The organism is Colwellia sp. BRX9-1 (assembly GCF_014077195.1).
GTDB lineage: Bacteria > Pseudomonadota > Gammaproteobacteria > Enterobacterales > Alteromonadaceae > Colwellia_A.
Genome location: NZ_JACGVM010000026.1, coordinates 1 through 51,820 on the forward strand (window position 1 = coordinate 1; position 51,820 = coordinate 51,820).

The 51,820-nt window shown below is 37.4% G+C and carries 46 protein-coding genes; 15 read left to right on the top strand and 31 right to left on the bottom strand.

The features are described from left to right. Positions 1-464: 464 nt before the first annotated feature. From H4J76_RS17675 to H4J76_RS17695, 5 genes are all read right to left on the bottom strand, one after another. The gene (locus H4J76_RS17675) at positions 465-1,529 is read right to left on the bottom strand and encodes a metal-dependent hydrolase (RefSeq protein ID WP_182221906.1); all 1,065 of its coding nucleotides are present in this window, start codon (positions 1,527-1,529) and stop codon (positions 465-467) included. A gap of 332 nt (positions 1,530-1,861) precedes the next feature. After that, positions 1,862-2,689, bottom strand: a complete 828-nt coding sequence (locus H4J76_RS17680; protein ID WP_404842541.1) for a prohibitin family protein — start codon at positions 2,687-2,689, stop codon at positions 1,862-1,864. A gap of 302 nt (positions 2,690-2,991) precedes the next feature. Continuing rightward, positions 2,992-5,511: a hypothetical protein gene (locus tag H4J76_RS17685; RefSeq protein ID WP_182231031.1), complete on the bottom strand. Its 2,520-nt coding sequence runs from the start codon at positions 5,509-5,511 to the stop codon at positions 2,992-2,994. 254 nt (positions 5,512-5,765) lie between these two features. Beyond that, positions 5,766-6,239 (bottom strand): hypothetical protein, encoded by a 474-nt coding sequence (locus H4J76_RS17690; protein WP_182217106.1) that lies wholly within the window; start codon positions 6,237-6,239, stop codon positions 5,766-5,768. Between the two features lie 35 nt (positions 6,240-6,274). Then, positions 6,275-6,952 (bottom strand): 2OG-Fe(II) oxygenase, encoded by a 678-nt coding sequence (locus H4J76_RS17695; protein ID WP_220466055.1) that lies wholly within the window; start codon positions 6,950-6,952, stop codon positions 6,275-6,277. A gap of 284 nt (positions 6,953-7,236) precedes the next feature. On the opposite strand from H4J76_RS17695, the gene H4J76_RS17700 reads away from it, so the two are divergent. Beyond that, entirely contained in the window at positions 7,237-8,472 is a 1,236-nt protein-coding gene (locus tag H4J76_RS17700; RefSeq protein WP_182221903.1) for an HD domain-containing phosphohydrolase, read from the top strand. A gap of 56 nt (positions 8,473-8,528) precedes the next feature. Here the strand turns inward: H4J76_RS17700 and H4J76_RS17705 are convergent, their stop codons facing one another. The 3 genes from H4J76_RS17705 to H4J76_RS17715 all read right to left on the bottom strand — a co-directional run bounded on the left by H4J76_RS17705 (position 8,529) and on the right by H4J76_RS17715 (position 11,812). Continuing rightward, entirely contained in the window at positions 8,529-9,056 is a 528-nt protein-coding gene (locus H4J76_RS17705) for a DUF3750 domain-containing protein (protein WP_182217101.1), read from the bottom strand. 202 nt (positions 9,057-9,258) lie between these two features. Then, entirely contained in the window at positions 9,259-9,528 is a 270-nt protein-coding gene (locus H4J76_RS17710) for a hypothetical protein (RefSeq protein ID WP_070376896.1), read from the bottom strand. A 487-nt stretch (positions 9,529-10,015) separates the two neighbouring features. After that, a complete protein-coding gene (locus tag H4J76_RS17715; RefSeq protein WP_070376895.1) occupies positions 10,016-11,812 on the bottom strand; it encodes an acyl-CoA dehydrogenase C-terminal domain-containing protein in 1,797 nt (598 codons plus the stop codon). Positions 11,813-12,275: 463 nt separating this feature from the next. Between H4J76_RS17715 and H4J76_RS17720 the strand changes: the two genes are divergently transcribed. The 5 genes from H4J76_RS17720 to H4J76_RS17740 all read left to right on the top strand — a co-directional run bounded on the left by H4J76_RS17720 (position 12,276) and on the right by H4J76_RS17740 (position 16,606). Further along, complete coding sequence (locus H4J76_RS17720; RefSeq protein WP_182217099.1) at positions 12,276-12,938, top strand: nitroreductase; 663 nt, start codon at positions 12,276-12,278, stop codon at positions 12,936-12,938. A gap of 477 nt (positions 12,939-13,415) precedes the next feature. Next, the gene (locus H4J76_RS17725; protein WP_182217097.1) at positions 13,416-14,024 is read left to right on the top strand and encodes a glutathione S-transferase family protein; all 609 of its coding nucleotides are present in this window, start codon (positions 13,416-13,418) and stop codon (positions 14,022-14,024) included. Between the two features lie 39 nt (positions 14,025-14,063). Next, a complete protein-coding gene (locus tag H4J76_RS17730) occupies positions 14,064-14,756 on the top strand; it encodes a crotonase/enoyl-CoA hydratase family protein (protein WP_182217095.1) in 693 nt (230 codons plus the stop codon). A 79-nt stretch (positions 14,757-14,835) separates the two neighbouring features. After that, positions 14,836-15,729 carry an alpha/beta hydrolase gene (locus tag H4J76_RS17735; RefSeq protein ID WP_182221901.1) on the top strand — a complete coding sequence of 298 codons (894 nt, stop codon included), beginning with the start codon at positions 14,836-14,838 and terminating at the stop codon, positions 15,727-15,729. Between the two features lie 91 nt (positions 15,730-15,820). Then, complete coding sequence (locus H4J76_RS17740) at positions 15,821-16,606, top strand: alpha/beta fold hydrolase (protein ID WP_182217092.1); 786 nt, start codon at positions 15,821-15,823, stop codon at positions 16,604-16,606. A 109-nt stretch (positions 16,607-16,715) separates the two neighbouring features. Here H4J76_RS17740 and H4J76_RS17745 read toward each other — a convergent pair whose 3' ends face one another. From H4J76_RS17745 to H4J76_RS17835, 19 genes are all read right to left on the bottom strand, one after another. Further along, on the bottom strand, positions 16,716-17,888 hold the full coding sequence (locus H4J76_RS17745) for a VWA domain-containing protein (RefSeq protein WP_182221900.1): 1,173 nt from the start codon (positions 17,886-17,888) through the stop codon (positions 16,716-16,718). A 5-nt stretch (positions 17,889-17,893) separates the two neighbouring features. After that, positions 17,894-18,727, bottom strand: a complete 834-nt coding sequence (locus H4J76_RS17750) for a MoxR family ATPase (protein WP_182217088.1) — start codon at positions 18,725-18,727, stop codon at positions 17,894-17,896. 47 nt (positions 18,728-18,774) lie between these two features. Beyond that, positions 18,775-20,877, bottom strand: a complete 2,103-nt coding sequence (locus H4J76_RS17755) for a molybdopterin-dependent oxidoreductase (protein WP_182231032.1) — start codon at positions 20,875-20,877, stop codon at positions 18,775-18,777. 87 nt (positions 20,878-20,964) lie between these two features. Then, positions 20,965-21,636: a hypothetical protein gene (locus tag H4J76_RS17760; protein ID WP_259377163.1), complete on the bottom strand. Its 672-nt coding sequence runs from the start codon at positions 21,634-21,636 to the stop codon at positions 20,965-20,967. 90 nt (positions 21,637-21,726) lie between these two features. After that, positions 21,727-22,725, bottom strand: coding sequence for an NADP-dependent oxidoreductase (locus H4J76_RS17765; RefSeq protein WP_070377274.1), 999 nt, complete (start codon positions 22,723-22,725; stop codon positions 21,727-21,729). Positions 22,726-22,779: 54 nt separating this feature from the next. After that, entirely contained in the window at positions 22,780-23,838 is a 1,059-nt protein-coding gene (locus H4J76_RS17770) for a patatin-like phospholipase family protein (RefSeq protein WP_182217111.1), read from the bottom strand. 223 nt (positions 23,839-24,061) lie between these two features. Next, positions 24,062-25,183: a zinc-binding dehydrogenase gene (locus tag H4J76_RS17775; protein WP_182231033.1), complete on the bottom strand. Its 1,122-nt coding sequence runs from the start codon at positions 25,181-25,183 to the stop codon at positions 24,062-24,064. A 106-nt stretch (positions 25,184-25,289) separates the two neighbouring features. After that, positions 25,290-25,715, bottom strand: a complete 426-nt coding sequence (locus tag H4J76_RS17780) for a DoxX family protein (RefSeq protein WP_182217083.1) — start codon at positions 25,713-25,715, stop codon at positions 25,290-25,292. A gap of 135 nt (positions 25,716-25,850) precedes the next feature. After that, positions 25,851-27,518, bottom strand: coding sequence for an AMP-binding protein (locus tag H4J76_RS17785; RefSeq protein WP_182217082.1), 1,668 nt, complete (start codon positions 27,516-27,518; stop codon positions 25,851-25,853). Positions 27,519-27,600: 82 nt separating this feature from the next. After that, positions 27,601-28,782 (bottom strand): acetyl-CoA C-acyltransferase, encoded by a 1,182-nt coding sequence (locus tag H4J76_RS17790; protein WP_182231034.1) that lies wholly within the window; start codon positions 28,780-28,782, stop codon positions 27,601-27,603. A gap of 48 nt (positions 28,783-28,830) precedes the next feature. Further along, complete coding sequence (locus H4J76_RS17795; protein WP_182231035.1) at positions 28,831-29,754, bottom strand: SDR family NAD(P)-dependent oxidoreductase; 924 nt, start codon at positions 29,752-29,754, stop codon at positions 28,831-28,833. A gap of 41 nt (positions 29,755-29,795) precedes the next feature. Beyond that, a complete protein-coding gene (locus H4J76_RS17800) occupies positions 29,796-30,257 on the bottom strand; it encodes a MaoC family dehydratase (RefSeq protein WP_182217076.1) in 462 nt (153 codons plus the stop codon). Positions 30,258-30,301: 44 nt separating this feature from the next. After that, complete coding sequence (locus H4J76_RS17805; RefSeq protein ID WP_182231036.1) at positions 30,302-32,107, bottom strand: acyl-CoA dehydrogenase; 1,806 nt, start codon at positions 32,105-32,107, stop codon at positions 30,302-30,304. A 49-nt stretch (positions 32,108-32,156) separates the two neighbouring features. Beyond that, positions 32,157-32,918 carry an SDR family NAD(P)-dependent oxidoreductase gene (locus H4J76_RS17810; RefSeq protein WP_182231037.1) on the bottom strand — a complete coding sequence of 254 codons (762 nt, stop codon included), beginning with the start codon at positions 32,916-32,918 and terminating at the stop codon, positions 32,157-32,159. A gap of 65 nt (positions 32,919-32,983) precedes the next feature. Then, complete coding sequence (locus H4J76_RS17815) at positions 32,984-34,027, bottom strand: phosphotransferase family protein (RefSeq protein ID WP_182231038.1); 1,044 nt, start codon at positions 34,025-34,027, stop codon at positions 32,984-32,986. 52 nt (positions 34,028-34,079) lie between these two features. Continuing rightward, on the bottom strand, positions 34,080-35,288 hold the full coding sequence (locus H4J76_RS17820; RefSeq protein ID WP_182173479.1) for an acyl-CoA dehydrogenase family protein: 1,209 nt from the start codon (positions 35,286-35,288) through the stop codon (positions 34,080-34,082). Positions 35,289-35,414: 126 nt separating this feature from the next. Further along, positions 35,415-36,530: an NADH:flavin oxidoreductase gene (locus H4J76_RS17825; protein WP_182231039.1), complete on the bottom strand. Its 1,116-nt coding sequence runs from the start codon at positions 36,528-36,530 to the stop codon at positions 35,415-35,417. An 88-nt stretch (positions 36,531-36,618) separates the two neighbouring features. Further along, the gene (locus H4J76_RS17830) at positions 36,619-37,389 is read right to left on the bottom strand and encodes an SDR family oxidoreductase (RefSeq protein ID WP_070376874.1); all 771 of its coding nucleotides are present in this window, start codon (positions 37,387-37,389) and stop codon (positions 36,619-36,621) included. Between the two features lie 36 nt (positions 37,390-37,425). Then, positions 37,426-38,151: a histidine phosphatase family protein gene (locus H4J76_RS17835; protein WP_182217067.1), complete on the bottom strand. Its 726-nt coding sequence runs from the start codon at positions 38,149-38,151 to the stop codon at positions 37,426-37,428. A 313-nt stretch (positions 38,152-38,464) separates the two neighbouring features. On the opposite strand from H4J76_RS17835, the gene H4J76_RS17840 reads away from it, so the two are divergent. The 3 genes from H4J76_RS17840 (at position 38,465) to H4J76_RS17850 (ending at position 40,919) form a co-directional block, all read left to right on the top strand. After that, positions 38,465-39,364: a LysR family transcriptional regulator gene (locus H4J76_RS17840; protein ID WP_182221891.1), complete on the top strand. Its 900-nt coding sequence runs from the start codon at positions 38,465-38,467 to the stop codon at positions 39,362-39,364. A gap of 305 nt (positions 39,365-39,669) precedes the next feature. Beyond that, positions 39,670-40,659, top strand: a complete 990-nt coding sequence (locus H4J76_RS17845) for a permease (RefSeq protein ID WP_182231040.1) — start codon at positions 39,670-39,672, stop codon at positions 40,657-40,659. A gap of 23 nt (positions 40,660-40,682) precedes the next feature. After that, a complete protein-coding gene (locus tag H4J76_RS17850; protein ID WP_182231041.1) occupies positions 40,683-40,919 on the top strand; it encodes a thioredoxin family protein in 237 nt (78 codons plus the stop codon). A gap of 122 nt (positions 40,920-41,041) precedes the next feature. On the opposite strand, the gene H4J76_RS17855 is transcribed toward H4J76_RS17850, so the two are convergent. The 4 genes from H4J76_RS17855 to H4J76_RS17870 form a co-directional block, all read right to left on the bottom strand. Further along, entirely contained in the window at positions 41,042-41,452 is a 411-nt protein-coding gene (locus H4J76_RS17855; RefSeq protein ID WP_182231042.1) for a hypothetical protein, read from the bottom strand. Positions 41,453-41,524: 72 nt separating this feature from the next. Beyond that, positions 41,525-42,538 (bottom strand): glycosyltransferase family 2 protein, encoded by a 1,014-nt coding sequence (locus H4J76_RS17860; RefSeq protein ID WP_182231043.1) that lies wholly within the window; start codon positions 42,536-42,538, stop codon positions 41,525-41,527. Then, the gene (locus tag H4J76_RS17865; RefSeq protein ID WP_259367769.1) at positions 42,528-43,808 is read right to left on the bottom strand and encodes an oligosaccharide flippase family protein; all 1,281 of its coding nucleotides are present in this window, start codon (positions 43,806-43,808) and stop codon (positions 42,528-42,530) included. The genes H4J76_RS17860 and H4J76_RS17865 overlap by 11 nt, the downstream gene beginning before the upstream one ends. A 192-nt stretch (positions 43,809-44,000) precedes the next feature. Beyond that, complete coding sequence (locus H4J76_RS17870) at positions 44,001-45,467, bottom strand: sigma-54 dependent transcriptional regulator (protein WP_182231045.1); 1,467 nt, start codon at positions 45,465-45,467, stop codon at positions 44,001-44,003. 306 nt (positions 45,468-45,773) lie between these two features. On the opposite strand from H4J76_RS17870, the gene H4J76_RS17875 reads away from it, so the two are divergent. The 6 genes from H4J76_RS17875 (at position 45,774) to H4J76_RS17900 (ending at position 51,770) form a co-directional block, all read left to right on the top strand. After that, positions 45,774-47,066, top strand: coding sequence for a response regulator (locus H4J76_RS17875; protein ID WP_182217055.1), 1,293 nt, complete (start codon positions 45,774-45,776; stop codon positions 47,064-47,066). A 15-nt stretch (positions 47,067-47,081) separates the two neighbouring features. Then, on the top strand, positions 47,082-47,627 hold the full coding sequence (locus H4J76_RS17880) for a heme NO-binding domain-containing protein (protein WP_182217053.1): 546 nt from the start codon (positions 47,082-47,084) through the stop codon (positions 47,625-47,627). A gap of 1 nt (position 47,628) precedes the next feature. After that, complete coding sequence (locus H4J76_RS20215; protein WP_182217051.1) at positions 47,629-48,579, top strand: ATP-binding protein; 951 nt, start codon at positions 47,629-47,631, stop codon at positions 48,577-48,579. A 297-nt stretch (positions 48,580-48,876) separates the two neighbouring features. Next, positions 48,877-49,608, top strand: coding sequence for a hypothetical protein (locus H4J76_RS17890; protein WP_182217050.1), 732 nt, complete (start codon positions 48,877-48,879; stop codon positions 49,606-49,608). A gap of 186 nt (positions 49,609-49,794) precedes the next feature. Continuing rightward, on the top strand, positions 49,795-51,090 hold the full coding sequence (locus H4J76_RS17895) for a WecB/TagA/CpsF family glycosyltransferase (protein ID WP_182217048.1): 1,296 nt from the start codon (positions 49,795-49,797) through the stop codon (positions 51,088-51,090). After that, complete coding sequence (locus H4J76_RS17900; protein ID WP_182231046.1) at positions 51,090-51,770, top strand: sugar transferase; 681 nt, start codon at positions 51,090-51,092, stop codon at positions 51,768-51,770. The genes H4J76_RS17895 and H4J76_RS17900 overlap by 1 nt, the downstream gene beginning before the upstream one ends. The last annotated feature ends 50 nt before the right edge of the window (positions 51,771-51,820 follow it).

Sequence of the window (51,820 nt, forward strand, 5' to 3'; positions counted from 1 at the left end):
CTCCCGCAACCAACTTTAACTCAAGTATAAAGAGTGTTTGTACTGAAGGTCGTCAGTTCCCTCTCGAAAGATATGGGCTCTCACAACCAACTTAAGATATAAGTATAAAATCAGGTCGTCAGTTCCCTTTCAATTAGATATGGGCTCCGATAACCAACTTTAACTCAAGTATAAATAGTGTCTGTACTGAAAGTCGTCACTTCCTTATTTAAAAACATTCTCCGATACAAAATCCATATTTCATTGTTAAATAACATTTAGTCACTCTATAACTAAAATATTTTCTAATACATATTTATTTAGTACAAAAAAATCATCATATTAAATTTAACATTATTTGCTGTCTATCCTGTTAAAATTTAATAATATTCTTCATTACTCGCTTTAATTAGAAATAACCGCTAATAAGCTAACGTCTGGGATAAGTAACGAGCTCACCATACACATGAAGTGTACTCATCTTATTAAGCTTTCTTAGAAAATAAATTTTTACTGTTAACACAAACACCGTTTTCTTTAAGAGGTGACAAAGAAACTGATGGATCCCATATCCGCTGCCAAACACCTCCAAGCAGACTAAAATCAGGCCTAGCACTTACCTTTTCAGTATGACTCTTAACAATCCCAATACTCGTTTGCTCGCCAACAATAAAATTAAACACATAACTACACTCCACACCCATGCGTAAATCGGATAAAACAATATACTGCTCTGCTTGTTTTACTGAATAAAAGCCTTTCGTGAACCATTGTAGTCGTTGCACATCCCATTCATCTTTAATATTAGTAAGCAGAGAGTCTGACGATTGATATGCTTCTAGACTTACCTCAGATACTGAGTCAAACACAGAGACATAGCCCTCGTAATATTGACCATCAGACATAACCAATACCCGCCAAAGTAGCGTAGAAAAAGGCGCAGGTGTACTCAAATAATGATGTGTTTTTATCTGTCGATCGTTTAACGCTGTTGTGACTTTATCGTCTATGTAAAGCTTTGCCATCAAAGACCAACAGATATAAAGTGTGCTTATCGCCAATGCAAAATTATTGATTTTTAAAGCACTTGCCGGTTTAACTCTGGGCAGAAAAATAACAATAAACGCAAACAATAGCGGTAAGGTATACATGGGGTCAATGATAAACAAATTAGAGACCGCAAACGGATATTCAGTAATAGGCCACAGCAATTGCGTACCGTAAACAGTGAAGCTGTCCAAAATCCCATGAGTAGACAAGCACAAAAATACCAACACAAACCAGTGTTTCTTATAAATGGCTGTAGCTTGATGACATTTGGTTATTAACCAGGCAATTAAAGGGCTAATGAGCAAATGTACTAATAACGAGTGGCTAAATCCTCGATGGTAGGTAAAAGCTTCAACATCACCGCTATAGGGTAAGAATACATCTAAGTCAGGCAATGTTCCTAAAACGGCACCATAAATAGCTGCTTTAGGACCAACTTTATTACCTAATACCGCATAGCCTACCGCGCCGCCCAAGACAGCTTGTGTTAATGAATCCATAATGACCTTGCCGATTTAACAATTATTATTCTAATACGCCTTTATCTACAATTCTAGATCAATTGAGACAGCAAATTTTCTTAGGTTTTTCATACTGTTTAAATTGTTAATAAACTATATTCATTCAGTTTACTGACAATTTTAACAAGAAGCTTGTTGTTCATAGAGCGTGACATGACATAAACTTTCTATGGCATTTAACTCATATAATATACTCATGACATAGATAGAATAACTAAGGTAATGATTAACATCTTGTTCGACGATCAAAGTTTCATTATTCCAAGATAAAAAAACCGCAATTAAGCGGCTTATATTATGATGCAGTAGACTTATTTTACTCTCATATCTAATATTGGCATATTACTACTACCTAAAATTGTTGCTGGAAGCTTACCATCCCAGTTTTGAGCTTCTGTTAGCTTAACAATTAAAGGGTTGTTACCCAGTGCTTTAGCTTTAGCCGTAATCGCTTCAGCTTCAGCTAAGCCTTTAATTCGAATAGATTCAGCTTCTGCTATAGCAACGAGCTTAATACCATCTGCTTTTGCTTTTGCCGTATTTACGTCACGTTGCGCTTCTAAATTTTGACGTGCGAGTTTATGTTTCTCCGCATCAGCTAGATTTTTTTCTGTTTGCTTAGTCTCAATAGAGGTTAAGTACTTAGCCGGTAATTGAATGTTTTCAATTTGAATGTTATCAACAGTAACAGGAAAGTCTTTCATTTCTTCGATAAAGCTTGCTTCAATCGCTTGAATGGCACTTGCTCTATCTTGTATTAATTTTTCTGCATCATACTGTGGGATAACATCTTTAGTGGCAGATCTAAAACGAGGATCAAGAATTCTATTTTCAAATTGCTTTAAACCACCGTATTGACGAAAAAGTTCAAGCGCAGCTGTCTTGTCTACCGTCCAGTTAACTGAAACAATAACAGTTACTGGCATTTGCTCTTTAGTACTTGATGCCATTTTTTCTTCATTTTTTCGTGTTCTGACTTCTATCTCTTCAACGCTATCAATAAAAGGCACTTTAAAGTGTAAACCAGGGTTAACCTGCTCTTTGGCTTCACTGAAGCGTTTGACAATGCCGATATGCCCTTCATTGACGGTGTAAACAGAGCTGAAAAATAGGGTAACAGCAATCGCCACTGTTATTATTGATTTAGTTGGGATATTTAATTTTTCTATATTCACTTTTCTACCTCAGAGGCTTAATTAGGTGCCCATATTTAAAGACACATTCGTTAAATATTACAGCATGTTATTCGCTATGCAGAGACCATAACCTTTTAAGTGACATAACGTCAAACTTACACCCGAGTGAACCAGCTCTGCAAGTCTAAACAATCGATAAAATTAACCATTAGTAAGTTCACCTTATCAGTTAGGTGAACTCAAAAGTGTTGTATTAATATTTTTTCTGTCGGCCATTCGACAAAAGTTAATGGGTCTGTTGTCATTTATGTGGCATTAGCAATCATCTTAATAGCAATATCAGTTAAATCGGTCACTTCTCCGATGCCGATAGTACTTTCTAACTGAGTTTCCAGATCATCCGCTAAGTCTTTATCTAGACTTTTTAAATAACTGATTTCGTCACGGTAATACATGTTTTGCACTTTATCACTTTTTTTCAATTCAACTTTTAAAATTGCCGGTTTACCGTGATTAGATACTTTCTGGGTATATTCTTTCAATTGGGCAGATTTTTTCAATACTGATAAATCACGATACCAAAAGGAATACTCTTCTTTATCATTTTTATCTTTAGGTAAAACAAGAATATAAAATGCACGAGCAGGTAATTCTTTATAAGCAAGTACCGCAATAATTGATAAGCAAGAATCTCTAAATTTTTGATTGCTCAATAGATTAAGAATAATTTCTTCACTATTTTCATTTTTATAGACAAGGTGCTTAAGTGCAGAGTTACCACTAAAGCTCGCCGCATTAATATATTGTTGGTGCTTAGTTGCTTTTAAGTAGAATGGAATAGAGAAATGATTGTGTGCATATATATTCCTCATCGCTTTCTGCAGACCATAAATACGACTACCGCGTTTTCCGCAGGCTTCAAGGGTATCAACATGTTGATAAATATACTTTCTTATCGCCCTGCAAGTTAAATGTTTACTTTCAATTGTATTCATTAATAATCGAACAGCCCCATGGCTGTCATAACCTAACACAATATATTTCTGTTTTTGTAGTGTTCTATCTTGTTCAGAAAAAGGTACGGTTAATTCAATTTCAATTTCTTCACCGGCTTTAAATTTAGTTTCTTTTACTAGGCTAACTAACAAACCTTGTATAGAGATATTTTTAGTTATACCGGGGATATGAGTAACAACATTATTACTGCGTGTAATTGCCATTTTAAAAGATAATACAAAGCGGTCTTCACCTCTAGAATCATCATTTTCTGCCGTTACAATTTCGGTTTCATCAAGTGAGTCAACTGGACTCAGTTGAAAACGTTTTGGTAATAAATTTTCTAATTCAATGATGTCTTCGCTGACCGGCCGATGTATTGTTTCATACAAGCTAGTAATATCTGATAAGGTGATCATATGATCGCAATTACTGATCATATCTAGCGCCGCTTTCGGGATAGCCCTATTTAACACAGCCATCTTAGGATGAACATGACAAGGTAAGGCAGACGGAACATAAGCATCTTCTACAGAATTAATAAACGATGAGGATATTTTGACTACTCTAAAAAGGCTATTTTTGAAATAATTATTAAAAACAGCTTTGACGCTTCTATTATTAACAAAATCGTCATACCAAATAAGGGAATAAATGAAGGTATCTTTATATTTAGATTTTAATATAAAAGCATATTTATCAACCGTATTCCTCTCATTTAACGCCTTTTGTATATCTTCGTTACCCAGTAGTACGGGTAAGTGAAAATTTTCATCTGTATCACTAAAAAACCGCCAAAACTCATCATTACCCGATGTTTTCATCGCAACTTTCGCATGCCATGCATTATTATTTTTATAACATAGTAACGGAATGTCGTGAGTTTTATTTAGATACAGTTGCTCGTAACCTTTAGAGGTAACAGAATCAAACAAAGGGGTGATAAATCGTTCTGTAGGACCAATAATAGCCAATTTTTTTTGTCTTAGGTAATGAGCGAACAAAACCCGCATTTGCTGATCTGTTAATGGACTTGAAAATTTCAATAAGTATTCAAACTTATTTGCAGAAGATTTTTGACTATCAATAATAACAAATCCGAGTTCAAGCTCTTCAGTGAAATCTATTTCGGTATGATGGTCATATAGCCACAGGTACACTTTATTTGCTATAACACCTGCTATTTCGTGAGAGGTCTGAATAACAACTTTTTGATTATTCATCTTCTCAATATTAGCCGTAATACCTACCTCTTTTTTCCCTTGCGCGGTCATACCCATAATAGGGTTGATAAAGACTTTACAAGCAGAGTTAAGTTTTTTAAGTTCGTTAATTATTCTATTTTTATTTACTAAGGGTTTAGGTTCGGTTTTATCTATTTTAAATTCTGAAAATTCATTTTCATTTTCATTTTCGTTTTCGTTTTCATTTTCGTTTTCAATATTATATTTGCTGACACCTTTATCTTTATTAGCCGCTCTCTTTTGAGCGTCTTCATAAACTTCATAGTAAAGTGCTGTTGTATAAAGATTTTGATATTCAACAAGTTTTTCATTGAATAGCTTTTTACCCGCTATATCCAAATAATGATTAACTTTATTGTGTGTAACTATTTGACAATCAGCAAAGATCAGCCGTAAATCTATTGGTTTATTAGCTTGTTGGGCAAGTTTTTTGATTTCATTTTTAACAGCAAGGTGTTGACCAGAGTTTTCATCAGGTAGAAGTTTTTTAACTAAATATTCCAATCTATCATTGCTGGCATAGGGGACCAAACTTAAGATTTGTTTTTCAAACTTTTGTAAGTGAGGACTGATGACACTGCTCATTAATCGTGGTACCTCGTATTTTGAAGCTAAACACATTGGAAGGTATTCAATTCATAAACCATTAACGTTGATGGTTTAATCCTAGTGCATATTCATAAATAAGACTAAATAAATGTTGCCATGTTGGTTAGTTGTTTTATTGGTCTGTCGTTATCGGCACAACCGCCATTATACTTTAGACTTTATTAACTGCCTATGTGGATATAATCAACAGGCATGATAGGGAGCGCGCATTTATTGCTTGCTCCTTTTCGCTAGAGGTCGATAGTTCTAATTAAAAAATAAGTAGGCCAAATTTCGCGTACCTGATACTCCCACTCAGTATCCACTTTGCCATTAGGTGATTGTAAAAACCAATACCTCGCCCATTTACTGACAACTTTACCTGACTTACTTAATTTTAATGGCGAAAACCGACGCTGGTATCGGTTGCCATCATACTCAACAATTGCGTTATTTCTTGCTCTTTTATGTAAGCTATCTAATGCCGTACTAATGAGTTCGACCTTTGATAAGGCCAATATACCTTGTTCTTTTAAACAAGCTAATATCGCCGCTTTTTTTATACTTACCTGCATGTAATCATCTATATGAGGAGTATAAACCATGCCCGTTAGACCATAAATAGCGGCTCGCTCTCTATCAGCAAGTGCTTTTAATGGGATAATTAGCTGATTAATTTCATCTAATTCACTGATGACATGCAATTTTATAGGTAATTTAGACAATGCCTACGCTCTTATAAATACTCATTGATTTCTCATTAATTTGGCGGATCTATATTATTGTCAATGCTGTTGTTTAAGCGGAACCACCCTGCTATTGAGAATCTATCGCGCTTAGCAGGTAATACTTCATGCGGAAACTCTTCGCTTAAAAAAACAACTATCGTACCAAAGCTGGGCAATACTTTAATTTTACTGTAATCAACGACAGCGGAGGCTGGTATTTTTTTATCATAAATCACTAACTCGCCTCCATCATCAGCGGACCAATGCTGATTAAGGTAGACAACAACAGATAGCACCCGATTACCCTCACCTTTAAAAGCATCTTTGTGCTTCTTATAAAAGTCGCCTTTGGCATAATGAGCAAAATGACTTTCAAAAGAAAATAATCCGAGAAACAACCGGCGATTAAGATAAGCTTGCAGTGACTCGGCCCACGTTATCCAAGCACAACTGGCTTGGTTGTTACTGGTTATCCAGCTTATTTCATCTGTCCGTATAAAATCATTAATCATATGATCTTTGGCACGACCTATTCCAGCACGTTTGAATTTTTCAGTAGGTAACTCAATAATATGATTTAATAACAGATGGGTTAATTCTTCAGGCAGAGCATAAGGACGAATACTATAGCCCTTTTCAACAATATCATTGGATATTGACTCGAACAGTGATGAGTCACCACCAGAGTAAGTTATTTGAGCTAGGTTCAACTACATCCTATCTTAGGAAGTAAAACTAACATTTTCTTGATAATCTAATAAAATAATGAATGGTCTATATTAGCACTTTGAATATATTAGTGTGAGCATTCGTTTTAATAAATGATTTAAACTTTTGTCGACAGTAGATGTTATTAGTTAGAAAGTGAAAACGTTACAGGCGGATAGCGTAAGGTCAAATCAGATAAAATAGTAAGACACTTTGCTAATAGCTAAAATCATTCCTACAGTTAACGCATAGAACTGCCAGTAGACAGTTAATTCAAGGAACGAATGTGCAAGTAACTAATCAACTTATTAAAGAAACATCCAAACAGTTTTCGACTCATATTTTAAATTCAGGAATGGAATGCGGCATCAGTCAAGATATTACCGACCCACAAGGAAAAAGAGTTTTTTTAAAAGCAGGTACTGAAATTACGGAAAAAATCCGTTTAAAATTAACTAACTTACAACAAGAGGGGATCATTGGCCATGAAGATGTAATTTCTCTTACAGAAGATACCAGTAATGAAGATATATTAGCGCCGATCCTAGACTTAGCTAAAACAAATCCTGTAATAAATAACTTTCAGCTAAATGAAACACTGGTAACCATTGGCGACTTTATAAAAGGCGGCTCAATTCCAAAGAAAATTATTGATCACCTCAGTATATTTTCACACCTCAACCCCTCTGCATACCAAAATACTTTAATCAATTTGGTATTTGGCACCCATATCGGTAAAGCAAACAACTATTCTCCAACCGAATTAACGGAACTTATCTCTGTTTTGTTCTTTGAAAATATTGGTTACGCAAGACTTAACAATACCATGAAAGATGCAAAGTTAGTTCACCCTATCTTGAGTAAAGAAATAGTGAGACTTGCGGGCTTAGAGAGTAAGTTAGTCTTAGAATCGATAGAACAACATGAAGAGAAATTGGATGGCTCTGGTTATCCAAAAAAGTTAACACAAATTCATGAGTACGCTCAAATCTCACAAATAGCGAATCAATATTCTCAGATCACTAGAAAAAGTAAAAATATTAACACGGCCATCGGAGAACTCTATTTATTAGCCGAAGGATTTGACTTTAGGACCAGTCAAAAAATGCAGGCTATTTATTCTTATCACTTACAAAAGCCCCTATTAGCAATAATGCAAGAAAGTATACAAACAGATACCCATCGACAAGCCTACGGAAACCATTTATACGACCAATTATCAAAAGTCATTAAATGGACAAATACCTTAAATACTAACAACCCAGAAATGAATTTTATTCAAGCTAAACTTAGGAGCACATTATGGGTGTCAGAATCATCACAGCAGCCATTCCAAATAAAAAGAGAAGAGCTTAAAGATAATCAAGTTTGTAAAATGTTTACCAATGACGCTCGAAGATTAGTACTGCAAATTTCACAGTTTGCCAATTATTTCAATCAGATACTCCATTACCCGATTAAAATTGATAATATATCAACCAATAAAGAATATTTTTTAAAGTTAATCAATCCAATAATTTAACTTGCTTAACAATGACTTAATATCGATTCTCGCTGAATTCTTTGGTTAAATAGCAGTTAGTTTGCATACCCACTGCCAATAGCAGTAAATGGCAGCTCAAGTTCGAGCTCAGGGACTTGTAAACCTATCCAGGCGACAAAAGTATTACTATTAGGGCCTGGGAAGATACTATATTCATTCACCCAAGGATAGCGGGCAATTGCGGCCTTAATCTTAGGAATTAGTTTAACCGCTTTATCACCTTTAATAGAAAGTAATAATACCGGCTTTGAGCCATACCAATACCTATCTGGTGTTAATGTTTGGTACTGTCTTATTGCTGATAACCCTTGATTTACTTGCCAACCAGTAACTTCATAAACACTATACTCTGCTGCTTTTTCTTCTTTGATTGCAAGCCAAGGGTGAACAGCAAACCAACCACGCCAACTAAAAGCATCTGCGGCATAAAACTCTACAACAGCCCTACTATCGTCATTGGGTAACGTTGCAATACCAGCAGGCTCTCTGCTCGCGGTTCGCCAGTTGTTATGGGTACAAGCACTCAGTAGGAGTACAATGCAGATAATCGTCCAAAATCTCATATGCGCTATTATTACACCGGTTTAAGCCTAGATTATATTGCTTAGGCTGGGTTTGATAAATTTAACCTATATTCTTATTGGCAATAAAATCCCTATTACTTTAAAATCAGAATACACTTCTTTTTTCAAATAAAACCAATCTGTTGGCCCAATTAGAACCATAGAATAAGTTTCAGATGAATATTTACGCTACTTTAAAGCTTCACTTAAGCTGAGCTTTTTTCTTTGATAGTGTAAAATTTGCATAAAAAGTTGTCACTACACCCGCGACAAGAGAAAGCATCGCTAAGCCAAATAATGCGTTATCTTGAGATTCAAAGGCTAATAGATATACCCCCAACACAACACAGAATAAACCAACATAAATAAAGACCTGAGGGTGTGAAATAATTAGACCCGTAGATTCGGTATTTTTCCCTTTATGGGATTTAGTATGTGATGAAGCTTTTCGTTTATGTTTATTTGTTGGCATCGCCAATTCCTTAATCTTTATAACAATATGTTATCGGTACATCTCAACGATGCCCTCATTGTAACTAGTAATTAATTTATACTAATATTAGATAAGATCAAATAATTATCTCTAGCTGGAAATGGCTAAATACCATTAAGATGATATAAAACAAAAATAATTAAAACACATCATAAATATTCAGCAATAATGTATACCGTCAAGTCAACTTGAATGACGAAGCCTAGCACCCCAACTTATTTGTGCAGCCAAGTACTTAAATTAACTCTCGTTAATTGCCTAAGCAGTCATTTGGCGAGGCGCCATTCGTAAATGGGTTATTTTACGTTACTGTAAAATAAAAAATGCCTAATATTAAGATTTAAATCTCAATATTAGGCTTGAGTTAACAGACCGTTATAAATATCTTAGCCGTGTAAAGAGGGTAGATATTTATCTGTTTACCAATAATTAATTTTCAAAAATTATTGGTAAAGCTAGTGCTAAATTAAAATGCAAAGTCTTCACTGGCTAGAGCCATCATCGAGTCTACACCACCTTCAATACAAGCTGCATGTCCTTGAGCTCTAGGAAGTATACGATGAAAGTAAAATGCTGCTGTTTTAATTTTAGCTTGATAAAACGCTTCATCTTCACCAGCGTCTTTTAGTTTACTTTGCGCTACAGAGGCCATTTTTGCCCAGAAGTAGCCTAATGTTACATAACCGGCAAACATCAAGTAATCAACCGAAGCACCACCAATCTCATCCGCGTTCTTCATGGCCTTTTGACCAATATCACCCGTGATCATTTGCCACTGTTTAGCGTATGAGTTTAGCGTACTAACATATTCACTCATGGCTGGATTATCGGCATTGTCTTTCGAAAAAATAGCGATATCTGTCATAAACGGCTTCAAAATTTGACCTTTACTGCCCAAAATTTTACGGGCTAATAAATCTAACGCTTGAATACCCGTTGTGCCTTCATAAATACAACTAATTTTAGTGTCACGCAGAAGCTGTTCCATGCCCCATTCTTTTATAAAACCATGTCCACCAAAAACTTGAACACCATGACTTGTACATTCGAAACCTAACTCTGTTAAAAATGCTTTTGCAATAGGTGTTAGTAAGGCTAATTTGTTTTCTGCATCGGCTTTAACATCAGCGTCATCTGATGCGTGGGTTATATCAACTAATTGCGACAAATAGCCAATTAGTGCTCTACCACCCTCAGAAATAGACTTTTGCGTAAGTAGCATACGACGAACATCAGGATGCACAATAATAGGATCAGCTGGTCCATCTGGATTTTTTACGCCGCTGATAGAACGCATTTGCAAACGATCTTTTGCATAAGCTAATGAACCTTGAAATGCCGCTTCAGCTGCTGCAGAACCTTCCATTGCTACACCTAAACGAGCAGCATTCATAAAAGTAAACATGCAGTGTAGGCCACGGTTCTCCTGTCCAATTAAAAACCCTTTAGCGCTATCAAAGTTGATAACACAAGTGGCGTTAGCATTGATACCCATTTTATGTTCAATTGAACCACAACTCACAGCATTTCGGTCTGCTTTTGTGCCATCATCATTGACATTAAACTTAGGAACAATAAACAAAGAGATACCTTTACTACCTTCAGGAGCACCTGGTAGGCGTGCGATAACAATATGTACAATATTCTCTGATAAGTCATGCTCTCCGGCTGAGATAAATATCTTTGTGCCGGTAATCGCATAGCTACCATCATCGTTTAATATAGCTTTGGTTCGCAACATGCCAAGATCAGTACCACAATGTGATTCAGTTAAACACATAGTGCCTGTCCAGCTACCTTCAACTAATTTAGGCATATACTGTTGTTTTTGTTCACTGGTGCCATGAGCTTCAATTGTTGCTTGTGCCCCATGACTTAGACCAGGATACATAGCAAAACTATGATTAGCAGACGACATCATTTCACTAATAGACGCATTAAGAGAATAAGGTAATCCTTGCCCACCAAACTCTTCACTCTGAGATAATGTTGGCCAGCCACCCTCAACGTATTGTTGATAAGCATCTTTAAAACCATCTGGCGTAGTTACTACACCGTCTGTCCACGTACAACCTTGCTCGTCACCGATTTGATTTAAGGGTGCAATAACTTGTTCAGTAAACTTGGCTGCTTCTGAGATAATAGCGTCAACCATATCTTCACTAGCATCATCGTAACCTAATTGTTTATAGTGTTTGTCGCAGTCTAATAATTCTTGCATTACAAACTTAATATCACGAACTGGGGCTTTATATTCAGGCATTCTATTGACTCCAAAAATTTATTATTAACCGTTGACTTCACTATTCAACATTGCTTTAACCAAGTGGTCATACCACTGATATTATCGATATGAGATAAATTAGTCAAATGAATTTAATTTATCCCTAACTATTCAGTATCCATATAATAAAAGTTAATGCGCTTCTGACATACCCAGTGAAAATAGCCACTTACTATATGATTTTAGAATAGAGCGTGATAATAATTATTCATTGGTTTTATTAATATAACCGCTCTACCATCAGAAAATGCGCTTTAATCTCTGTTAACCTTATTACAGTGGCTATTTATACCCTCTTGTAACAAGTATAGATCACTTTTTTAAGCGATTTATATTGGTTAATAGTGGATTAAACGTTACCACAAATTTAATCGCACAAAGCTAAGTCTCATCTATAATTACCCTTAATATGAGACTATTTTAAAATTATAAAGGAGTCTCAATGTCTTTAACCACCCTCTTAGAAAAGCGTAATTCAGTGCGTGCTTATTTGGAAACACCCGTCGAACAAGCATTATTAGAAGCTATTTTTACACAAGCACAACGCGCCCCTTCAAATTGCAACGTACAACCTTGGCAAACTTGCGTGGTGTCTGGCGCTAAAAAAGAATCCCTTAAAAATGATTTACTCTCAGCAGTTATGAGTGGCAAACCACCAAACCCAGACTTTAACTGGCTACCTAAATACGAGGGTATCCATAGAGATCGCCAATTTGGTTCAGCTAATGCACTTTACAGTGCTATTGGTGTTACTCGCGAAGACAAACTGGGTCGTCAAAAAGCGATGATCCGAAATTGGAGTTTTTTTGATGCTCCCCATGTAGTATTTTTTACTATGGATAAATATCTCGATATTATGGGTGCGGTTGATTTGGGTATTTATGCGCAAACTCTTTCGCTAATTATGGCTGAGCACGGTATATCAAATTGTATGCAAGGGGCATTGGGGCAGTTCCCAGATCCAATCAAAAAATCCTTAAACTTACCAGAGCAAAGAGGTATTTTGTTTGGTATGTCATTTGGTTACGCTGATATAAATGCGCCGATAAATAAAACTCTTACTGATCGCGAAGATATTACCAATGCGGTTAGCTTCTTTAAATAAAGACTCACAATAACAATTAATGAGTCGTTATTAGCAATCATGTTTTGTTCAAGACAATGTTGAATAATCATATTGAAAACTAATACAAAATATTTACCCAGCAGATAATAAAGAATACTGAGAGTCGGCATGGATATTACTGAATTAGTTACATTTATAAGACAAAAGGTGTACCTATTGGTATATTTTAAATTATGATGGGCATGGGACTAACCTTTTCCATTGGTCTAATTAATCCTTGACTGTTATTACCTATTATTGGCTCTAGTTTGACACATTTTATGTTATTAACGCTTGAATATACCGTCGATATTCTGCTTAGGTTGTTACGTTCAAATATCATTTAACACAAAAAAGCCTTAACTCAATATATGGTAAGCTAACGTACCTATAAAAAAGGTAAAAATTTAACCTTACTACCAAGCGACGCCTATTCATTAAGTTGATAACAATGAATTTTAAGGAAAAAATGTAAACATGATTACTGTACATCATCTTAACAAATCACGTTCTAAACGTGTTATCTGGTTGTTAGAAGAGCTTAATATGCCTTATAACATTGTTAAACATCAACGTGACCCACTCACAAATTTAGCGCCTGAAAGTTTAAAATTAATTCATCCGCTAGCAAAAGCACCTATTATCGTAGATGGTGAGGTTACTTTGTGTGAGTCTGGCGCGGTTATGGAATATATTCTTAACCATGCAACAGCAAGTAATTTAAGGCCAAGCATTGATTCTAATGAATATTACCATTATTTAGAGTGGTTACACTTCGCAGAAGGGTCCTTAAGTTTACCTGTGATAACGACCTTGCTGATGTCAATGGAAACTCGTGAAGGCACTCAGCCTCTTGACGGTTATATTGCTAAAGAAAATCATCTCGATTTCTCATATATCGAAAATACTTTAACCGTAAGACGTTATTTTGCTGGTGATTCTTTTAGTGCTGCTGATATTATGATGGCAGTGATACTCGAAATTGCAGAAAGTATTGGTTTGTTAGAAAGCAAAGACAAAACTAAAGACTATCTCGTCAATATCAGAAAAAGACCCGCATATCAAAAAGCGGCTCAATTTGGCTAACAGCCAGTGATATCAATTTTAACAACTATAGGAAAGAACATGGAATTAATAGATTTTGAACTCAATGAAAACATTGCAACGATCACCTTAAAAAATGGCAAGGTTAACGCTATTTCTCATCAAGTAATAACAGAAATAAACAGCGCTTTAGATCAAGCAGAAGCAGCAAAAGCGGCCGTTATTTTAACAAGTCAACCGGGAATATTTTCAGGTGGCTATGATTTAAAAACGATGAAAGAAAGTTCTGACTCTGCCGTATCGCTAGTGACAGCAGGCTCAACGCTTACTCGCCGTATGTTATCTTTCCCCTTTCCTATTGTTGGCGCCTGTACCGGCCATGCAATTGCCAAAGGCGCATTTTTATTACTCAGTTGCGATTATCGTATCGGCACTCTAGGTTCATTTAAAATTGGACTCAATGAAGTGGCTATTGGTATGACCATGCATCAAGCTGGCCTTGAACTCGCTAGAAACCGAGTACCGATTAACTATTTAACGCGTTCGGTAATAAACGCTGAATTGTTTGATCCAGAAACAGCTGTATTAGCTGGATTTCTTGACACATTAGTTGAACCCGACCAATTAATGGCAACGGCAAAAGCTGCAGCTACCCAATTGTTAACCCTAAATATGACAGCACACCATGGCACTAAACTAAGAGAAAGAAAAGACATACTAACGGCATTAGATGCGGCGATAGCAATAGATTCAACGATGACCTTGAGCCTATAGTAAATCTACCATGACTCACTAAAGTATGATCTTAGCGCTACACAACAAGATCGCTAACAGTATATTAGGCCGTTAACTTATGATAAAAAAATTCACCCTGTTTTCTGTTTTATTATTTCTGTGTGTTTACTTTAGTGGTGCATGGTATTTTTCTTCAAAAATATTAATACTGCCAATTACTGAGTGTACACAAGCCCGTTTTGTCTTTTGTGGAGAGCCAAGTGAACAAGGCCTCAGTTTTGAAGAAGTTGTTTTTAACACAGATGATGGGCTAACACTGCCGGCTTGGTATATGCCTGCAGATAATGACACCCATAAAGCGATATTATTAGTACATGGTAGAACAGCAAACCGAACCGAAGGTATGCGCTACGCCAAGGCTATTGTTGCTGCCGGTTATAATGTTTTAGCTATTGATCTGCGTCATCCTCGCCAAGACCCTGCTATTATTTCAACCATGGGCTATCACGAGAAGAAAGACGTCACAGCTGCTTTAAATTATTTAGTTGATAAGAAAAATATTAGCTCGATTGGTGTGATGGGATTTTCTATGGGCGCAGCAACTAGCATCATAGTTATGGCAAAAGACTCTCGTATAAAAGCGGGCGTCTTTAGTGGTAGCTATGCTAATTCGATGGACGTACTCGCTGAACAGGCAAAAGTACTCTACGGTCTTCCTCGTTATCCATTAATGCCAATGGTAGCCAAATTTTTTGCTTGGCGCGGCGATTTAGAAATTGATGAAATTAATCCCGAGAAGTACATCGCGAACATCTCGCCTCGACCTGTTTACATTATGCATGGCACAGCCGATAAAACCGTAGACTTTAAACACGGACAACGTTTATTTAGTGCCGCCAATGAGCCGAAGCAATTTTGGCAAGCTGAAGGTGGCGAGCACACTAAACTATGGCAACTCAACCCTGAAAAGGCTGAAAATAGTGTCGTTGATTTTTTTAATCGCTACCTTTAAAAGCTCTTCAGTTTAGTCTTAACCCTTTAATAATAAATTCAAGGGTAATAATCTTTTATATAATTTTTATCATAGGTGTTTATAAACGTATATGTCAAAACCTGTAATCAACTTTGTCCATGCCAATGGTTTTCCAGCAGGAAGTTACCGTACTTTTCTGTCATTGTTTTCAAACGATTATTCAACCATTGCTTTAGAACAATATGGTCACGATGATTGTTACCCCATTCATAATAATTGGCAATTTTTGGTCAATGAGCTGGTTAACTTCATTAAAAAGCAAGACCAAAAGGTCATTTGTGTTGGCCATTCTTTTGGTGGTGTCATTTCTTTTATGGCCGCTTGTCAGCATCCTGAACTTTTTCGTGGTGTCGTCATGTTAGACCCTCCAGTATTTTCTGGGCCATTATCTTGGTTTTTGAAACTCGCTAAAAAAACACCTTTTATTGATAAAATATCTCCAGCGGGTCGAGCTAAAAACAGGCAGAAACATTGGCCGTCTGAAACACAATTAGTTAATAATTTTGCTCAAAAGAAACTTTTTAAAAACTTTGATGCTCGTTGTTTACAAGATTACGTAGACAGTGCCGTGACATTAAAAAATAAAAGATGGGAGTTAATGTTTTCACCTGACGTTGAAGCCGATATATTTAGACACCTACCTTGCAATTTAACAACATATAAAAATAAACTGACGGTGCCATCTGCATTGATTTATGGTGATAAAACAGACGTATTGCCGGTAAGTTACTTTAATCGATTTGCTAAAATGAATAACATACCACTGACTAAATTAGCTAATGGCGGACATATGTTTCCGCTTGAACAACCAGAAGCAACCGCGTCTATAATTACTAACATTATAAAAGATTGGTAAGTAATGTAATAAAAGAGAAGCTGCTATAAAACGGCTTTTATTAGCCCTTCATTCATTACAGACAGGTAAAGCTGCAACCGTCCTTGCTTTTAATTTACTAGTGGGATATTTAGCTGAGCGCTTTTATCGCTCGACCTATGCCATCGACCGTTAAAGGGTACATTCTATCCGTTATTAACTGCCTAATAATTGAGATTGAGTGATGATAATCCCAATGAGTCTCTGGCTGTGGGTTTAACCAAGCGACCTTATTAAAATGACCAAGAATTTTGTGCATATGAAAGGTACCTGGTTTTTCATTCCAGTGTTCAACACTGCCGCCAGGTGCTGTTACTTCATAAGGCCCCATAGTGGCATCACCGACAAATATAACTTTGTAGTCCGAACCAAATGTTCTAATAATTTCTTCTAAATCAATAGTATCAGTACGGCGTCGGCTATTGTCTTTCCATAATCTTTCGTAAACACAATTATGAAAATAGAAAAATTCAAGGTGTTTAAACTCGGTATGTGCCGCTGAAAAAAGTTCTTCACACGTATGTATGTAATCGTCCATAGAACCGCCGATATCAAAAAACATCAATACTTTTACCGCATTATGACGTTCAGGCTCCATATGTACATCAAGCATACCGCCATTTTTCGCCGTTGAGGTAATAGTGGTGTTAATATCAAGCTTTTCACTAGCACCGGTACGGGCAAATTTTCTGAGTTTTTTTAGCGCTAACTTTATATTTCTAGTGCCTAATTCTCTGTCTTGATCAAAGTTTTTAAATTCTCGTTTATCCCACACTTTAACCGCACTATTATTACGATTTTTATCTTGCCCTACCCTAATACCTTCGGGGTTATAACCATAAGCGCCAAAAGGAGATGTTCCACCAGTACCCACCCATTTATTGCCGCCAGCATGGCGTTTCTTTTGTTCTTCAAGGCGTTCTTTCAACGCTTTCATTAGCTCGTCTAAACCACCTAATGCCTTTAACTTGTCTTTTTCTTCTTGGCTTAGGTGTTTTTCAAATTCTTTTCTTAGCCAATCCTCAGGTAATATTTTATCAAATATATCAATTGCTTGGATACCTTCAAAATATTCAGCAAATGCACTATCGAATTTATCATAATGAATTTCATCTTTAACCATAACAATTTTAGCTAGGTGATAAAACTCTTCCACATTAGCAAAAACAACCCCCTTTTTTAATAGCGCAATTAAGTCTAATAACTCACGCAAACTACAAGGAACTTTATGTTTTCTTAACGTTATAAATAAATCTATAAACACAACAACTACCTGTTTCTGCGACTAATAAAGGCGAGTTTTTCAAGTAGTGAGACATCTTGTTCATTTTTTAATAACGCACCAAATAAAGGAATAATACCGGACTGCTTATCGATTAACACCTCTTGAGCAACATCGTCTGCAACCAGTAGTTTCAACCAATCGATTAACTCTGATGTTGAAGGCTTTTTCTTAATACCTTGTAAGTCTCTCAGTTCAAAAAACACTTCTAAGGTATGCGCTAATAACTCTTTTTTTACATCAGGGTGGTGAACAGCAATAATCTGCTCCATTTCTATTTTTGTTGGAAACTTGATGTAATGAAAGAAACAACGACGTAAGAATGCATCGGGTAGCTCTTTTTCATTATTAGACGTTATAATAATGATTGGACGTTGTTTTGCTTTAATAACTTGTTGCGTTTCATAAACATAGAACTCCATCTTATCAAGCTCTTGCAGTAAATCATTAGGGAACTCTATATCGGCTTTATCTATTTCATCAATTAATAATATCGGACGTTGCTCTTCTTCAAACGCCTGCCAAAGTTTACCTTTAACGATGTAGTTAGCAATATCATGCACACGTTCGTCGCCTAGCTGGCTATCTCGTAATCTTGATACGGCATCGTATTCGTATAAGCCTTGTTGCGCTTTAGTTGTTGATTTAATATGCCATTGATATAGCTTACAATTAAGTGACTTTGCTAATTCTTCAGCTAATTGCGTTTTACCTGTTCCTGGCTCACCTTTAATCAACAGTGGCTTTTCTAGGGTGATCGCTGCGTTTACCGCTAAGCGAAGTTCGTCTGATGCAATATAACTCTCTGTACTGTTAAACATGTTTTTACCTATTTTAGGGCTTAATTATAGTCTAATTCGACTAACATCTACGCAACGTTAATTGCGACCGGTGTACCATTTAAAGCAGCATTACCGGTTAAAGTATCTACTCGACTTGCATCGGTTAAATCATTAATACTAACACCTGGTTGCTTGGCTGCAACCGACATCTGGGTGCCTTGTTGATTATGTCCCCAGCCTTGCGGCATACTGACCACCCCACGTTGAATATCGTCGGTGATCACTACCTCTATTTTCACTTCACCTACCATTGAGCTCACCATAACAGATTGACCATTGCTAATGCCTAATACCTTAGCATCATCTGGATGAACCTCTAAGGTACAAGGATTTTTGCCTTTAATTAAGCGCTCGGAATTCTGTGTCCAGGTATTATGACTTTTCACTAAACGGCGACCAATTAAATCGAACGGATAGTTGATATCACGAGCAGGATGAATAATAACATTTTGCAAACGCGGTAAATCATTAATATAGAGTTGCGGCACTAAGTTTACACTACCTTGCTCGGTTTTTATCCGCGCTTCGATACACGGCATTAAAGGTCCAATATCGATACCATGAGGATTGTCGATTAATTTTTCTAAGCTCATACCTTGTTTACCATAAGGACCCTTTTGCAATTCCATGTCTAAGATCATTTCTGGTGTGTATTCATCAAGGTCTGTATCTGTCATTCGTGCCGCTAGCTCCTTCAGTATTTGCCAATCGGTGCGTTGATAGTCTGCTGGTTCAAACAATGGCTTAGAATATTTGACGGTATTTCTTACTGAAAATGAATTGAAGAAAATATCAAAATGCGAATTTTCAAGACCGGTTGTTGCCGGTAAAATAATATTAGCGTGTTTAGTGGTTTCATTAAGATAAATGTCGATGGCGACCATATAATCTAATCCTGAAAACGCATCAGCTAATTTATGTCCACTCGGTGATGAAAGCACAGGGTTACCTGCAACAGTAATTAAGCTTTTTATTTGACCTTCACCGGGGGTTAATATCTCTTCAGCTAATGTTGCAACCGGAAACTCACCATTGAAAAAAGGTAACTTTCTGACACGACTCTTATATTGCCCAAACGAGCTTTTATAACCCTTCTTATGATTTCTTAATAAATCAAAAGCGGGCTGTGGAAACATAGCACCGCCTGCACGGTCAAAATTGCCGGTTATAATATTCAGCACATTGGTTAGCCATTGGCATAAACCACCGAACGTTTGAGTAGATGCACCCATACGGCTGTAACACACCGCTGAGTCTGCAGTTGTCATATCATTGGTTAACGTTCTAATATCACTTGCCGGTATGCCGACATACTTAGCCACAGATTCGGGTGAATAATCATTAGCGATATTTTCCAACGCATCTAGTCCATCGACCATATCTGCTAGGTGGCGAAGATTAACGCTATTGGTTGTAAAAACACAGTGGATCATCGCCAATAACAAGAGTGCATCTTTTTCCGGTCTGATAAACAAATGTTGATCGGCAATTTTAGCGGTTCGGGTACGGCGAGGGTCAACAACAACAATTTTACCTCCTCGTTTTTGAATGGCTTTCATTCGGCCGATAACATTGGGTGCTGTCATCATACTACCATTTGAGACCACAGGGTTTCCGCCAATAATCAACATAAAATCAGTGCGGTCTATATCGGGCACAGGGATTAACATACCCGCACCAAACATAAAATTAGCGGCAACATGATGTGGCATTTGATCGGTTGAAGCAGAACTAAAACGGTTTATGGTCCCTAACGCTTTCATAAATGGTTTTAGAAAAAGCGCATTACCTAAGTTGTGCGCGTTAGGGTTTCCTAAGTAAACCGCCAAAGCGTCACGGCCATGTTCTTTTTGAGTGCCTTTAAGTTTTTCGGCTATCTCGGTAAAAGCTTGATCCCATGAAATATCTTCCCAGCCATTAGCTGTCCGTCTAATCGGTGTTTTTAAACGGTCTTCATCATTATAAAAATCTTCTAACGCCGTTGCTTTAGGACAATTATAACCTTTACTGAAAGGGTCTTTTGGGTCGCCTTTAATCGATAAAATATGCTTATCTTGATACTTAATTTCTAAGCCGCACATCGCTTCACAAATATTACAGTTACGGTAGTGCGTTTTGATATCACTCATAGTTATCTCCTAATTTGACCCATTAAAAAATGAAAACCTTCTTGGTTAGCGGCTTACTTGTGGCTTAAAACATATTAACTATTGACGTTAAAATTTTTCTTCAATCCACTGTTTTGTCAGGCCAATACTGACCATACTTTTAAGCTTAAACAATGCCATCCAATCACCATCTTGAGGAACAGCATCGCCGCAACGGGGATCTGAACGTTGCAGCGCGCCCGTCATTTTATGATCTATAGGTATAGTTTCACAGCCATGATCTGATTCACAAATGAAATCCCAAGGCTCTCGAGCCGGAGCATGACAAGCAAAACAGTTGCCGCCAAAACGATTAACAACATCGACAAAACCACGCTTACCGATTTTTGACCCTTGTTCATTAACTTCTAGTTCAAAAAACTCCCAGTCACCCGTCGCGGGAAAAGTACCCGATTCACGTTTAACCATGGCTTCTGTTGGTACAAGTTGTACAACCGAACCCACGGGGTACTTAGCACCTTCTGGTGCATTGGCTGCGGCTAAAGTGCTTATTATATCTCCTAAAAGATTATCAACATAAAAATGCCTGACCGGTGTCATATCTCTTATGCAGTTAAAGCTGTTCTCATCGACATTAACCTCTGTTATTGCTGTAACAGCGTCAGCGACACTTTGATCAGGGTCTGGTGTCTTAACGGATGTGTCTGCGCTAGCAGACAAGGATGTTAAACATGCAAACACTAAGGAGCACATCAGGTTATTAACAAGTTTCTGGGACATATTCATTTCCATTTTAATTAAGTATCGTAAAGTAAATTTGAGTTTTATTGATAAAAAAACACCTATAACCGCGTAACATTAAGCTGACCATCAGAGTTTAACGATAAGTTTGCCTTTATTTTCACCGGTAAAAAATAAGTTCAAGCCAGTCATCGCTTCATCAAAACCATCTAAGATATGAGCACGATACTTAATTTTACCTTGCATTACATAGGGTGTTAGCTTTTCTAATAGGGCTGGGACTTCGCCAAAATGATCTGGCATAGTAAAGCCCTGTATTGTTAAGCGTTTCTTAATGATAGGGATCCAACTAGGTGCTAAGTCTGGTTCTGCTTTTGGGTAATCAGCAATCATTCCACAAACGACAATTCGACCATGAGCATTCATCCGGGCAATAACATGGTGTTGGATGGGTCCACCGGTATTTTCAAAATAGACGTCAATACCCTTTGGCGTTAATTGCGCTAATGTAGTCGCTATATCATCAGTTTTATAATTTATCGCGCCATCAAAGCCTAATTCATTTACCACCCAATCGGCTTTTTCATCACTACCTACAACACCAATGACAGTAAGTCCGTCGGCTTTAGCAAGTTGCCCAACAATTGAACCAACCGAACCAGCCGCTCCAGAAACAACAAGTGTTTCCCCTTTTTGAGGCTTACCTATGCTGTATAATCCTTGTGTTGCGGTTAACCCCGGCAAGGCAAAAACCGATAAGATAGCTTCATCTGGTAAGGGTGCTGTTACTTTATTTAAACCCGTACCATCACTTAAGTAGTATTCTTGCCAACCCATCATGCCCATAACGCGATCACCAACGTTGAAGTTAGCATGATTACTTTCAACGATTTCACCGATACCTGAACTGCGCATAACATCGCCAAGGGCAACGGGTGGAATATAACTTTCTGTATCTGCACTCATCCAACCGAACATTGCCGGATCTAATGACATATGTGATTGTTTCACAAGAAATTGGTTTTTTGCCACTTCAGGAATATTCTTTTCTACAACATCAAACAAATCAGGTCCTATTGGACCACCAGAAGGACGTGCAATTAAATTTATCGCTTTATACGTTGTAATCATTATTATCTCTATGCGTTTATAGTATGTAATTGACGACTCTTTATTAAGAGACTATGCCAATAACTGATTTATACTCTTTATGTGGTTTAACTGTTGATTTTTATAAATCTGATCAAATGACTCCGCTAATTTTTCGCTGTCATTCATCACTTTTTGCCAATACCACATTCGCTGTTTGCGGCTCATGGTAACGAAGTCGTTTCTGTCAGGAATTTTATGATGAGGTAATGCGTCAATAAATTTAGCAGAAGGACAAATCAACACCGTATTGTCGTAGTTTTTTAATCTTACTTTTCTTGTTAAACTTTTATCAAACCAACCCGCCTTAAGTGATGAGCTAAAATGGGGGTAAAGTGTTAATCCTGGATTTTTAATCTCAAAATCAAAATGATAATCAACAATACCACCATCTCGATACATACCTTTTGGACTGTTTTCAATATCGCTAATACCCCGCATCACTAAGGGTATTGAACCTGAAGCTAGTAACGCGTTACGAATATTACCTGTTGAAAAAGGTAGACGGGATGTGGGTATGTTATCAGGATCGCTAAGCTCAAGGTTACTATGGCTCGACTGAAAAATATAACGCTCATATTGGCTATTTAAGCGTGGGCGGCTGATGCGATTATTAACATAGCTTTTTGCTAGGCCAAGTCCCTGAATAAATTTATTTTCATAAGCAACAAAACCGTTACATTTAGCAACGATGATATGCGCTTTAAAATGGAGGTTATCAACAATTTCTTGCTCGCCTGATTCACCAAAAATAGCATCCATCATTTCTAGTGCTTTTTCGCTAACCTCTGCGGGCTTGGCTTTAGCCGTGTAGGTAGTTTCATGATAATTTTTTGCGAGACGCCCTATTGCAGCGATGGGATCTTTTTGAGCAAAACATGCATTTCTAAAAGCACCAACACTTGAGCCAATAAGGTTTAATGCTTGTTCTCTATCTTTAAAAAACTCACTAAAGAGGTATTTATCTAAACCATATAAAGTAAACCATTTAGGTCCACCACTCGCCGCTAAAAAAGAGCTAAATAAGTCAGGTGAAAATCCATTTTCTTTAATCGTCTTCATGGCTGAATCGCCAGCATATATTTCTAACATATTATTTTGTTGTTCACTTTTTGGTGACAATAATAAATCATTATAATCTCTAAGCTATGGTAAACGTTAGAAATAAATTAAACAAATGAATAGTACTTATGGTTCATTATTCACCAAATGAATTCGAGTTAACGAAAACGAGAAATATAACCAAGCTTAAGATAGTGAAAAGCACAAATGAGGAGACTAAACCCAAAGCGTTCAGTCTCCTAACAGAGGTGAACTATTTTTTATTGGGATTAATCAGATATTTTTCGCCTGTTTTCTTAGCATTGTATTGTAAAACAATCGTTGGGGTCATCGCTTGTTCAAAACTTAATTCGTCAGTAAACGCACAAGCAAAAGTGGTTTTTATCTCATCGGCCACTTGCTTTTGTAATTTTGCGATTTGTTGTGGTTGCAACTTGCTCAAAAAGCTCATCAATAACCAACCGCCTATGCCCCATGTCATTCCGTAAGCGCGATTTAAGATACTTGGGGTGAAGTCTAACCCCCCATAAATATAAACTTGTTTATTTGTCTCTGAACCATAAGTATTAAAGCCAACAGCGTCTTTACTGCCAGACTGCTCCATAGCGTTCAGGATATCACTGACAATTTCTCCACCACCTATTGCGTCAAAGGCTAAAGTTGCCCCTGTTTCATCAATCGCTTTATACAAATCAGCCTTGAAGGTTTTACTCGATGAATCACAAATATATTGAGCACCAATTGCTTTAAGTATATCGGCTTGTTGCTGACTTCTAACAATATTGACCAAAGGAATGTCTTGTGCCAAACATATTTTATTCAGCATTTGTCCTAGACTTGACGCTGCAGCGGTATGCACTAATGCACTGTGCCCCTCCATACGCATGGTTTCTACCATACCTAAAGCAGTTAAAGGATTTACAAAAGAAGAAGCAGCATGCTTAGCTGTAGTCCCCTCATGGTGAACAATACAAGCTTGTGCGGGTACGCAACAATATTGGGCATAGGCGCCTCCGGTTAAAACCGCGACTGTTTTCCCCATTAACGACTGAGCAGCGTCACTATCACCGGCAGCAATCACGGTACCTGCGCCTTCATTACCAATAGGTAATACTTGATCTAAACGAGATTTAATTCGAGGTAGTATACTGCTATGCACGGGTGCACTGAGCGTTAATTTATCTGCACTTAATACCGCCTCGGCTAAATTAGCAGGTCCAAACATCGGCCACATATCAGATGGGTTGATGGGAGCGGCTTCAATGCGAACGATCACTTCATGGGATTTAGGTGTCGCTACCTCGACCTCTTTTAAAGATAGTTCAAGTGTTCCGCTTGCAGAAATATGAGTAAATAATTGTTTTGAGCTTGTCATGATAAGATATTCTCCAGCTGTTTGTTGTCGTTTTATGACGTGGTAATTTTGATAGCGTTAGGTGCTACCTTGCGTGTTGTCTTGGCTACAATAACGATTACTTCCATTAGCGCCTTTCAGGCTCAGTCACTTTACGACCCTCAAGACTAAATTTGCCGGTTCCTAGGCCAGTTATTATTAATAAACCGGCTATTATGCCCATATTTTTAAAGAAGTTTTGTAATTCGTGACTCCGCGCCACACCTTCTGTCATTCCCCAAAAGTCATGCATAAATAGGCTGATCAACAAGGTTAGACCCGCTAATATAAAAGCAGACACTTTACCTTTAGAACCAACAATGATAGCCACTCCACAAACCAATTGAATAATAATGGTTAACACTAATAATAACGATACCATAGGAACATTGTGCTGCTCCATGTAGACACTGGTGCCCTCAAATTTGTTAATTTTACTTATCGCAGGGATAATAAAGTAAAACCCCATCAGTAAACGTCCCAACAAAAGACAGCTATTTTCTAAAATATTCAAGGGTAAATCCTTATCGTGTTAATGAGTTTTTTAGCTTCCTAGCAGAATAAAAAACGCCTAAGGACTAGCATAACACTAGCCGTAGGCGTATATATCCAATCGATTTAGTTCTAGAAAAAAGTTAACCTAGTCTATTTATGCAACGTCCTTACGTAACTCTTTTCGTAAAACTTTTCCGACATTACTTTTGGGTAGCTCATCGATGAACTCTATCAACTTAGGACGTTTATAGTTTGTTAGCATTTCATGACAATGATCAAATATATCTTGCTCTGCTAAATTAGGATTTTTCCTGACAATAAAAACCTTAACCGCTTCTCCCGTTGTGTCGTGTGGAATACCAATAGCAGCGGCTTCAAGTACACCATCATGCATAACGAGTACTTCTTCAATTTCATTAGGAAAAACATTAAAGCCTGAGACGTTGATCATGTCTTTTTTTCGGTCAACAATTTTAAAAAAGCCATTTTCATCCATGGTGGCAATATCGCCGGTAGCTAGCCAACCATCTTTGAGCACTTCTTCGGTTGCATCGGGTCGGTTGTGATAACCTTTCATCACCTGAGGACCTTTAACCCACATCTCACCGGGCTCACCTAGCGCAACTTCCTCACCATTATCGCCAATTAAGCGAATATCGGTCGAAGAAACAGGTAAGCCAATAGAGCCGTTATAGCTTTGTTGATTAAAAGGGCTCATCGTCACTAATGGCGCACACTCTGTTAAACCATAACCTTCTAACAATCTTGTTTTAGTGACTTTTTCCCAAAGCTCGGCTACCGGACGTTGTACTGACATTCCGCCACCAAAACCAAGTTTTAATGGGCTAAAATCAAGTTGGTCAAACCCAGGGGTATGTAATAAAGCATTAAACAAAGTATTTACACCCGTGATAATAGTAAAAGGGTATTTAGCGAGCTCTTTAACAAAGCCTTTCATATCTCTTGGATTGGTAATTAAAATATTAGTACCGCCAAAAGGCATAAAACATAAGCAATTAGACGTTAGCGCATAGACATGATAAAGCGGTAAGGCTGTCACCATAATTTCTTTGCCTACTTCATATATATTTTTAGTCGCCGCATTTGATTGTTCGAGGTTAGCTACCATATTGCGATGGGTAAGCATGGCTCCTTTTGATGGGCCCGTCGTGCCACCGGTATATTGTAAGAAGGCTAGATCTGAACCAACCACTTTGACAGGACTAAAGGTTAATTTAGCTCCTTTTGTCATCGCTTGATTAAATCTGACTGCTCCAGGAAAATTAAAAGCAGGCACCTGCTTTTTAACATGCCTGAGTACACTGTTAATAAGTAACCCTTTAACTGCCCCTAACCTGTCACCTACAGCCGTAAGAACAATATGTTTAACATCGGTTTTATCAATAACTTTTTCAAGGACATGGGCAAAATTCTCGAGGATGAGAATAGCTTTAGTGCCTGAGTCTTTTAACTGATGCTCTAATTCACGTGCTGTGTATAACGGGTTAACATTCACCACGGTAAGTCCAGCTAATAAGGCACCAAATAATGCGATAGGGTATTGAAGAAGATTGGGGATCATAATCGCGAATCTATCACCTTTAACTAATCCTAAATCTTGTTGTAAGTAAGCCGCAAAGTCATGAGCTTGTTGACCAAGTTCTTGATAACTAATGCTTGCTCCCATATTAATAAAAGCGGTGTTATCTTGATATAACTTGGTATATTTAGTAAATAAATCTGCTAATGAGTTATATTTATCTGGGTCTATTTCGAAATCAACACCAGGTGGGTAACTCTTTTCAAGCCAAATCTTTTCCATTATATTTATCTCCCCAATCACAAATTGTTTACGTGGCATTATTATTATAGTTACGCCACGGTAAATGTTTTAATTAAAACGCTTAAAGTACTTCAAACAGACCCGCTGCGCCCTGTCCACCACCAATACACATGCTGATCACAACATATTTAATTCCACGACGTTTTCCCTCAATCAGTGCGTGCATCACCATACGTGTGCCACTCATACCATAAGGATGGCCAATAGAAATTGCACCACCATTTACATTAAGACGATCTTCAGGAATGCCTAATTTAGTCGCACAATATAAAACTTGTACCGCAAAAGCTTCATTGATTTCCCATAAACCGATATCGTCAATCGTTAAGTTATTACGCGCTAACAATTTGGGTATCGCATAAATCGGCCCAATACCCATTTCATCGGGTTCACAACCGGCAACGACCATGCCACGATAGACACCTAAAGGCTTAAGGCCTCTCTGCTCAGCTAAACCTCGTTCCATTAGAACAACGGCTGCAGCGCCATCGGATAACTGCGAAGCATTACCGCCCGTAATAGCACCATTATCTTTGACCGCCTTTAAAGCTGACAGTCCCGCTAACGTTGTTGATGGACGGTTACCTTCGTCTTTAGTTAAAGTGACCGTTTCTTTACTGATATCACCCGTCGCCTTGTCCATAACCAGTTTAGTACAGGTCACTGGCACAATTTCATCATCAAACCTACCCACTTGTTGCGCTGCGGCGGTGCGTTGTTGAGATTTAAGTGCATAGGCATCTTGCTCTGCTCGAGAAATACTATAGCGATTGGCAACAATTTCGGCCGTATCAAGCATCGGCATATAAGTAGCTGGTCGATAGGCTTTAACACTTGGGTCAACAGCTCTATACATATTCATTTTATCGTTTTGTACCAAACTAATGGAATCGCAACCGCCTGCAAGCACCACTTGTGCGCCATCACAAACAATATGATTGGCCGCAATAGCAATAGACATTAAGCCTGACGAACATTGACGATCGACAGTCATGCCAGGTACAGAAACCGGCAACTCAGCCGCCATTGCCACTTGCCGACCAAAGTTCATCCCTTGATTACCTTGCGTTAGAGCGGCACCAAAAATACAGTCTTCAATTTCATTGGCATCAATTCCTGCTCTTTCAACGGCGGCTTTAACCGCAGTAGCCGCTAAGGTTGGCGCCGATAAATCATTAAAGGCACCTCGGTATGCTTTTCCTATCGGGGTACGTGCGGCAGATACTATTACGGCTTCTCTCATCAGTATTCCTTTTTAATTATGATGTGAACGACAAACAAGTTGTCATATTTACTTTTGCTGCTGTGACTTCATATAAGCCATAGCTTTGCTGACAAATTTCTCACCTTGTTTTGATCCAGAAGATAAAGCTGCTTGGCCTGCTTCATCGGTTAACTGTGACCACTGTCCGCGCACGGATTCTGGTGTTTGTGACGACTGTGGGATAAAACAACCTTGAGTTTCAAACATGCTTGCACTTGAGTAACCGCCCGCACCTGCACATAAAATAAAGCGGGTCGGCGCATCGTCATCGCAAAGGGTTAGCAAACCAGCCGTTACCGCTTCAGGAGCAAATGCTTTTACAATTTCTTCAGGCATTAGGTCTTCAGTCATACGTGTGCCAGCGGTTGGGGCAAGCGCATTTATCCGGATATTATTCTTAAATCCTTCAATCGATAACGTATTCATTAAGCCTAAAACTGCCATTTTAGCTGCGCCATAGTTAGCTTGGCCAAAATTACCATACATGCCACTGGATGAGGTTGTCATCACAATACGGCCATAGTTTTGTTCACGCATGATATCCCAAACAGCTTTAGTACAATTAACGCTGCCCATCACATGAACATCCATCACCAAGGAAAAGTCTGCTAAGGTCATTTTAGTAAAGGATTTATCTCTTAAAATACCGGCATTGTTGATTAAAATATCAACACGTCCCCATTTTTCCATTGCTTGATTAACCATGTCTTGTACTTCATCAAAGTTCGCAACATTTGCGCCATGGCTGATGGCTTCTCCACCCTTTTCTTCAATTAAACGCACAACATCTTGTGATGCTTGTGAAGACGCCCCGCTACCATCGCGCGCACCTCCTAAATCATTAACAACGACTTTTGCGCCACGCGCAGCAAGCGCTAAGGCATGTGAGCGACCTAATCCATTACCTGCGCCGGTAACTATAGCGACTTTTCCTATAAAACTGATTGTCATGATATTTCCTTAAAATACTTTAAAATTACTTTTTAGCCATGTTATTTTACCATTTGTACTGAAATCCACTGTGCGACTAGCGCAGGTGTTTCACTGCCTTCAATTTCAACACTTACTTGGGTAGACAAACGATATTGTCCTGGTTTTTTTTCTTCAATCGCCAACGTTGTTGCATGTGCTCGAATACGACTATTGACCGCAACGGGTTGCAAAAATCTCACCTTGTCAAAACCGGCATTTAAGCCCATGTAAAATCCGTCAATGATAACGCTAAAGTCTTCAGCAAAATGAGAGAGCATTGATAGCGATAAGAAACCATGAGCAATAGTACCGCCAAAGGGTGTCGCTTTTGCCTTTTCTTCATCAACATGGATAAACTGATGATCGAGTGTACAATCAGCAAATTGATCAATTTGTTGCTGAGTAACTAAGTGCCAAGGCGTTGGTTTAGCTTGAAAACCTATATAATTTGCTAATTCTTCTTTGTTAATTATAGTTGGCATAAGGTGTCTCTATTATTTATTTAACTGCTATTTTTAATGACTCTTTAAAACCATTCAGCTTTCATCTGATAAGTGCTGTCATCACTGTCTATTAACAGCGCTGACCATAACGCTATTTGCGGTAATTCAAACCTATAGAAATACTGTAAGGTTTGCAGTTTTCCTTGATAGAAATTTTCATCACTTTGGTGTGGTTTATTTTCAAGCGCTTTCGTGGCAACAAGGCCTTGTTTGAGCCATAACCAAGCGACGATCACATGTCCAAACAACTCGAGGTATTTAACCGAATTAGCTAAAGCTAAATCAATATTTTTGGTGGTCATGGCGGTTAATAGTGCTTCGGTAGTTAGCTGTAAACTTTTTACCGCTGCCGTTAGTTGTTGGCTAAATTCAGTTAAACTTTGATAATTTTTGGCTTTTTCTATCGTTATATTTATTTCAGTTAATGTTGCTAAGTATCCTGCCATCTTATTCATTGGCACCTTTCGGGTTAATAAGTCCAACGACTGAATACCCGTTGTACCTTCATGAATAGCGTTTAAACGATTATCACGATAAAATAATTCCACGGGGTGTTCATTAATATAGCCATGACCACCGAGTACTTGAATGGCCAGGTCATTGGCTTTAGTACCATATTCAGAAGGCCATGTTTTAATAATAGGGGTAAGAAAGTCTAATAAGAGATGTGCGTGCTCTTTTTCTTTAGCACTAGCTGCTGTTTTCTCATCGTCACTCAATTGTGTGCCATAAAGTACTAATGAAAATGCGCCCTCTGCGTAAGCTTTTTGCGCGAGAAGCATTCTTCGTACATCGGCATGTTCGATAATATTAACCATAGGTGATAGTGGATCTTTACTCGAGGGTAAACGACCTTGTGGCCGATTTTTAGCATAATCTAATGAGTACAAGTAACCTGCTATACCGATAACCGCCGCACTGGTTCCAACCATAATGCGTGCTTCATTCATCATATGAAACATATATTTAAGCCCTTGGTTTTCTTCCCCCACTAGGTAACCAACAGAACCGTTCTTTTCTCCAAAACTCAACGCAGTGGAAGTTTGAGCCCGCCCGCCCATTTTATGAAATAGTCCGGATAAGGCGACTTCATTGTCATCGCCAATTGAGCCATCGTCATTAAGCAAAAATTTTGGCACAACAAAAAGCGAAATACCTCTTATCCCTTTTGGCGCGCCGGTTAATCTCGCAAGCACTAAGTGAACAATATTTTCACTGAGATCATGATCACCACCCGATATATAAATTTTATTACCACTAATACGATAGCTACCGTCTTCGGCCTTAGTCGCTTTAGTGATTAAATCACCTAAGCCTGAACCACTGCCCGGCTCTGTCATCGCCATTGTGCCCATAAAACGACCCGCTCGCATTGGTTTTACCCACTTTTCGATGAGGTCTTCACTGCCATGCGCGCTAAGTAAATTAGCATTCGCGGTGGTTAACATGTTGTAACCTAAACCGACACCACCAGCGACAGTTAAATATGAAGTAGCGATGCTGGCGATGATTGGCGGCAGTTGCATACCACTGGTTTCATAATCTGCGGTCGCTGAAGATAAACCCGAGGCAATAACGGCATCAATAGCGGGTTTGAGCTCAGGAATTAAATGTACCTTTTTACCGTCAAACGTCGGTTGGTGAGTATCAAGTTTTTGACGAATAGGTAAGAAATGTTTTTCTGCTATAGTTTTAGCCGTAGCAATAACTTCGTTAAATGTATGCCGGTCATGATCTTGATAACGTTCTCTTTTTAAAAGAGACTCACTATCAAAGAATTCATACAGCATAAATTCAATATCTCGTTGATTCATTAATTCACTGGCCATTCGGGTCTCTTCTTATTAACTATTTAAAAAAGTAACACAAGATTATTGTTTACTGCGCTGATACACCGCCATCAATCGCGATACATTGCCCGGTCATATAAGTGTTCGCGGGTGACAGCATCATTAGCATCACGGCAACAACTTCTTTAGGCTCGGCTAAACGCTTCATTGGCGCACCTAAACTCATTTTACTTTGCATACTTTCATCGGCCATGTCAGTGACCATTTTAGTTAAGGTAAAAAAAGGACATATCGCATTGATACGAATATTATGGCGACCATATTCAACAGCGCCCGTTTTTGTCAAACCAATAACGGCATGCTTTGCCATAGAGTAAGCCGCAACTTTTGCCGCACCGCCAAGACCTGCCATTGAGCTAACGTTTAAAATGGCGCCACCTTGTTGCGTTAACATCTGCTTAATTTGATGACTCATGCCAAACTGCACACCTTTAACATTAACGGCAAATTGTCTATCCATCAGGGCTTCGTCAATTTCGTGTAACGCATGAAAATCATGAGCAACACCTGCATTATTAACACCAATGTCAACACGACCAAATTTTTCAATGGCTAAGTCGACCATAGCTTTACAATCTGCATTTTTAGCAACATCGCATTGAAGCCCGAACACCTCAGCGCCTGAAGCTGCAATATCATTGGCCACCTTGTTAACACCTGCTTCGTTAATATCACTGATCACTAACTTAGCACCACGCTGAGCTAACTCTTGGGCTAATAACATACCAAACCCCTGAGCAGCACCCGTAATAACAGCAACTTTTCCGGTAAAATCTAATAATGGATCCATTTTTTTTCCTTAAAATATTATTTGAACGTGTTTATTGTCATGGTGCTAAATTGAATAGCTAGCGACTATTTGGTGGCCTTTTCTTGCGCTATTATCTCAAGAGCCATCAGTGCTAAAGGTTCGACAAACTGACCAATTTTACTGGCATTTTCATTCGACGCATTGCCCTGTGACGCTCTTTTGGCAACACCTTGAACAATGGCGGCTAACCTGAAAAAACTAAAGGCGAGATAAAATGTCCAGTTATCTATCTTTTCAATGCCCATACGCTGACAATAGGTTGCCACATATTCTGCTTCCGTTGGGATGCCTAGACTGGCTCTATCTACTCCTTTTAAGCCATCGATACTGCCAATACCTTGAGGCATACGTAATCCCATACATTGATAGGCTAAATCAGAAAACGGATGTCCTAAGGTTGAGAGCTCCCAGTCAAGAATGGCTATAATTTCTGGTTTGTCTTTGGCAAACATCATGTTGTCTAAGCGAAAGTCGCCATGGACTAAACAAACTTTGCCATCATCTGCGGGTAAATTAACTTCAAGCCATTGGTTTAACTTGTCCATCGCTATTATTTTTTTGAGTTCTGAGGCACGGTATTGCGCAGACCAACGATCATATTGACGTTGAAAATAATTACCTGCTTTTCCGTACTCACTTAAGCCAACACTTTCAACATTGATGCGATGTAAAGCAACCAAAGCATTGTTCATTGCGTCATACATTTTACTGCGATATTCATTAGTTTTGACTTCTGCTAATGAGGCACTCCAATAAACGCTACCATCACAATATTCCATCAGATAAAACATCGAGCCAATAATGCTAGTATCTTCGCAAAGGTGATAAACCTCGGCGACAGGAACGTCTGAAGATTTTAACGCGGCTAGCACTTTATATTCACGGTCAACCGCATGTGCTGATTTTAGGAGTTTTCCTGGCGGTTGGCTGCGCAAGACAAATATTCCGGACTGCGCTATCACTTTATAGGTCGGATTAGATTGTCCGCCTGAAAATTTATCAAGCGTAATGGGACCGATAAAACCATCAAGATGAAGTGCTAGGTAAGCGGTGAGTTTTTCAACATCAAAAGGTACGTTTGCTGCCATGTATTTATTCTCTTTCAGATTTAAGACGATTAATTTCAATAATCATTTAATGTTATGTCGATTTTTTTACTAAATCTCGTCCAAGTTGCATCATGTGAACTTGATCAGGACCATCTGCTAAACGCAAGGTTCTTTGAGCCGCATATGCATGCGCTAAAAAAGTATCCTGACTAACCCCTACCGCGCCGTGACATTGAATAGCTCGGTCAATAACGTCAAGCGACATATTCGGTGCAACTATTTTTATCATGGCAATAATATCTTTCGCCGCTTTATTACCTTCAAGGTCCATTTTTTGCGCCGCTTTTAACGTCATCAAACGCGCTTGTTCAATTTGACAAGCTGAAATAGCAATATCTTCGCGTATTGATTGTTGTTTTATCATCGGACGACCAAAGACAATACGTTCATTAACACGCTTACACATTAAATCTAACGCACGTTGAGCAATGCCAATCGAACGCATACAATGATGAATACGACCAGGACCTAAACGCCCTTGCGCGATTTCAAACCCTTTACCTTCAGCAACAATAATATTGTCGATAGGCACTCGAACATTTTCAAAAATAATTTCAGCATGTCCTTCTGGCGAATCATCATAGCCAAACACTTTCATTGGGCGAACCATAGTGACACCGGGTGTTCTCATTGGCACTAGCACTTGCGATTGTTGAATATAACGATTTTCATTGTCGGGGTCGGTTTTACCCATAACGATCATAATTTCACATTGTTTACGGCACGCGCCACTGATGTAAAACTTTTTACCGTTAATGACATATTCATCACCGTCACGTTCGATACGTAATTCAATATTGGTCGCATCACTTGAAGCGACTTCAGGCTCTGTCATGGCAAAAGCGGAACGGATTTTTCCTTCAAGTAGCGGCTCTAACCACTGTTTTTTCTGGGCTTCACTGCCATATTTAGCGAGAACTTCCATATTGCCTGTGTCAGGAGCCGCACAATTAAACACTTCTGGCGCCCACATCACTTTACCCATAATTTCAGCTAAAGGTGCATATTCTAAGTTAGTTAAACCCGCACTATATTTGCCATAACTCAAAGGTAAGAATAAATTCCATAGCCCTTCTGCTTTTGCTTTCGCTTTTAGCTCTTCCATTAACGGCGGTGTTGACCAAGGCTCTTGTGCAACTTGTTCATGCATTTTCTGTTCAGCAGGATAAACATATTTATCCATAAATAAATTTACACGATTTATTAATGCGTTAACTTTGTCACTGTATTCAAAATCCATGAGAGATCCCTATAATTTAATAGCGCCCGTTTACTAACGAGTGCAGTGAGAATTTTTTTGTCACGATATTCAAAAATCATTGTCGGTTGAAAGTTGATTAATCAACCGACAACTGACTTAATTTATTTAACTTAACTTCATTAACGCTTCTTTATTAAACGGGGCTATTTGGTCTTCTTTTTTATCTCGTATTTTATTAACCCACTCTGGATCGACTAATAACGCTCGACCAATAGCAACCAAATCAAATTCATCATTATTTAGGCGCGTTAATAAACCATCAATTCCGGTTGGGTTAGAAGCACCGCCCAGGTCCATACTACCTTCACCGGTGAAGTCACTGTCGAGCCCAACACTGCCCACGGTTATTACCGGTTTATGGGTTATTTTTTTCGTCCATCCGGCTAAATTCAGCGTCGAGCCTTCAAATTCTGGTAACCAAAAACGGCGGGTGCTCGCATGAAATATATCGACCCCAGCATCACTTAATAGTGTTAAAAAAGTCGTTAACTCTGCGGGTGTTTGGCAAAGTTTTGCATTGTAGTCTTGTTGCTTCCATTGAGAAAATCTAAAGATAATAGGAAAATCATCACCAACAGCGGCGCGAATTGCTTGGACAATTTCAACACCAAAACGGGTACGGTTTTCTAATGAACCTCCGTAACCATCATCACGCTGATTTGTGCCTTCCCAGAAGAACTGATCAACCAAGTAACCATGAGCACCATGAACTTCAACGCCATCAAAGCCAATATTTTTAGCCTCGAGAGCAGCTTGCGCAAAAGAAGCAACAACTTCGTCAATATCGGCTTGGCTCATTTCAATACCATTGGGGGCACCGGGTTTATATAAGCCAGATGGACTATAGGCAGGTACTGATTTATCTGGGCCAATACCTTCTTTTCTCACTGAACCAACATGCCAAATTTGTGGCACGATTTTACCTCCAGCAGCATGTACCTCATCGACAACATGTTTCCAGCCAGCTAAAGCTTCTTCACCAAAAATAGCAGGAACTCGCTCATAGCCATTAGCCGCTTTATGCGAAATAAAAGTACCTTCGGTAATAATTAAACCGACATTACCTTCTGCTCTGCGTCGATAATATTTTGCAACATCGTTATTGGCAATATAGTTAGGCGAAAAGGTCCGAGTCATCGGAGCCATAACCGTACGATTTTTTAACGTGAGTGCACCTGATGAAAATGATTCAAAAAGTTTGGCTGAATTACTATTACTCATTGTGTTTCCTGAAATTTATTAATATTAAATATTGCAGCAGACAAATTAATGCCAACGGTTGCCAGAGCCTTGTTAATAACTTTATTGCCTAGCCAATTAAATAACCACCATCAACGTTAATCGCAGTGCCTGTCGTGTAACTTGATGCATTTGAAACCAAGTAAAGTACAGTGCCAGCCATTTCTTCAGGCTGCGCAATACGCTTCATCGGCACGTGATGCAACATTTGTTCAAGTATCTTGGGATTATTGACTAATGTTGACGCAAATTTTGTATCGGTGCCGCCGGGTAATAAAGCATTAACTCGAATATTAAATTGAGCACACTCTTTGGCAAAGGTCTTAGTCATAGAGATAACCGCGGCCTTGGTAATGGAATAAATCCCCTGAAAGTCACCAGGAATAACACCGTTAATAGAAGCCACATTGACAATAGCGCCACCATTATTTTCTTTCATTAGCTTTGCCCCAATAACAGACATGAAAAAATATCCGCGAATATTGACGTCGACTGTTTTTTGAAAAGCACTTAAATCAGTATCTAACACATGGCCAAAATAGGGATTAGCCGCGGCGTTATTAACTAAAATATCAAGCTTGCCATGTTGTTCTTTAATCAAAGAAAAAATGTTTTCGATTTGGTCCATTTCGCCAATATGACAAGGTATAGCTTGAGCGCTGCCACCTGCGGCAATAATATCGTCAACAACAGTTTGGCAACCTTCAACTTTACGGCTAGAAACAATGACATGGGCGCCACTTTGCGCCAGTAATTTAGCTATTTGTTCACCAATGCCACGACTTGCGCCAGTAACCAAAGCGATTTTTCCTGTTAGATCGAATAAGTTAATCTTGTTCATGTTAAGTCTCCTTCTTAATTGCTAATATATTATCGATTATCTAAACGTCACCCAGTCTTCACCTGCTAGGGTCAAATGACTATAATTGTTAAAATAATCAATGCTTAAATTCTTTTCTGAAAAGAGTAATTTAGTAACACCAGTATTGCGTGACTGTTGATTGATGATTAATGTTTTTTCATCAGATAAGCCTAAAACATGCTGAATAATGACAGCTATGGTGCCACTTGAAGTAAATATACAAATATTGTTTGTATGTTGATTCTTTTGTGTAATAGTTTTTCTTGCCGTTAGCTCTTGCTTAATGACATCTTGTAATGCGCTAATACAACGTTTTTTAAATTGACTCCAACTTTCTTTATACTCATTGTCGTGGTTGCCACCTGTCCACCGAAGCAGTGCATTAGCAAACTCTTTTTGAAAAGCTTTATTTGCGCTCGGCTGTTTACTCATTATCGTAGCCATTTTTGAAAAATCTTTCCATTGTGCATCATAGCAAGTTAACAATTCTTGATGATTAAACTCATTAAACCCTGAATGCAGTATCACAGGTGATGGTTCACTTTCATAACCCAGTAAGAAATGTTCTAGGGTTTGTCCGTGTCGCAGCAAATCACCCGAGTAAATCTTTTCTGGTGCAGATATGGCTTGCCAATACTTACCCAATAAGCGCGATTGTTCACTGCCTTTTTCAGACAAGAGGTCGTAGTCGGCTTTACCAAAAGAGGCTTGCCCGTGACGTATAAGATAGATGGCCGTCATGCGTTTACCCTTTCACAGAAATAGGTTGCGATTTTAATAGCGGGCTTATTATCATCTTCATCATTAATTGAGGTTCTTTAAATATCTTTTTTTTCGATATATTGATATTAATTGCCAGTCAACAATTAAACAAATGAATAGTTATTATGACCTACTATTCATCTTACAAATAAAGAAGCCGAAATATAATAACGATTGATTAAATATATGACCCTAATTAAATTAAATAATAAACTTAATGATTAACTATTCATTTTATGAATAGAATGGCAATATTAATTTCTTATTTTACGAATTAGGTTGAAATATAACGATGAAAGTCGACTTAAATTTATTTGTGGTCTTCGAAGCCATTTACTGCGAAGGCAATATTACCAAAGCAGCATCAGCACTGAATTTGTCACAGCCAGCAGTGAGTCACTCTTTGAGTAAATTACGCGCACATTTTGACGATCCACTTTTTGTGCGACAAGGCAATGAAATGCGGCCTACTGTAGTGGCTAATAATGTAGTTGCAGATGTTCGTGAAGCTTTACGTCAATTACAAATATGTTTAGCACAGTCAAAACAATTTCAACCGATGACCTCGCGCAAAAGTTTTACCATTTCGTTGCACGTTGCCTTAGAAGCTTCTTACTTGCCGCCTTTGATACAGAGAATTCATAAAGAAGCGCCCTGGGTAAATATACAAAGTAGCCGCCGAGTTAATCGCCATGAACTGGAAAATAAACTCGCCAGCGGCGACATTGATTTAGCCATAGATACTCTATTACCCGTTAGCGACAATATATTACACACCCAATTAGAAAAAGATAAATTAGTAGTCGTTGCACGTAAAAATAATCCACAAATTAACGCAATACTAGATTTAGAAAGCTACTTAGCGATGGACCATATTTTAGTGTCGTCGCGTTCTACAGGACCAAGCATTGAGGATTTCGAATTAGCTCGTCTTGGATTACAACGTAAAATAGGTTTGCGGTGCCAACATACATTTTCAGCATGTCGGGTTATAGCTGGTAACGATATGTTGCTCACGGCAACAGAAACAACCGCTAAAATGTACGCGCAATTGCTCGATTTGGTTATATACCCATTACCTGTAACACTACCTGATATTGATATGCATCTTTATTGGCATACAAACCTCGACTTTGAACCCGCTAACAAATGGCTTAGAAATAAAGTGATTCAAGCAACACCCGGCGTTTAAAGTCACTTATTGCTAGATATACCCTTTGCCTAACGTCTAAAATAGCGCAAAGGGAAAATATCGATCCTCAACGAACTCACCTACTAATACTACCGTCTTTTTATCGGCAGTAATTAGCGACAACCTGACTTAAGTCAAAGTATAACAACGCTGTACTATTATAATAATGAGTATATCAATCGCTTATTATTGTCTTTTATCGGTTTAAATTTTACCGTCAAGGCTGTTTAAAACCGTGTTACAAAATCTATACTACCTTAGCGAACTTATTTTATTACTTATTATCCACCTCGATAGGACAGCTTATGTTTGAGATATTTACCGATTTAGCCACATGGTTAGTTGTTGATATATTTGGTTTATCTAGAACAACAAAACTAGGCGATGCCCTTCATTTTTTTATCGAAGACACCACTAAGATATTCTTTTTGTTATTGATAATGATCTACGCTATTGCTTTATTAAGAGCGTCAATGAATGTTGAAGGTATTCGTGATTACTTAGCCGGTAAACATTCAGGGGTTGGTTATTTACTTGGCTCAAGTTTTGGCGCAATAACGCCGTTTTGTTCTTGCTCGAGTATTCCGGTATTTTTGGGTTTTACATCAGCAGGGATCCCTGTAGGTATAACGATGTCATTTCTCATTACATCACCACTGATAAATGAAGTAGCAGTATTGCTGTTACTTAGTTTATTGGGATGGAAATTTACCCTGCTTTACATTGTGGTTGGGATGTCTGTTGGCATATTAGGCGGTATTTTTCTTGATGCCATAAAAGCTGAACGTTGGTTGCAATCTTTTGCCGCCAAAGCGTTACAACGCGGTCAAAACACGGTAAGAGTTAAAGCTAAACAATCTGCAATATTATCGTTAAAACAAAGGCATACTTTTGCAAAGGAAGAGCTCAGCGAAATTTTTGGACGAGTATGGAAATGGGTCATCGTAGGTGTAGGGTTAGGCTCAGCTTTACATGGTTTTGTTCCCGACGGTTGGATTCAAGCGCATTTAGGCGATGGGCAATGGTGGTCAGTCCCTTCTGCAGTTTTACTTGGCATACCTTTATATTCTAATGCGACTGGTGTTATTCCTGTCATGGAAAGTTTACTTAAACAAGGTCTTCCTGTAGGTACCACACTGGCTTTTTGTATGAGTACTGTAGCTGCAAGTTTTCCTGAATTTATCTTATTAAAGCAAGTCATGCAGTGGCGGTTATTGACGATACTTTTTATTCTATTGCTTATTGCATTTACTTTAATTGGTTGGACATTTAATTTTTTAAGCCCTTTTATTTAACACCTAACTAAAGAGAAAATATTATGATAGAAATAAAAGTACTGGGTACTGGCTGTACTAAATGTATAAAGACTGTTGAAAAAATTTCTAAAATAGCCAAAGAATTAAATATTAATATTCAGGTAATAAAAGAAACAGACCCTGAAGTTATTATGGAATATGGCGTAATGACTACCCCAGCAGTTTTAATTAATGATGTTAATGTGCATAGCGGTTCTATCCCAGACAGAGATACTATTCAGTCATGGTTAATCAACTAAGAGTCTCTGGCAAGTGATACATATGGCTTGATAACTAACAGATAGCGTTATCAAGCTGTAAGCAATGTTATTTAAAAATCTATCATTATGCCTGTTAAAGCATTTACTTTGCGTGAAAATAGCTAGAAAAGACTTTTGAGGGCGTCCCAAAGACCTAAAGATTCATTTGGAAACAAATCTATTCCTAACCATGATTTAAATAAATAAATTAACAAAAACACACAACCAATCATGGCTAAACCGAAGACGAATATAAATAATAAAAACATAGCAAAAGCAATAAAACGTTCAGTGTGTGTAAGCCCCCTTCTATTAACACCCACTAGAAAAACAATATAGAAACTCCAAGGGAGAAAAGGCAATGCTAATGTAGGTCTAAAATCTACATTGTGACTTCGCCAGTCCTGAGTACTAATGCTTTTTTGTAATGCTTTACGTTGTTTATAAGTGAAACTTTCTGCAACAGATTTATCCATGCCACTTAATAGCTGATTAACTTTTGAGTTATCATCTGATTTATTAATACGCGCCATAGTGCCTCTAAATAAATATTATGAGTAGTACAAGAACTGATATAGATTATAGGTCTTCATTACATTTTAACCTTATTGTTTAATTGAACTATTGCCAAAATTTAACATGGCAAACTTCTCAATTCGTCGATATAGCTTGCTCGGTAAAAACTTTAACCAAGCACAGCCTAAGGTCATTATCGTGCGACTAGGCTCTTGAAAAAGGATCCTGTAATTACAAAATATTGCTTGATGGATAAGCTTAAAAGCTGTCAGTTTACTTTCAGACTGTATCGCCCGTCTGGCTAAATAACGAAGCTGGTATGCCCTTGCTAAACTATAAAACTGTTTGAAAAAAGTTGGATCAGAAGCTTGGTTTAGCATAACGGCATGTTGCCAGCTTGAATACTGCTTATCAACATCTGCTGAAAGGCCAGTATCGTTAACACGATAATAAGTTAAAGGTTTGGCAATACCAGCAAATTTCCATGTAGTGGTTAATGCTATGCGAGTCCATAATTCGATATCTTCAGATTGTCTCAAACTTTCATCAAAATACATTTTTCGATATTTATCTCTTTTAACACCAAAATAGCCAATTTCTGCTAATAACGCTCTTCTAATCACTGGCGATGAGCCATTACCTACAGGATTACGACAAAAAATATGTTGTTTAGTTATATTGCTAAGCTTGGGAAATTGACCAACACCCAAAAGTACGCCTTCTTCATTAATAAACAATGACGGACAGTAACTTACTCCTACCTTAGGGTTCGCTGATAGGTGCTTAATATGCTTAGCTAATTTATCTTTAGCCCAATAATCGTCAGCATCGAGTAAAGCAACATATAAACCACGAGCCGCATCTATACCGGTATTTCTTGCGCCAGACAAACCTCGATTAGTTTGATGAATGATTCTAATTCTAGGGTCTGTAAATTGATTCACTTTATTTAAGGTATCATCAGTACAACCATCATCCACTAAAATAATTTCAAAATGATGATAGGTTTGCTTAAGAACGCTATTGATACTTTGTTCAATATATTTTCCAACGTTATACATTGGAATAATAACTGATACTATTGGAACTGCATTAGATTTCATGTGATTTTTTCCTATTAAATAAAGTACGTAGGTTATAATTTAAGGGTTTAAGAACATTAATTAAGTAAAGCGGGATCAAGCAAAATAGACTGCTAAAAAAGATAACAACAGCAAATTCCATTGGCTCTTTTGGCACCATAATAATGAGCGTGAGTAAAGAAACTAACAGGCAAACTAAACGAGTAAAGGTTTCAAGGTGGTATTGCTCTGTTGCCCGTTGAAAACAACAAGCAATATCAATAATTAAGTTTGGTAATGCCACTAAGCATAATATTGTGATGATAGGTACAGCAGACGACCATTTATCGTCGAACAGAATCGGTACATAAATAGGAGCGATTAAAGCCTGAAAAACGAATAAAAAACCAATAGATAATGAAAGAGCAAATATTTTCTTTTGTTGTGCTAATAGCTGCCCTTGTCGAGCTAACTTGCAAATATAAGGATATAAAGCAGCCATATAAACTTGATTAATTGACTGACTTAAACCTACCCCAGCATTTTTTGCAAAACTATAAAAACCAAAAAGCTCGGGGGTTAGTAACTTACCGGCAATAAAAGTATCGGCATGAACTCGAATCCCTCGTAAAAATTCTGTATTAAAAAGCTTACCTGATGTTCTTAACATCTGCTTGATTACAGTTTTATCAAAACCAATGCCATATGATTGAACCGGTGCGAATGAAAATAACAACAACCAAAATAGCGAAAAGGCGATTTTACCCAAAGCAACAGCAAAGATGTCAGCTCCAAGCAAAGCCGCTACCGCTATAGATACATTTTCGATGATGACACAAACACCATTTCTGATACTAAACCAGCGCATTTTATTATCGCGCTGCAACAAAAATATTTTTACACTCACCCAAGGATAAAGCAGATAAATAACAGCCATTATTTTGAGTAATGAGGCAATGTCATCATTGTCATAAAGTGACGATAGAAAGTCTGCAGAGCTCCACTGACCTACAGCGATAGTGAGACAGATAGCCCATTGGATGACGATACCACTTTTTGCAAAACTAGCGACTTGCGCTTGTTTGCAGTTAATAATTTGACTACCTACACCGGCTCGTAATATTAATGCAAAGACATCATGAAAGGCCAGCGCTAACATAGCGGTACCATAAGAGATTGGCGATAATTGCGCGGCAAGTACAACAATAGTGAAAATTCTGGAGACTTTAGCAACAAACTCGGCACTCAGTAACCAAATAGCATTTGATAACAGCTCAATTACCGAATTAAATTGCGTTCTTAATAAAGACATTAACTGCACTAGAACACTCCTGAATTATCATTGTTAAATCGTTAACAATGATACCTTCAAGTTTCGTTCCAATATTTAAGTTATTTTAATCAACTGATTATTATAAGTTTTATTTTACACTTAGGTGTTGAACTGATAATAATTTGCACTTTGAAAAAAAACACCAGCACTTTTTGCAAATTAAAAATGGTATTAATCTAGCGCTGGTACTTGCCATTGCTGAATTTTTCGATAAAGCGTTGATGGACTCACACCTAGTTCTCTGGCCGCTTTGACGATGTTATCTTCACACAATGAAACCGCTTGTTCAATGGCATGCTTTTCGACATCAGCTAAGGTAATTATTGAAGGTGTTAAATTAGCTGTATTGGGCATAGGTGTCTGCATATTAATATCATCTTGTGCCGAGACAACCGCTTTTTGCGCAGGGGGTGTTGCAAGAACAGCTTGCTTAAACTGCCGACCAAGTTGCTGAACAATCACTTGTTCAGAAATTAAGGGTCCTTCAGACATAATTGTTGCACTATGAATAATATTTTGCAGTTGCCTAACATTACCTGGCCAAGAGTACGATGTAATTAATGCCTCAGCATTAGTTGAGAAACCCGCAAAAACTTTTTCTTCCGTTTTGCTAAAGTGGCTTAAGAAATATTCGGCTAACTTCACAATATCACTACCACGTTCATTTAGTGCGGGTAACGCAATAGAAATAACATTGAGCCGATAAAAGAGATCTTCACGTAGTTTCTTTTCATCAATGGCAACTTGAGGGTCTCGATTGGTTGCACTGATAAAACGAATGTCTACTTTTTCTTCTTTACCGCTACCGACCTTTTGAAAACAACCTGTTTGAATAAAACGTAATAATTTAGCCTGTAAACTGATATCCATCTCACCAATTTCATCAAGAAATAAGCTGCCGCCGTTGGCCAATGATGCTGCACCGTCACGATTAGAAACAGCACCAGAAAATGCTCCTTTGATGTGACCAAAAATTTCTGATTCCATCAATTCTGAGGGTATAGCGGCACAGTTGAGCGCAATAAAAGGCCCATTTTTTCTTTTACTTAAACGATGAATAGCCTGTGCAGCAACTTCTTTTCCTGAGCCACTAGGCCCAGTAATAAATACAGAGGCACTGCTAGGTGCGCTTTGTTCGATACAAGAATAAACAAATTGCATCGGAATTGAATCGCCAATAAAGCCTTCAAATTTTGCTTTGTGATATTTTTGGTATTGATCAATCGTTCTTCGCATTAAGGTACGTTCAGCAAGTATATTCTGGAGCTGTAATGCTTGCTTTAACTTAACAATAAGTTCGAAGTTATCCCAAGGTTTATGTAAAAACCCCCAAATGTGCCCTGAATTAACCGCATTAAGTACCGTATCCATGTTGTCACATCCGGTTAAAACAATACGAACAGTTTCAGGTGAAATTTGAGCAACTTGTTCAAGTAATTGATTGCCGTTCATATTGGGCATGTTGATATCAGAAACAATGACATCAACATGACATTCTTTAATCACCTCAAGTGCTTCACCGCCGCTAGCAGCCGTTAAAATAGTAGCATCCACTTTGCTCGCAATACGTTGAAGCGATCTTAAAATAGCGGGTTCATCGTCAACAAATAAAATGACCGATTTATTCAAATTTTGCATTTCTTCCCTTAAAATAAGCACTAAAGCCCAATAAATTTTCTATAAAACAGTGTTGCATTTAGCTATAACTATTTTTTATTCCACATGTAAAACTTAATGTATCGCCTTAACAATTACAAATGTTGTTAAGGTAAATTGACTTATTAATTATAATAATATCAATAATTTTTGAATAAATAACCGTTATAACTATAATATATGTTTGTTATTTATCACTATAAAGTAAAAAATAGATAATATAGTGGTCGTTATAATTAACATCATTAAAACTATTTATTTCAGTTGTAAAATTTGTAGGGAAAGATTATGTCAGATAGTAGTACCCAAAATGCTTTGTATTCAGATATGACTGTTTTATGTGTTGATGATGAACGAATTATACTCAGGACTTTGCAACGTTTATTTCACCGCAAGTCATATAATGTCATTATTGCTAATAGTGCTATAAACGCACTAGAGATTTTAGAGAAAACGCCCGTAGACATCGTTGTTTCTGATATGAGAATGCCTGAAATGGACGGCGCAGCGTTATTAGAAATACTGGCTAATTCACACCCAGATACTTATCGAATAGTATTAAGTGGTTATGCTGATTTTGAATCAACCGTGGCAGCAATTAATTTAGGTAAAATCAATCGTTTTATTAATAAACCCTGGAATAATGATGAGCTAATTAATGCTGTTGAAGAAGGTTTGGAGATCACCCATTTAAAAAAGGAAAACCATAATTTAAAACGTAAAATTGAAAAGAAAAATAAATTACTTAAAAGTTTAAATCATGACTTAGAAGGAAAAGTAAATTTACGCACCAAACAAATTAGAACGTCATTAACAAGAAATGAACAAGACAATAAAGCCTGTGAGAAAATGTTATTTAACTTCATTGCGATCAGTCCTGATCTTAATGCTGATTTTGCGAAAAATGTAGCACAATTAGCCGGCCGATTAGGAGAAAAGCTCTGTCTAGATAAAGAAGCATTGCATGATATTCGCTTATCAGGTTTTCTCAACGAAATTGGATTGTTAGGGTTTGATTCAACCATTGTTTGTACCCCCTTTGATTTACTCAATTTCGAACAAAAAAAGATTTTTTTGACTCAGGGAGATATTGCTCAACAAATACTTTCACCAGCGCAACGTTTAAATGGTGTAAAAGCAATACTAACCTATCAATTTCATTCACTAGCAGAACTAAAAAATAAAGTTAATAGTAAAACATTGCTTGCCTGTAAAATAATAAGTGTTGCAAGAGATTATTGGCGATTTTCTTGCGGTAAGATTGATGTTAAAAGGCTAGATCATAAGCAAGTACTGGTCGCGTTAAATAAATCGAAAGGTATGAAATATGCCAAAGAAGTTTTAGATATATTAATGGCCAACCCCGAATTAGTTATAGATAATATTTCTGAACAGGGCTTAACGACACGACAACTTTTACCCGACATGGTATTAAAACATGGTTTATTTTCTGCAAATAACTTACTTATTCTAGCTGAAGGTCATGAATTTACCGAACACACAATTAATAAGTTGATTGAATACGAGATTAATCAAAAACACCAATTTACGATTGTTATTGAACCGTTATCATTATCATAATTTAAGGAAATTAACATGCAAGGTTCTATATTCACCACATTTTCCGAAATGGTCATTGAAAAAATGGGCATGTCGGTATGGAATGAGTTGTTAGATAAAGTAAAACCAAATTCTGAAGGTATTTATACTAACGGTATGCAGTATGAAGACTCCGAAATAATGGCTTTTGTTGCTGAACTATCGACATTAACCCAAGTTGATCCGCCCACGTTAGTTCGCACCTTTGGTGAATATTTATTTATTCATTTATTTAATAGTAGCCCTGCTAACTTATCACATATTGATAATTTAAAAGATTTTCTCATTTGTATTGACGGTGTTATTCACAAGGAAGTCAAGCGTGTTTATCCTGATTCTTACTTACCCAGTTTTAAATACGATGAAAAACCTAATGGCGATTTAATTATGTTTTATCAATCTAAGCGCAAGTTGTGCCATCTTTCTGAAGGATTGATTGCGGGTGCTGCTCAACACTTTGAACAAGCTATTGTAATTGAACACCCTGAATGCATGCATGATGGAGCCGAAAAATGTAAATTAGTAATATCTTTCAAGGATTAATATGACTGAAGAAGACGCGTATAAAACAGCCTATATCCGCGAAAAAAAGGCACGACAGTTGGCAGAAAAGCTACTTGAAGATAAAACACGACAATTATACGATAATGTTTTAAATCTTGAAGGGGTTGTTGCTGAATTAAAAACAACTCAAGCACAACTTATCCAGTCAGAAAAGATGTCTTCACTGGGACAACTTACGGCTGGTATTGCGCATGAAATTAATAATCCTATTGCTTACTCATACAGCAACCTCTTTTATTTATCTGAAAACATTACTGAATTTTTTAAACTCGACAAAATTATACAAGATAATTTACCTCTCAAAGATAACGTTGACTCAATGTTGCAACAATATCAAAGTATGCGTAAAGAAATTGATGCTGACTATTTAATAACTGACATCCCTTCTCTTTTAGCCGATACCATTGAAGGAGTAGAGCGCGTAAAAAAGATAGTTAAAAATTTAAAGAAAATATCTTATAAAGGAGATGAAGCCTTTACCGCTTTTAGTATTAATGACTGTATTAAAGAATGCATAAAAGTATCTGCTAATGAAATAAAATACTCTATGACCATTAATCTTGAGCTTTCCGATTGTGGTGACGTTATGGGGCAGCCATATGATTTAAATCAGGTCTTTATTAACTTATTTATGAATGCTTCACATGCTTGCTCAACCAATGGGATATTGACTATTACAACAACCCAAGAGCAAGATAACGTCATTATTTACGTGCAAGATAATGGTAGAGGAATAAGTGAAGAAAATATCTTAAAAATATTTGATCCTTTTTATACCAGCAAACCTGTTGGTGAAGGTACGGGTTTAGGTTTGCCTATTTCACATGGCATCATTGAAAAGCATCACGGTACAATTACAGTTACGAGTGAGGTAGGTGTTGGTACATGTTTTAAAATACGCCTACCGCTTGCAAACCCACCGATTAACTAACACGCGAAACTTTTTTACCTAAACCAACTCTTTAACTATAAGGCGTTGGTTTAGTTTACTTTATTTACTAACCTAAACATGAATCTTTGTATCTTATAATATTTATCAACGTCAGTTCGCATTTTGCAAAAAAACCAAAAAAAAATCATCATTTATACCTATATAAAACCTTTTACTCGCTGCTAGCCTATTGGTAGAGGGGGTTATCAATAATGGAGTAGTTATTGCAGGTTACTTAGTTAAGTACTTTTCATAGGTAGAGAAGTTGATTAACCCATTTGCAGTAAGGGGACATTTATGTCCAATAAAACATTAGTACTCAGCATTGCCCTAAATGGTTACCAGTTAATGTATAACAAAGAACTAGCAACACACAAAAACTATGCAATAAAGCAAGGATACTACCATCAAGCGGTAACTCGGCCTTATATTTCTAAATTAGGCGTAGAGTGCTGTTGGCTTAAATTAACGCTAATACGAACAGCTTTACTCTCAGGATATGACACCGTTTTATTTTTAGATGCTGATACAGTGGTAAATGACAATTGCCCCGCTTTAAAAACAATAGTAGAAGATAAAAAATATATTTATATGGCAAAAGGATATTCTAATCGCTTTAATTCAGGAGTTCTCATTGCCTTGAATAATAAACAAACCATTGAATGGCTGACCAGTATTATTGATTCCAGACTTGCTCGCATACAAAAAATAAACAAGGTTGGCTGGGGTGAAAACGGTCATGTCATAGAATTAAGTAAAGGGGTGGATTTTATAAAAGAGCTCGAACAAAAATGGAATAATACCTTTGACTATGACTTAAGTGACTATATTAGACACAGCAATTGTGGTCCTATGCGCACCAGCATTATTAATAATCTATTTCATAAAATTGTTTTCTCTCTCTCTGCCCGCATACTAGCCTTTGTTAATAGAAAACAACTAACGTCAGTTAAAGCATGTAATGAAGACGACCTGTCGCGTGAAACAAATATTATCTTATCGCTTTATCCCAAATTAGTCTGTTGTTAGTATTTTAAGATATATTGCAAAATGATAATTTAATTTTTTATTTTGCAATTTAGTACTTCTCTTTTTTTGAACAAACAGCCCGCGACACAATAAAATCATTATAAAACAGCAAGATAAAATAAAAATCCAAGTTGGCACAACTTAAGCACTGTACACGTTAACTGATAATAATTTAGGTTAGCTGAAATGATAAAAACTAAATTTTCACTACAAACAATAACTCAATCGTCTACAGACTACGATGCTACTAAGCATCAATACTCTGGCAACATTGTCGATAAGCCTATAGCCCTGATCCTTATCTTAATACTGCTTCCCTGTTTCCTGTTAAATATAACCTTGGCGATAACGACAAGAAGAAACTTATTTTCAAAACAATATAAGACTGATGCCTTAAGCAGAAAGCTAACATTACACCGCTTTAGTTGTGGTCTTTGGGTAAAAACTGCAGTTTTGTTTGATATTTGTTTAGGTAAGATTTCTTTTTGCGGTATTCCCTTGACTCATCGACTTTCACCCGACATACAGTTTTGTGTGCTTAACAAAACTAACTGTAAAGCAGGAATTTTTAGTCTTTATGACTTGCACCTTAAAACAGGTTTAACGGTGATGACGCCCGAACAACTACTTGAACAACAACTCAATGGTAATTTAGCTGATTATCTAGCGCTGATGAGCAAAAGTTTTATCTCGATTATTATTTATGGCCAAAAAATTAAAAGACTTAAAGAATCTAAGTACTTATCTTTATTTGGTTTAGATGTTAACAATACTTCAATGGCGGAAGCTGTTGAATGGATAACATCTAGTGATATACCTGCAAGTAAAACAAAAATAGGTTTTTTTATTAATGCGCACTCCATTAATTTGTCGATTAGCAATCCAGCCTTCTTTAATCAGCTAACAAAAGCCGATGCATTGTTCGCTGATGGCTCTGGTATGAGATTAGCAGCAAAAAAAGCAGGATTCTTGCTTAATGGCAACAATAACGGAACAGATATGTTACCTCATCTTTGTAAAAACTGTGTTGAAAGTAGTCAATCTTTATATTTCTTTGGTGCTAAGCCAGGGATTGCAGATCAAGCAGCAAATGAATTAAGCGCTCAATTTCCAGGACTACAAATTGCAGGTACCGAACATGGTTATAACGGCACTGAGAGTACCCAAAAAATTATCACCGCAATAAATGATAGTGGTTGTGATGTTTTATTAGTTGCCATGGGTTCACCTATACAAGAACAATGGTTACTCGAGCACAGAGACCAATTACGATGTAAAACAGCATTAGCCGTAGGTGGGCTATTTGATTTTTATTCTGGCAATATTTCACGTTCACCGATGTGGTTAAGAGAAATGGGGATGGAGTGGATTTGGCGCTTAATGCAAGAACCTCGTGAAAAATTTAATCGTTATGTTATTGGTAACCCACTTTTTTTATATAGAACCTTTTTACTTGGCTTAGTAAATACCGGAGCAAAATAATGACTATTCAAATATTAAATAAAATTAAAAATCAGGCGTTATTGACTAAAACGCGCAAAGCTATTGTTATAAATTACCAACACAAAGGCATTCCAGTTATTTTACAGCAAAGTATTGCGCTACTTGCCTTAATACTGATTAGCCCAGTACTTCTAATTGTGATGATTTTAATTAAAACAGAAAGTCTGGGTGGTGCATTGTTTTCTCAAACTAGAGTGGGTGAAAATGGTCGACATTTTAAAATGTATAAATTTAGATCAATGTATTTAAAATCTGACCCACATTTTAAAGAACCAGACCCATCGCAAAGCTCGCGTGAAGGTGTTTGTAAGAAGTACATTAATGACCCTAGAATTACCAAAATTGGCCAATTTATTAGAAAGTATTCTATTGATGAGTTACCACAATTATTTAATATTGTTAGAGGGGATATGTGTTTAGTCGGTCCAAGACCCGCATTATCAATTGAAACTTATGAATATGATAACTTTATCCAACCAAGATTATTTACTAAGCCTGGATTAACCGGTTTATGGCAAGTATCTGGCCGCGCAGACACTAATTTTGAAGAACAATTACAGTTAGACAAATCTTACATTAAGCAACAAAGTTTTTTAATGGACTGTAAAATAATAGCCTTGACCATTCCCGCTGTATTAATGGCCAAAGGTGCTTATTAGTTTAAACAACCTATAACATTTAGCTAAAGTATAAATGGCTTAAAAATAAC

Excerpts from the sequence above, each read along its gene's own strand:
- H4J76_RS17675 (WP_182221906.1), bottom strand. The coding sequence starts at position 1,529 with ATGGATTCATTAACACAAGCTGTCTTGGGCGGCGCGGTAGGCTATGCG.
- H4J76_RS17685 (WP_182231031.1), bottom strand. The coding sequence starts at position 5,511 with ATGAGCAGTGTCATCAGTCCTCACTTACAAAAGTTTGAAAAACAAATC.
- H4J76_RS17705 (WP_182217101.1), bottom strand. The coding sequence starts at position 9,056 with ATGAGATTTTGGACGATTATCTGCATTGTACTCCTACTGAGTGCTTGT.
- H4J76_RS17710 (WP_070376896.1), bottom strand. The coding sequence starts at position 9,528 with ATGCCAACAAATAAACATAAACGAAAAGCTTCATCACATACTAAATCC.
- H4J76_RS17715 (WP_070376895.1), bottom strand. The coding sequence starts at position 11,812 with ATGCCTGAATATAAAGCCCCAGTTCGTGATATTAAGTTTGTAATGCAA.
- H4J76_RS17720 (WP_182217099.1), top strand. The coding sequence starts at position 12,276 with ATGTCTTTAACCACCCTCTTAGAAAAGCGTAATTCAGTGCGTGCTTAT.
- H4J76_RS17725 (WP_182217097.1), top strand. The coding sequence starts at position 13,416 with ATGATTACTGTACATCATCTTAACAAATCACGTTCTAAACGTGTTATC.
- H4J76_RS17730 (WP_182217095.1), top strand. The coding sequence starts at position 14,064 with ATGGAATTAATAGATTTTGAACTCAATGAAAACATTGCAACGATCACC.
- H4J76_RS17735 (WP_182221901.1), top strand. The coding sequence starts at position 14,836 with ATGATAAAAAAATTCACCCTGTTTTCTGTTTTATTATTTCTGTGTGTT.
- H4J76_RS17740 (WP_182217092.1), top strand. The coding sequence starts at position 15,821 with ATGTCAAAACCTGTAATCAACTTTGTCCATGCCAATGGTTTTCCAGCA.
- H4J76_RS17750 (WP_182217088.1), bottom strand. The coding sequence starts at position 18,727 with ATGTTTAACAGTACAGAGAGTTATATTGCATCAGACGAACTTCGCTTA.
- H4J76_RS17755 (WP_182231032.1), bottom strand. The coding sequence starts at position 20,877 with ATGAGTGATATCAAAACGCACTACCGTAACTGTAATATTTGTGAAGCG.
- H4J76_RS17760 (WP_259377163.1), bottom strand. The coding sequence starts at position 21,636 with ATGTCCCAGAAACTTGTTAATAACCTGATGTGCTCCTTAGTGTTTGCA.
- H4J76_RS17770 (WP_182217111.1), bottom strand. The coding sequence starts at position 23,838 with ATGTTAGAAATATATGCTGGCGATTCAGCCATGAAGACGATTAAAGAA.
- H4J76_RS17775 (WP_182231033.1), bottom strand. The coding sequence starts at position 25,183 with ATGACAAGCTCAAAACAATTATTTACTCATATTTCTGCAAGCGGAACA.
- H4J76_RS17785 (WP_182217082.1), bottom strand. The coding sequence starts at position 27,518 with ATGGAAAAGATTTGGCTTGAAAAGAGTTACCCACCTGGTGTTGATTTC.
- H4J76_RS17790 (WP_182231034.1), bottom strand. The coding sequence starts at position 28,782 with ATGAGAGAAGCCGTAATAGTATCTGCCGCACGTACCCCGATAGGAAAA.
- H4J76_RS17795 (WP_182231035.1), bottom strand. The coding sequence starts at position 29,754 with ATGACAATCAGTTTTATAGGAAAAGTCGCTATAGTTACCGGCGCAGGT.
- H4J76_RS17800 (WP_182217076.1), bottom strand. The coding sequence starts at position 30,257 with ATGCCAACTATAATTAACAAAGAAGAATTAGCAAATTATATAGGTTTT.
- H4J76_RS17805 (WP_182231036.1), bottom strand. The coding sequence starts at position 32,107 with ATGGCCAGTGAATTAATGAATCAACGAGATATTGAATTTATGCTGTAT.
- H4J76_RS17810 (WP_182231037.1), bottom strand. The coding sequence starts at position 32,918 with ATGGATCCATTATTAGATTTTACCGGAAAAGTTGCTGTTATTACGGGT.
- H4J76_RS17815 (WP_182231038.1), bottom strand. The coding sequence starts at position 34,027 with ATGGCAGCAAACGTACCTTTTGATGTTGAAAAACTCACCGCTTACCTA.
- H4J76_RS17820 (WP_182173479.1), bottom strand. The coding sequence starts at position 35,288 with ATGGATTTTGAATACAGTGACAAAGTTAACGCATTAATAAATCGTGTA.
- H4J76_RS17825 (WP_182231039.1), bottom strand. The coding sequence starts at position 36,530 with ATGAGTAATAGTAATTCAGCCAAACTTTTTGAATCATTTTCATCAGGT.
- H4J76_RS17830 (WP_070376874.1), bottom strand. The coding sequence starts at position 37,389 with ATGAACAAGATTAACTTATTCGATCTAACAGGAAAAATCGCTTTGGTT.
- H4J76_RS17835 (WP_182217067.1), bottom strand. The coding sequence starts at position 38,151 with ATGACGGCCATCTATCTTATACGTCACGGGCAAGCCTCTTTTGGTAAA.
- H4J76_RS17840 (WP_182221891.1), top strand. The coding sequence starts at position 38,465 with ATGAAAGTCGACTTAAATTTATTTGTGGTCTTCGAAGCCATTTACTGC.
- H4J76_RS17845 (WP_182231040.1), top strand. The coding sequence starts at position 39,670 with ATGTTTGAGATATTTACCGATTTAGCCACATGGTTAGTTGTTGATATA.
- H4J76_RS17850 (WP_182231041.1), top strand. The coding sequence starts at position 40,683 with ATGATAGAAATAAAAGTACTGGGTACTGGCTGTACTAAATGTATAAAG.
- H4J76_RS17855 (WP_182231042.1), bottom strand. The coding sequence starts at position 41,452 with ATGGCGCGTATTAATAAATCAGATGATAACTCAAAAGTTAATCAGCTA.
- H4J76_RS17860 (WP_182231043.1), bottom strand. The coding sequence starts at position 42,538 with ATGAAATCTAATGCAGTTCCAATAGTATCAGTTATTATTCCAATGTAT.
- H4J76_RS17865 (WP_259367769.1), bottom strand. The coding sequence starts at position 43,808 with ATGTCTTTATTAAGAACGCAATTTAATTCGGTAATTGAGCTGTTATCA.
- H4J76_RS17870 (WP_182231045.1), bottom strand. The coding sequence starts at position 45,467 with ATGCAAAATTTGAATAAATCGGTCATTTTATTTGTTGACGATGAACCC.
- H4J76_RS17875 (WP_182217055.1), top strand. The coding sequence starts at position 45,774 with ATGTCAGATAGTAGTACCCAAAATGCTTTGTATTCAGATATGACTGTT.
- H4J76_RS17880 (WP_182217053.1), top strand. The coding sequence starts at position 47,082 with ATGCAAGGTTCTATATTCACCACATTTTCCGAAATGGTCATTGAAAAA.
- H4J76_RS20215 (WP_182217051.1), top strand. The coding sequence starts at position 47,629 with ATGACTGAAGAAGACGCGTATAAAACAGCCTATATCCGCGAAAAAAAG.
- H4J76_RS17890 (WP_182217050.1), top strand. The coding sequence starts at position 48,877 with ATGTCCAATAAAACATTAGTACTCAGCATTGCCCTAAATGGTTACCAG.
- H4J76_RS17895 (WP_182217048.1), top strand. The coding sequence starts at position 49,795 with ATGATAAAAACTAAATTTTCACTACAAACAATAACTCAATCGTCTACA.
- H4J76_RS17900 (WP_182231046.1), top strand. The coding sequence starts at position 51,090 with ATGACTATTCAAATATTAAATAAAATTAAAAATCAGGCGTTATTGACT.